Raw genomic sequence first — 55,562 nt, forward strand, 5'->3', positions numbered from 1 at the left:
AAAGGCTCCCGCGGCGGCCGACCACCCGCTTTCAGTCCTGACACCTACCGCCAGCGCCACGCCGTGGAGTGCGGCATCAACCAACTCAAGCAACAGCGCGCCATGGCCACCCGCTACGACAAACTCGCCGTGCGCTACGAAGCCACCCTCACCATCGCCGCCATCAACCAGTACCTCTGGGCCTTACGAAACACGGGCTAGCAAGGGCGTCGGGGGTGACGATGCCCGGGTCGTGGTCAAGGCAGCAAGGAGGCAGCGAACGCTACGGCCATGGCCGTGAAGCCCCGTCATCGAACCGCTGGTACCCGGCGAGATTCAGCCTTGCTTGGCACCCGACCTCACCGGTCGGCAGCCTGTGTCCGGCTCCCCCCGACGGGGGTCGTCCCTTTCCCGGACCTTTGCTGCGTCGCAGGTCACAGCCTCGCCTCATCCGCTTTCCGGGCGGCATGATCGGCGGGGTGTGCGTATACGGTTCAGCGTCGTTGGCGCCTGCCCCTGGCCCCTCGCCCGCTGCACGAGGTTGACCGGCACGCCGTCGGTGGCCAGCGAGGTGGGTAGGCGTGCCGGAGATCGTGAAACCGAATCCCGCCGACAGCCTTGGCGACCACGCAGGCGACCATCTGCCGTTCGTGGTGAACTCCGCCGTCCACTCGACGCCGTACGGGTCAGGCCAGACGGCACGGTAGCGATGCGGTCCCGGCGTTGAGCACCTGGCCGAGTGATCCGGCCCGGACCGGCGAGGGTACCCAGACCTGGCGGCGAAAGTGCGACCGCCGTTGTATGCGCCTTGGCCGCGATGCTCGTAGCTCTCGGGCACATCGACGAATCCGCTCTGTCCACCGTGCGACGGCTCCAACGCCGCTACTCCGGGCTCACGTACTCCAGCCCGTTTCGAGGTGGCGAGATCCTCTTCGAGCCCGTACTTGAAGCAGACCCCGACACGGCGCAAGTTGTGTTCGAGTACGCCATCATGGATACCTTGCCGGACGGCTGCCGCAGCGGTTTCGTACTTCCTGACCTGACGGTTTGGTTCGGCCTTTTCGACGTCGACGTGCCGACGTCTCCCTCGCTCGACCACTTCCTTGAGTGGGACGCCGCTCCACGACGCCTGAGCTGGCAGTCGGGCGGACTCGACGGCCGTTCAGGGTGCGGTCAGCAGCAGATGACTGCTGGCAGGCACGCGATCACCCGCACACGGTATTCGTGGTCATCAAGGTCGGCCGGCTCCTCGCGTCAGAGCAACCCGTGGTGGCTACCGCACCACGGCCTTCGCCACGGTGGTCGTCGGCTGGAAGCAGACCAGCGCCCGCCCGTCGGCCTCGGTCACCACCCACGGATGCCCGACGTACGTGTGCTGCCGGTACCCGTGTCCGGGTTGCAGTACCGCGTACCGCTGGCGCTGGCCGTCGTAGTTCAACCAGTACACGGTCACCGGAGCGGACCGGGCGTTGACGAAGTCGATGAACGTCTCCGGTCCGCCGCCGGTGGACCGCAGCGCGGGCTCCCGCGAAGCGGGCAGGGGCGCCAGCTCGCCGGGGGGCGGGGGCGGCTTCGGTGACGCGGAGGGCGCGGACGGCGTGCTCGTCGTGCGCCCGGTGGGGGTGGCCGTCCGCGTAGGTGCCGCGGGCTTCTTCGACGCTCGGGTGGACAGCGAGACGGGGGCCGGTGAGAAGGACCGGATCGGTTCGGGCGTCAGCTCGGGAGCGATTTCCTCGGCGACCGGTGCGGCGGTGTCCGCCGAGGGCGCGGCCACCGGTGCGGACGACTGCAAGAAGGGCAGCGCCAGGACGAGGACGGCGAGCGCGATGATGGCGACGGCGGCAAGCCCCATCGCGTACGCCGGCCGGCGCCCGACGGTCGACGGACCCGGCCGCCGCGGCGGGGCTGTCGCGGCGGCGTCGTTCACGCGGTGCCTAGCCTCCGATGCGGACGGCTCCGGTCGTGGCGGGTGGATGTCGCGCGGCTGCGGCACCCAACCGCCGACGCGCAGGCCCGGAGTGTCGGCCTGGCTGTCGTCGAAGTCCGGTGAGTCGGTCATGGCCCCGATCCGACACAGGCGGTGCCGCTCGAACGACGGCACGGGGCCCTGATTATCTGCGCGGAATGGTGCCGCCGGTCAATGGTTGCGCTCGTCGAACCATTCTCCACGCGGGTTGTTCGGACCGGCCCGTCTGGCCGCGGGGGCCGTCCGGTCAGGGATCGGATCCGCGCCGCGAGTCGGCGTAACGACGAAGGCGCCGCCGTCGCTACCGACGGGTACGCGGGCAGCCGGCCATAGCAGATCATCGTCCTTTTCGGCCGTTGTCCACAGAGGGCTCCGTTGTCCACAGGCGGCTCCGCCTGGGCGGCGAGCGGCACCGACGGCGAGAAGTGTTGCGTCTCAGCAACCCGAGTCGACCGCTGGAGGCCGCGATGCCACCCCGTACCTCCGTTCCGCCGCCCCGCCGCCTGCCGCTGATCGTCACCTCGGACGGTGACCTCCTCGACGACCTGCTGCGGCTCGCCGCTGCTGGCGGCGTCACGGCCGAGGTCGCCACCGACCCGGCCGCCGCTCGGTCCCGCTGGCAGTCGGCACCGCTGGTCCTGGTCGGCAGCGACCAGGCCCGATCCTGCCTACGCGCCCGGCTGCCGCACCGGCACCGGCTGGTGCTGGTCGGTCGCTCCGGGGACCTGGACCCGGGCTGGGAGATTGCCGAGCTGGTCGGCGCCGAGCACGTCGCCGTGCTGCCCGCTGCCGAACCGTGGCTCGTCGACCGGTTCGCGGAGTGCGGGGCGGACGCCCCGGGTGCCGGTGCCCGGCTCGTCGCCGTCCTCGGCGGGCGAGGTGGAGCGGGCGCGAGCGTTCTCGCGGGTGGCCTCGCCGTCACGGCCGCCCGGGCGCGGCTGCGGACGCTCCTCGTCGACGCCGACCCGCTCGGTGGTGGCCTTGACCTGGTGCTCGGCTGGGAGCAACTGGACGGGCTGCGCTGGCCCGCGCTGACCGACGCCGAGGGACGCGTCGACGCGCCGGCCCTGGTCCGCGCGCTGCCCCGACGCGGTGATCTCGTGATGCTCTCCTGGGACCGGGGCGATCCGCTGCCACTGCCCGCCGAGGCGATGGCGGCCACCCTCGACGCGGCCCGGCGGGGGCGTGACTTCGTGGTCGTCGACCTTCCCCGTCGGCTCGACGACGCGGCGGTGACCGCGCTGCAGACCGTGGACCGGGCGCTCGTGGTCGTACCGGCCGAGCTGCGGGCGACCGCCGCGGCTGCGCGGGTGGTGGCCGCCGCCGCCCCGCACTGCGCGGACCTGTCGGTGGTCGTCCGCGGGCCGGCTCCGGGTCGACTCAAGGCCGCCGAGGTGGCCCGGGCGCTGGGCCTGCCGCTCGCCGGGACACTGCGACCCGAACCCGCGCTCTGTCGGGGACTGGAACGCGGCGAGGCGCCGGCCGCCGACGGGCGAGGGCCGCTGGCCGCGCTCTGCCAGCGGATCGTCGCGGAACTGGGCGGGGCCACCGCGGCGGGTGCTGCGTGACCGGCCCGACCGGCGGCGACTCCCTGGCCGCGCGGGTCCGCCAGCGGATCGCCGCCGCTCCCGGGCCGGTCACGCCGGCCGCGATCGTCTCCGCCGTACGCGCCGAGCCGACCGCCGCCGTCCTCGGCGACACCACCGTCCTCCGGATGGCCGACGAGGTGCACGACGAGCTCGTCGGCGCGGGCCCGCTCGCACCTCTGCTGGCCGACCCGGAGGTGACCGACGTGCTGGTCAACGGGGTCCGCGTCTGGGTCGACCGGGGGCAGGGCCTGCACCAGGTCGCGGTGCCGGTCGGCTCTGCCGAAGACGTACGCCGGCTCGCGCAACGTCTCGCCGGCGCCGCCGGCCGTCGGCTCGACGACGGCTCCCCGTACGCCGACGCCCGGCTCGCCGACGGCACCCGGCTGCACGCCGTGCTGCCCCCGGTGGCGACCGATGGGCCGTACCTGTCCCTGCGGACGTTCCGGCAGCGGCCGTACACCCTCGAGGAGCTGGTGCAGCAGGGCACCGTGCCCCGGCCCGTGGCGCCGGTGCTGAGCGCCGTGGTCGCCGCCCGGCTCGCGTACCTGGTGGTCGGCGGCACCGGCTCGGGCAAGACGACCCTGCTCAACACGCTGCTGGGCCTCGTGCCGTCGACGGAACGGATCGTGCTCGTCGAGGACGCCGCCGAACTGCAGCCGCAGCACCCGCACGTGGTGGGCCTCCAGGCGCGCACGGCCAACGTGGAGGGTTCCGGCGCGGTCGGTCTGACCGACCTGGTCCGGCAGGCGCTGCGGATGCGGCCCGACCGGCTCGTGGTCGGGGAGTGCCGGGGCGGGGAGGTGGTCGACCTCCTCGCCGCCCTGAACACCGGCCACGACGGCGGTGCGGGGACATTGCACGCCAACACGCCGTCGGACGTACCGGCCCGGCTGGAGGCGCTCGGGCTCCTCGGCGGGTTGCCCCGCGCGGCGTTGCACGCGCAGGTGGCCGCGGCGCTCCAGGTGGTGCTCCAGGTCCGGCGTGGTCCCCGAGGCCGGGTGCTGGAGTCGGTCTGCCTGCTCCTCCCGGAGGGCCCGGACCGCCTGGTCACCGTCGTTCCCGCCTGGGTACGCGGCACGGGCCCCAGCCTCGCCGCCCGCGCGCTCGGGGCCCTGCTGCGGGAGAGGGACGTACCGGCACCCCCGATCCTGTGCACACCGTGGCCCGGATCGGCGGGTCCCGCGTGATGGGCTCGGCCGCTCTTCTGCTGCTGGTGGCCGTGACTGCCCTGGTCTTCTGGCCGCTCCTGCTCCTGCTCCTGCTCCTGCTCCGGCTCCGGCTCCGGCTCCGGCTCCGGCTCCGCAGTGCCTCCCTGCCGTTGGGAGGCGTCCAGACCTCCGATGACCCGCTCGTCCAGTGGATCGCCGAGCTGCGCCGCACCCCGGCTGCCGAGCTGCGTGGGGACCCGGCCGCCGAGCTGCGCCGCACCCCGCCCGCCGAGCCGCGTCGGACCCCGGCCGCTGGGACCGCTCCGGCCCCGTCGTCGGGTGGGGCCGGCGAGGCGCCATCCCCGGACGCCGCAATCTCGCCGTCCGGGCCGGTGGACGGGCGCCGTACTGCCGGCGCCGGCGACCCGGTGTCGTCCCTGGCGCCGACTCCCCCTGCGGATGGCCCGCCCGGCTCCGACGCGCGGTGCGATTCCGTCGCCGGTCCAGTCGCTGCCACCGTCGCGGGTCGGAGCCACCGTCCCGGGCGCGACCTCGACACCGGAGTGCGCTGGCCCTGGCCGGCCGGCCGCCCCGGCCCCTGCCGGCCTCCCGGCCCGACCGGCCCGCCACGCCGGCATGACGGCCAGCGACCGCCCGGCCCGTCGGCTCCCGCCGGTCCGGCCCGTCCGCCCGAACGACGTCATGACCGGGCGGGACACGCGCCGCAGGCGTCCGCGTCGGGTGATCCGACGCGGCCCACCCCGGTTCGGGAAGCGCCCGCAGTCGCATCCGGCCGTCGGTCCCGACTGCGGTTCGGAAGCACATGGCTCACGGAGTCGCCCCGGCGGACCCTGTTGCTCGTCGCGCTGGGCGGACTGTCCGGCGGGGCGGTCCTGGGTGGTCCGGTGGCGGCGGTGGCGGTGGCCACGTACGCCGTGCTGGGTGTTCGGGCGGTTCTCCGCAGCCGGGCCGGTCAGCAGGCCGGCCGCCTTCGGCGACAGCAACTCGACCGGCTCTGTGGTGTGGCCGCCGACCTGCGGGCCGGCCTGCCGGTGCCGGCGACAAGCACGCCACCAGCCTTCGCGGAAGCCGACCGGATCGCGAGGCTGACGCGGGCCGCCGTCCAGCTCGCCGACCGTACGGGCGCGCCGCTGGCGGAGCTGGTGGAACGGATAGAGGCCGACGCGCGGTCGACGGACCGGGGGTTGGAAGCGGCGGCGGCCCAGGCGGCCGGTGCGCGGGCCACCGCGTGGCTGCTCGCTGCCCTGCCCCTCGGTGGCGTGGGCCTGGGGTACGGGATCGGGGTGGACCCCGTGGCGGTCCTCCTGCACACCCCGCTCGGCGGGGCGTCGGCGATCGTCGCGGTCGTCCTCCAGACCGCCGGGCTGTTCTGGACCGAGCGGCTGACCGGTGCGGGGCGGGGTGATCGCTGATGTCCGGGACGGTGGTCGTGTCCCTCGGCCTGGTCGGGGCGGGTCTGGTGGCGGCGGTCACCGGTCTGCGTCGACGCCCGGTCAGACGACTGCGCCGACTCACCGCCGCCCCGGGGGGCCCGGGACGGCTCCCGGCCGGCGCCCGTCCCTCATCCAGCGGGCCGTCGGAGGAGTTCGGTTCCGCCACCGACGCGCCGGCCGGTACCACGTCCGCCCGCCGTCTCGACGCCGTCCGGCTCGCCGCACTGCTCGGTGGCCTGGCCGTCGCCGTGCTCGGTGGGGGCTGGTCCGGGCCGGTTGCCGCGCTCCCGACGGCGATCATGCTCGACCGGGCCCTGCGGAGGATCGAGTCACCGGCAGCCCGCACCCGACGGCTGCGCGAGGCCGGAGACCTGCCCCTCGCCGCCGACCTGCTCGCCGCTGCGCTCCGGGCGGGTGCGCCCGTCGACCGTTCCGTGCAGGCGGTCGCCGGGGCCCTCGACGGGCCGCTCGCCGAGCGGCTGGGCCGGGTCGGCCGCCTGCTGCTGCTCGGGGCGGGCCCGGAGGAGGCATGGGCCGCGCTCGACCCCGTACCCGGCGCGGAGCGGCTCACCGCGGCCGTCCGACGATCCGCGAACAGCGGGGCGGCACTCGCCGGTGCGCTGGTGCGGGTTGCCGACGACCTGCGTGCCGACCGGTCGACCGCCGCCGAGGCGGCGGCCCGCCGCGCGGGTGTGCTCATCGTGCTGCCGCTGGGGCTCTGCTTCCTGCCGGCCTTCATTCTCGCCGGCCTGGTGCCGGTGATCGTCGCCGTCCTCGGCGACGTGCTCTGACCGATCGAGAAAGGACACGTACGTGCGCAGACTCATCGCCCGCCTGCGCGGGGACGCCGGGATGAACACGGCCGAGTACGCCGTCGGCACCCTCGCCGCCGTCGCCTTCGCCGGCATCCTGCTCAAGGTGCTGACCTCCGGCAACGTCCAGTCCGCGTTGACCGCCGTCATCGACCGGGCACTGAAGTGACCGGGCGCCGGTGGGCCGGCCGGGACCGGGGATCCTTCAGCGCCGAGTTGGCGGCCGGCCTGCCGGCGCTGCTCCTGCTCCTGTTCGTCGGCCTGACCGCCGTCAACGCGGTCGGTACGAAGGGAAGCTGCCTGCATGCGGCCCGGGAGGCGGCGCTGGCCGCCGCACGGGGCGAGGACGGAGCGACCGCTGCCGGCCACTCCTCCCCGTCCGGGGCCGAGGTGTCGGTCCGCACCGACGGGGGGCTCGTCCACGCGACGGTCCGGGCGCCGGTCAGTGCGCTCGGGACCCGCCTGCCTCGGATGACCGTCACGGCGACGGCGGTGGCAGCCCTCGAACCCGGGTCCACGGTCCCATGACCACCCCCCACCCCAACCCCCACCCGACAACCGAACCGCCCGGCGCCGTAGCGCCCTTGATCGTCTGCACCGCAGCAGTCCGACACGCCGCCGTGCGGACCGGAAAAGCGCAGACGATCAAGAAGAGAGTCGGGATGCCGCCGGCCGACCGGGGTGGGGCGACCGTCCTCGTGCTCGCATTCGGACTGGTGCTGGTCCTGTTCGGCGGGTTCGGCGGGGCCGTGGCCGCCGCCCGGCTCGCCCGGCAGCAGGCGGCGGTGGCGGCCGATCTCGGGGCGTTGGCCGGTGCCGGTCGAGCGCTCGAGGGCCCGGCGGTGGCCTGCGGTACGGCAGGTGAAGTGGTCTCGGCCAACGGTGCGCGACTCGTCTCGTGTCGACTCGACGGCCTGGACCTGGTGCTGACCGTCGACGTGACGGTGGCCCCGCTGCCCGGGCTGAGCCGGGCAGCGGAAGCCAGCGCCCGTGCCGGCCCGATCCGCGCCTGACCAGCCCACGCCGGCGGCGCGGCGCGCCACCAGAGCTGCGGCGCGCCACCAGAGCTGCGGCGCGCCACCAGAGCTGCGGCGCGCCACGAGAGCCGGCGGCGCGCCACCGGACCCAGCAACGGCACCGCAACCGGTGCCAGAGCCGGCGAGGCGCCACCGGAACTGGACGGCGCACCACCGGCAGGGGACGAGCGGAGGGCTCAGCGGCCCTGGAGCGCGTCCAGGGCGACGGCCATCGCGATGACCAGCCGGCGGTCGACCTGCGGGTTGTGGATCTGGACGACGTACCGGTCGCGCAGGCCCCACTGCTTGATGACGGAGAAGACGGGCTGGCCGCCGGCGGTGAAATCGAAGTGGTACGGCAGCCAGGACAGCGAATCCACGAACCGGCGCAGCAGCGCCACCGGCATGCTCCGCTCCTGGCCGGTGACCTGCGGCAGACCGGCCTGCTCCACGTGCCACGTCGAGCGGAGCAGGGACTGTGCGAAGTCCTTGCGGAACAGGCCGATCGGGTTGCCGGCGTGGTCGGTGACGTCGTACGTGGCACCGATGTCGAGACGCTGGCGCGCCTTGAAGCCGAGCAGGGGCTGCTGCTTCGACTCGTCGGTGTAGATCGTCACCTGCTCCTTGAAGGCGAGGCGCTTCTGCTGGGCGAAGGCCAGCATCTCGCCCTCGGATCCGTCCGGCGCGACGGCGTGGACCTGGTACTGGTTGACCATCAGCCGCAGCCGCTGGCGGATGTGGAACTGCTGCTGGGCCTGCAATTGTTCGAGCTGCATGAAATCTCCTTCTGAGGGTGGGGCGGAGTCTCGCACAGCCCGTCCCACCCCGCACCGCCGTGCACACGACGGCGACCGCTCATCGGCCGCCGTCGACGGTCGCCCGCAGGGACCACGCGTTCAGCACCTGGTGGATGCTGCGAAGCCGTTCGTTGATCTGTTCCAGCCGTTCCGCCTGGGCGAGCGCCGCCAGCGCGGCGCCGAGGGCGATCTGCTGGTCGGGCGTGAGGTTGTCCTGGTCGATCGTGTAGAGCAGATCGACGGTCTCGGCGATGGTGTCGGTCACCACTCCTCCTCGGCAGGCAGAAGTCTGTCTATGGAAGCGCTCCCATAATGCCCCGGGAGGGGGAGTTCCATGCCAGGAAACTTCAGCCGGGCAGGTTCGCCAGGACCACGTCGAGGACGCGGACCGCGTCCGCCTTGGACAGCGGGTTGTTGCCGTTGCCGCACTTGGGGGACTGCACGCACGACGGGCAGCCGGACTCGCACCCGCACTCGACTATCGCGTCCCGGGTGGCGCGCAGCCACGCCGCCGCCGTCCCGTACGCCCGCTCGGCGAAACCCGCCCCACCCGGGTGCCCGTCGTAGACGAACACCGTCGGCGCCTCCGTGTCGGGGTGCACGGCGGTGGAGAGTCCGCCGATGTCCCACCGGTCGCAGGTGGCCATCAGCGGCAGCAGCCCGATCGCGGCGTGCTCCGCGGCGTGCAGCGCCCCCGGCACGTCGGACGGGTCCACGCCGGCCGCCGTGAGCGACTCGGACGACAGGGTGAACCAGACCGCCACGGTGCGCAGTTCCCGGGCGGGCAGGTCCAGCGGGCGTGTGTCGAGCACCTCGCCGGAGGCGATCCGCCGCCGCTGGTACGACACCACCTGGCTGGTCACGTCCACCTCCCCGAGGAAGAGCCCGACCGGCCCCGCGTCGACGTACGAGCGCACCGACACCACCGACAGCGAGGTGACGTCCCGGGCGTGGGTGGACCAGTCCGGCTCCTCGGGGTGCACCAGCGCGCACCCGTCGGCCAGGTCGAGCGAGTCGACCACGTACGACACGCCCTGGTGCAGGTAGACCGCGCCGGTGTGGAGCAGGAAGTGTGACGAGCCGCCGTCGACGGTGCCGAGCAGCCGGCCGGTCGCCGTCTCGACCACGCAGACCGGCGCGCCGTCGGAGCCGCGCAGGTCCACCTCGGGGCGTTCCCGGTGCCGCCAGTACCAGCCGGTCGGGCGCTGCCGCAGCGCTCCCGCCTCCACCAGCGCGTCCACCGCCTCCTTCGCGCCGTCGCCGAACAGGGTCAGGTCGGCCGGTGTGAGCGGGGCCTCGGCGGCGGCGCAGGCGAGCTGCGGCCCGAGCACGTACGGGTTGGCCGGGTCGAGGACGGTCGCCTCGACCGGTCGCCCGAACACGGCCTCCGGGTGGTGCACCAGGTAGGTGTCGAGCGGGTCGTCGCGGGCCACCAGCACCGCGAGGGCCTCCTGCCCGGAGCGCCCGGCCCGTCCGGCCTGCTGCCACAGCGACGCCCGGGTGCCCGGGTACCCGCAGATCAGCACCGCGTCCAGGCCGATCAGGTCGACGCCCAGCTCCAGGGCGTTGGTCGAGGCCAGCCCGAGCAGGTCGCCGTGCAGCAGCGCGCGTTCCAGTTCGCGCCGCTCCTCGCGCAGGTAGCCGGCCCGGTAGGCGGCGACCCGGGCACCGAGCCCGGGCACCGCCTCGTCGAGGGCCCGCCGCGCGTTCGAGGCCACCACCTCGGCGCCGCGCCGGGAGCGGACGAAGGCGAGCGTGCGTACCCCCTCGGCGACCGTGTCGGCGAGCAGGTCGGCGGTCTCCCGCAGCGCCGACCTGCGGACCTGGACGAGGTCCGCCGCCTCGGCCGCCGAGGAGGAGTGGGGCAGCAGCGGAGGCTCCCACAGGGCGAAGGTCACCCCGCCGCGCGGCGAGGTGTCCTCGGTGACGGCGGCGACGGGCAGGCCGGTGAGCCGCCCGGCCGCCGCGGCCGGGTCGCCCGACGTCGCTGAGGCCAGCACGAACACGGGTGTGTTGCGCGAGCCCGCGAGCGCGGGGAAGGAGGGCCGGCCCGAGTGTCCGCTCAATCTACGCAGGCGGCGCAGGACGTGCGCGACGTGCGAGCCGAACACGCCCCGGTAGGTGTGGCACTCGTCGATCACCACGTACGCGAGGCGCCGCAGGAACCCGGACCACTGGGCGTGCCCGGGCAGGATGCCGTGGTGCAGCATGTCGGGGTTCGTCAGCACGAAGCGTGCGTGCCGGCGGATCCACTCCCGTTCGGCGCGCGGGGTGTCCCCGTCGTAGCAGGCGGGGCGTACGCCCTCCAGGTCCAGCGCGGCGACGGCGCGCAACTGGTCGGCGGCGAGCGCCTTGGTCGGCGCCAGGTACAGCACGGTGGCGCGGGGGTCGGCGAGCAGGGTGGAAAGCGCGGGCAGTTGGTAGGCCAGGGACTTGCCGGAGGCGGTGCCGGTGGCCACCACGACGTGCCGGCCGTCGTACGCCAGGTTCGCCGCCTCGGCCTGGTGCCGCCACGGCGCGACCACCCCGCGGCCGGCGAAGGCCGCGCGCAGCTCCTCGGGGGCCCACTCCGGCCAGGGAGCCGTCGTCCCCGCGCGGGCGGGCACGCGCTCGACGTGGGTGACCGGGTCGGCCTCGCCGCGGGCGCGCAGCCGCCACAGCAGATCCGCCGGGGTGCGCCCGGAGCCAGGACCTGCGGATACGGTGGCTGGAGACGACACGTCCTGCACTCTCGCACTGGTGTTCGGAAATGAAAAGCCGGGGGTCTGGGTAAGGGGAGCCTCGTCCGGTGACCCGGCAGGTCGTTCCGGCGGTAGTGGTTAGATGCCCAGGAGAGTTTACGGCTCTCGCGAAGGAGGATCGATGGAGCTGTCGCTGGCGACCCGCACCGTGGGTGAGCACACGGTGCTCGAGGTCGGCGGTGAGGTGGACGTGTACACGGCCCCTCGCCTGCGGGAACGGCTCCTCGAACTGATCGACGGTGGTGCCCGTCACGTCGTGGTGGACCTGGGTCGGGTGGACTTCCTGGACTCCACCGGTCTCGGCGTGCTGGTCGGCGCGCTCAAGCGGCTGCGTACCGCCGGTGGGTCGTTCGCGCTGGTCTGCGACAAGGAGCCGCTGCTCAAGATCTTCCGGATCACCGCGCTCGACCAGGTCTTCCCGCTGCACCCGACGGTCGACGCGGCGGTCGGCGCCGGTCCGGCCGGCGCCGACGCGTGATGGCCACGGTCCGCCTGTCCTTCTCGCCGGCTCCGGTGCACGTGCGCACCGCCCGCCTGGTCGGTGTGGCGGTCGCCCGGCGGGCCGGGGTCCGCGAGGACCTGCTCGACGAGGTGCGGCTGGCGATCGGTGAGGCGTGCACACGCGCGGTCGCCCTGCACCGGCAGTACGGAGTGCCCGATCCGGTGCTGGTGGAGATGTCCGACTCGGGGGCGTACGCGGTGCGGGTCGTCGACCGGGCGCCGATCGAGGCGGGTATCGGCCTGGCCGCGCTCGGGCCGGACGACTTGGCCAAGGAGTCGCTCAGCGAGGACGCGCTGACCACCGGTGTGGGCTTCGCGCTGCTCGCCGGTTTCGTGGAGGACCTCCAGGTGCGCCCGGTGGAAGAAGGCGTCGGTACCGAGGTCCGCATGGTGTGGCCGGTCGGCCGCTGATCTGATCTTCCGCACTCCAGGCCGTACCCCCGAACGGGGTGCGGCCTCGTCGTCATGGACGCCCTCCTATATCAGATTTTTCCTCATAACACAGCGACGAAGATCATCCGGACACGGTGCCCCCTCGGTGTGACCTCCAACACTGTGGAGGGCTACAGTACCCGGGTTGTCAGCAAGTGATCCGCCCTGCGGCCAGCGGGAATGGGTGTTCGTCGCTGGATCGCCGGGTCGGGTCGGTGCGTACTTGCGACTCCGCATCCAGGCGCCGGCCGGTGCGTCTCCATCGGCCTGCGCGAGGTTCGGTACAGGAGGACACAGATGTCCGACACCTTGGCCGCCGAGAGCGGCGGGATCTCCCTCACCGGGAACAATGTCACGTACGTCGTCATCGCCGCGGTGATCGCGCTGGTGGCGCTCGCCTTCGCCGCCGCACTGACGAGGACGGTGCTGGCGGCCGACAAGGGCACCGCCAACATGCAGGAGATTTCCGGGGCGGTCCAGGAGGGCGCCTCGGCCTATCTGATCCGGCAGTTCCGGACCCTGGCGATCTTCGTTCTCGTCGCCGTGGTCCTGCTCTTCCTGCTGCCGGTGCACGACACCGACGGCAGCGAGATCGCCGTGAAGATCGGCCGCTCCGCCTTCTTCGTGGTCGGCGCGCTGTTCAGCGCGTTCATCGGCGGCGCCGGCATGTGGCTCGCCACCCGCGCCAACCTGCGGGTGGCCGCCGCCGCCCGGGAGCGCCAGGGCGGCCGGGAGGCGGCCATGAAGATCGCCTTCCGCACCGGTGGCGTAGTCGGCTTCCTCACCGTCGGGCTCGGCCTCTTCGGCGCCGCGCTGGTCGTCATCCTCTTCCGGGGCGACGCGCCGACCGTGCTGGAGGGCTTCGGCTTCGGTGCCGCGCTGCTCGCCATGTTCATGCGGGTCGGCGGCGGCATCTTCACCAAGGCCGCCGACGTCGGCGCCGACCTCGTCGGCAAGGTCGAGCAGGGCATCCCGGAGGACGACCCGCGCAACGCCGCCACCATCGCGGACAACGTGGGCGACAACGTCGGTGACTGCGCCGGCATGGCCGCCGACCTCTTCGAGTCGTACGCCGTGACCCTGGTCGCCGCCCTGATCCTGGGCCGCGCCGCGTTCGGCGAGGAAGGCCTGGTCTTCCCGCTGATCGTCTCCACCATCGGCGTGCTCATCGCGATCGTCGGCGTCTTCATCACCCGGCTGCGCGCGTCCGACCGCAACGCCCTGACCGCCATCAACCGGGCCTTCTACCTCTCCGCGGTGCTGTCCGCGGTGCTGGTGGCCATCGCCGCGTTCGCCTACCTGCCGGCCAGTTTCGCCGAACTGGAGGGCGGTCTCACCGACGTCGGCGAGAACCCGCGGGTGGTCGCCATCGGCGCGGTCGTCATCGGCATCGTGCTGGCCGCCGCGATCATGGCGCTGACCGGGTACTTCACCGAGACCAACCGGCGTCCGGTGCAGGACATCGGCAAGAGCTCGCAGACCGGCGCGGCCACCGTCATCCTGGCCGGCATCAGCGTCGGTCTGGAGTCGGCGGTCTACTCGGCACTGCTCATCGGCGCCGGCGTGTTCGGCGCGTTCCTGCTCGGCGGCAGCTCCATCACCCTGTCCCTGTTCGCGGTGGCGCTGGCCGGCATCGGCCTGCTCACCACCGTCGGCGTGATCGTCGCCATGGACACCTTCGGCCCGATCTCGGACAACGCCCAGGGCATCGCCGAGATGTCCGGCGACATCGACGAGCACGGCGCCCGGACGCTGACCGAACTGGACGCGGTCGGCAACACCACCAAGGCGATCACCAAGGGCATCGCGATCGCCACCGCCGTCCTCGCCGCGACCGCCCTGTTCGGCTCGTACACCGACACGCTGCGCACCGCGTACGCGGACGCCGGGGTGGGCGACGTCGGCGGGGAGATCCTCAACTCGCTGAACGTGGCCAACCCGCGCAACCTGGTCGGCCTCATCATCGGCGCGGCGGTGGTCTTCCTCTTCTCCGGGCTGGCCATCAACGCGGTGTCCCGCTCGGCCGGCGCGGTCGTCATGGAGGTCCGCCGGCAGTTCCGCGAGCTGCCCGGCATCATGGACCGCACCCAGCGCCCCGAGTACGGCAAGGTCGTCGACATCTGCACCCGGGACGCGCAGCGCGAGCTGATCACCCCCGGTCTGCTGGCCATCCTCGCGCCGATCGCCGTCGGCTTCGGCCTCGGGCCCGGCGCCCTGGCGTCGTACCTGGCCGGTGCCATCGGGGCCGGCACGCTGATGGCGGTCTTCCTGGCCAACTCCGGTGGTGCCTGGGACAACGCCAAGAAGCTCGTCGAGGACGGCGCGTACGGCGGCAAGGGCTCCGAGTCGCACGCCGCCACCGTCATCGGCGACACCGTCGGCGACCCGTTCAAGGACACCGCCGGGCCGGCGATCAACCCGCTGCTCAAGGTGATGAACCTGGTCTCGCTGCTGATCGCGCCGGCCGTGGTGGCCTGGAGCGTGGGCGACGACCGGAACACCGGCCTGCGGATCACGGTCGCCCTGGTGGCGACGCTGATCATCGTCGCGGCCGTGGTGTTCAGCAAGCGCAAGGGCGTGGCGATGTCCGACTCCGACGCCGGCACCGGGGCGGGCAGCCCGGACCAGCGGCCGGAGGCGGTCAACGTCTGACCCGGTACGTTTCCCGGTCCCCGGTCGGCCCTCCGCCGGCCGGGGACCGGTGCGTACAACGTGGCAAACCTGAGCGGTGCCGCCGTCGTCCGCACGCCGTACGCTGCAACGCATGCGTACGTGCCGGGCGTCAGCCGCCGGAAAGCTCACGGTGGTCCTCGCCACGGTCGTCGTGGTCCTCGCCGGCTGCGGCGGGGGCCCGAGCCCCCGGGCGTGGGCGGCGTCGGTCTGCTCGGCGCTCACCCCCTGGCGTGCCGAGATCAGCCGGCTGACCAGCAGCACCGACCAGCAGATGACGGCACGGACCACCCCCGCGCAGGCGAAGGAGAACCTGGTGCGGCTCTTCGACGGCGCGGAGCAGGCCAGTGAGACCGCGCGGCGCAAGGTCGAGCAGGCCGGCGTTCCCGAGGCCGAGCACGGCGCGGAGGTGTCCGAGGGCTTCCGCACGTCGCTGGCGAAGATGCGCGACGCGTACGGCCGGGCCCGGGACACCATCGACGACCTCGGCACCGGCCAGCCCACCGCCTTCTACGACGGTGTGCGGGCCGCGGTGGAGACCCTCAACAAGGAGTACGACGCCAGCGCGCTGGACACCACCCGGCTGAACTCCGAGGAGCTGAAGCGGGCCTTCGCCGAGGTGCCCGAGTGTCGCTGAGCGGTCCGGGTGGGCAGCCGGACGCCGACGCGCTCCCGGCGCTGTTCCCCGCACCCGAGGAGGCGGTTCCGTCAGCCCGTACCGCCGGCCGGAAGCGCCGGTCCCGTCCGCCCGCCGGCGACGACCGCCCGCCCGACGGGCCCGTCGTCGACCCGCCCGCCGGAGCCGGTGGGCACCGGGACGGGCCGGACCGCCCGGCAGACGACGACGCCGCCCGGCAGCTCGCCTTCTTCGGCGCGGAAGCCGCGGACCCCTCCCTCGCCGACCTCGCCGGCCTGCTCGCCGGGCCCGCCGAGGTGTCGGTCATGGGCGGCACGGCCCGGCTGTCGGTCCTGCTGGACGCCGCGTGGCGGGTGCACGTGATCGTCGCCGAGCTGGCGCAACGGGGCCTCCCGGCGAGCTGGGAGGCGACCGGCGACGCGCGGCACACGGTGCGCACGTCGTACACCCGGCTGTTGAAACCGCTCGCGGCGGCGTGGCTGCACGGCCCGGCGTTGCGGCCCCCCGCCGGTTTCCACCTCAACGGCCGGCGACTGCGCCTCTGGCTGGCGGCGGCCGGCACGTCCGAGCCGCCGGACGTCCTGCTCCGCCTCGGCCCCACCGGCGAGCAGTGCTGGGGTCCGGTCGGCGCGGCCCTCGCCGCCGTCGGCCTGCCCGGCGCCACCTTCGAGCACGGCCCGGGTGGCCCGGCCTACCGGGTCAGCGGGCGCCGTCAGCTCGCCCGGCTCGCCGAACTCGTGGGCGACCGCCCGAGGGCCGCCCCCGCCCTCGCCTGGCCCACCCGCTCCTGACCCCGCCTCCCCCGCGACGACGACGATGCCATGATCGATGGGCGGGTCCGGCTGTCCGGTAGAGGACAGTGAGGGTGGCGAACGGGTGGATACGCCTCGGCCGAGGGGCCCGCCATCGTCACAGTGTTCCGCGTCCGGCCACAGCTGCGGTGTACGGTGGCGCCGTCCGGCCGGTCCGGTCCGCCGTGCGGTCGGAGGGGACGGACAATCGTCCCGCCGGGGCGGTTTGTCGCCCGCGAAACCGGAAACGTGGACGGCGCGTTACGTTGGACGTCCGGACCGCCGGTGCGCAATCGGGCCACCGCGCGACAGCGGCCACCAGCCGGACCCTGGAAGGCCACGAGCAGGAGTGAGGTCGGAGAGAGACGTGCCGAGCAACGCTGGAACCACCCGTCTGGTCATCGTCGAGTCACCGGCGAAGGCCAAGACGATCTCGGGCTACCTCGGCCCGGGGTACGTCGTGGAGGCCAGCTTCGGCCACGTCCGGGACCTCCCGCGCAACGCCGCCGACGTACCGGCCAAGTACAAGGGCGAGTCCTGGGCCCGCCTCGGGGTGGACGTCGACAACGGCTTCCACGCCCTCTACGTGGTCTCCGCCGACCGCAAACAGCAGATCAGCAAGCTGATGAAGCTGGCCAAGGAGGTCGACGAGATCTTCCTGGCGACGGACGAGGACCGCGAGGGCGAGGCCATCGCCTGGCACCTGGTGGAGACCCTCAAGCCCAAGGTGCCGGTCAAGCGGATGGTCTTCCACGAGATCACCAAGCCGGCGATCCAGGCGGCGGTGGCCAACCCGCGCGAGATCGACCGCGATCTGGTCGACGCCCAGGAGGCCCGCCGCATCCTCGACCGCCTCTACGGCTACGAGGTCTCCCCGGTGCTGTGGAAGAAGGTCATGCCGAAGCTGTCGGCGGGCCGCGTGCAGTCCGTGGCGACCCGGATCGTGGTCGAGCGGGAGCGGCAGCGGATGGCCTTCCGCACCGCCGAGTACTGGGACATCCTCGCCACCCTCGCGGTGGCGAACGCGGGCGAGGGCCCGCGCACCTTCAACGCCACCCTGGTCGCGTTGAACGGCGACCGGATCGCCACCGGCAAGGACTTCGAGCCGACCACGGGTCGCGTGAAGCCCGGCGCCGGGGTCGTCCACCTCGACTCCAGTGGCGCCCGAGGGCTCGCCGCCCGGCTTGAGGGACGGCCGTTCACCGTCACCCGGGTCGAGGAGAAGCCCTACCGCCGCCGCCCGTACGCGCCGTTCATCACGTCCACGCTCCAGCAGGAGGCGGCCCGCAAGCTGCGCCTGTCGTCGCAGCAGACGATGCGTACCGCCCAGCGGCTGTACGAGAACGGCTACATCACCTACATGCGTACCGACTCGGTGAACCTGTCGGAGACCGCCATCGCGGCGGCCCGCCGGCAGATCGTCGAGCTGTACGGCGAGCGCAGCGTGCCGCCGGAGCCGCGCCGCTACACCGGCAAGGTGAAGAACGCCCAGGAGGCGCACGAGGCGATCCGCCCGGCGGGGGACAACTTCCGCACCCCGGGCGAGGTGGCCAAGGAACTCTCCGCCGAGGAGTTCAAGCTCTACGAGCTGATCTGGCGGCGCACCATCGCCTCGCAGATGACCGACGCCGTCGGCTCCAGCGTCTCGGTGCGCATCCGCGCGGTCTCCGCCGCGCAGGAGGAGGCCGACTTCGGCGCCACCGGTAAGACGATCACCGACCCCGGCTTCCTGCGGGCGTACGTCGAGTCCAGCGACGACGAGAACGCCGAGGCCGAGGACGCCGAGCGCCGGCTGCCGAACCTGGTCAAGGACCAGCCGCTCACCGCCGACGAACTCGCGGCCCAGGGCCACCACACCCAGCCGCCGTCGCGCTACACGGAGGCGTCGCTGGTCAAGGCCCTGGAGGAGCTGGGCATCGGCCGGCCCTCGACGTACGCGTCGATCATGCAGACGATCCAGGACCGCGGGTACGTCACCAAGCGCGGCCAGGCGATGATCCCCACGTTCCTGGCGTTCGCGGTGATCGGGCTGATGGAGCGGCACTACCCGCGCCTCATCGACTACGACTTCACCGCCAGCATGGAGAACGAGCTGGACGAGATCGCCGGCGGTGACCACGCCGCCGTCGACTTCCTCACCGCGTTCTACTTCGGCAGCACCAACGGCACCGGCGACCAGGCGATCGCCCACGCCGGCGGGCTCAAGAAGCTGGTGACGGAGAACCTCAGCGAGATCGACGCCCGCAGCGTGAACTCGATCCCGCTCTTCACCGACGACGAGGGTCGAGAGGTCGTCGTCCGGGTCGGCCGCTACGGGCCGTACCTCCAGCGTGAGCTGCCCGACGGCGCGCCGGCCGCACCCCCGGCCGAGGGTGAGGAGGGCGGCGGTCAGGGCGACCGGGCACCCATCCCCGAAGGGCTCGCGCCCGACGAGCTGACGCCGGAGAAGGTGCACGAGCTGTACCTCGGCGGCGGCGGCGAGCGCAAGCTCGGTGACGACCCGGCGACCGGGGAGCCGATCGTGCTCAAGTCCGGCCGCTTCGGCCCGTACGTGTCCAGCGGCGAGCGCAAGTCCTCGCTGCTGCGGTCGCAGTCGCCGGACTCGCTCACCTTCGACGAGGCGTTGAAGCTGCTCAGCCTGCCCCGGCTGATCGGTGTCGCGCCCGACGGTGTCGAGGTGTTCGCCAACAACGGCCGCTACGGCCCGTACGTCAAGCGAGGCGAGGAGTTCCGGTCGCTGGACTCCGAGGACAAGATGTTCACCGTCACCCTCGACGAGGCGCTGGCCCTGCTCGCCGCCCCGAAGGCCCGCCAGCGTCGCGCCGCCGCGCCGCCGCTGCGGGAGATGGGGGCCGACCCGCTCACCGAGAAGCCGCTGGTGATCAAGGACGGCCGGTTCGGCCCGTACGTCACCGACGGCGAGTTCAACGCCTCGCTACGGCGCGGCCAGACTCCGGAGGCGCTGACCCTGGAGGAGGCCTCGGAGATGCTCGCCGAGAAGCGGGCGAAGGGTCCGGCGCCGAAGAAGAAGGCGGCGGCGAAGAAGGCCGCGCCGGCCAAGAAGGCGACGGCCGCGAAGAAGACGGCGGCGGCGAAGTCCACGGCTGCCAAGAAGACCACGACGGCCAAGACCACCGCCAAGAAGGCCCCGGCAAAAAAGGCCGCCCCCCGCAAGGCAACCACGTCGCCGGAATGACCGACGTCTGAGATCTTGGTACGAAGGTGCCCCTCCAGGGGCGCTTCCGTACCAAGATCTCGGCGAGTGCGGGCTCAGCCGGGCCAGTTGGCGGCGCGGAGGGCTGCGCGGAGTTGGCAGATGACCTTCTCGGGCTGGTTGCGGACTGCCCAGGCCGGGAAGCGGAGAACGCGGTCGCCCTCGATCCACAGGTCGTTCTGACGCCCCATGTCGGCCCAGGCGGCGGCCGGGTCCATGTGGTGCCCACCGTCGATCTCCACATGGACGTGCCACTCCTCGAACAACACATCCACATACCGGCGTCGACCGGCGGCGTCCCGCCGCACCACCTGCCGCGAGGGCTCGGGCAGGCCGGCACGCCGTACGAGGCCCAGGAAGTCGAGTTCGGCGAGTGAGTGGGCACCGCCCGCCGCATCGGCCGCCGTCTGGGCGATGAGCCTGCGCCGCCGTGCCCGGGGAAGCCGTTCGAGCACGCGGTCCACATCGTCGCCGCCGATCAGGCGCTGTTGGAAGCCTGCGGCGATGACCGCGCGTGCTTCCTCGTCCGTGACGGCCCACTGGGCGGCGTCGACCAGGGACCTTGCCGGCATGGTCCGGCGGGGCTGCCCGACCGGGAGGACATCTTCCTCGGGAAGTGTGGTCGTCCGGTGCACGACCACACCGGACGGAACCGAGCGGCTCTGGTGGGCGGCGGGTATCAGGAGGTGGACCAGTCGGCTTCCGTACCGGCGTAGTCCCCACGCCTCGGCGGCGGTCAGTCCGCCCAGCACCGCCGCGGGTCCGGCAGCGAGGACCGCGATCCAGCGAAGCTGTTCGGCACCGACCGGGCCGTTGTGCGTGACGAAGACGGCCCGGTGGACCTGGCGCCAGCGCCCCGTGTCGACGCGGTGCCGGATGGCCTTCGGTGAGAGGTGCCCTCGGGCCTGCTCAAGGCTGATCACGTCCTCCTGGTGGAACAGCAACCAGGTGAGTCCGTCTGCGTCGTCTCCCGGCAGTGCCTTCCGCCACTCCGCCCACGACCGCCCGCCCCGGTGCCGGTCACCGGCCCCCGTCCTCCGACCCCGCTCCGCCAGCTCGCCCATAAGACCCAACCCTGCCGACCAGACAGCGCTGCCGTCTGCCCCTGTGGACAGCCAGGAGATCTTGGTACGAAAGTGCCCCTGGAGGGGCCGTTTCGTACCAAGATCGCGGTGGTCAGCCGAGGATCCGGGTCAGGTGGGGGGTTTTGAAGAGGCGGTTCGGGTCCAGGTGGTCGCGTACGCGCTGGAAGTCCTGCCAGTGGGGGTACGCGGGAGCCAGCGACTCCGCGTCGCGCCAGTGCAGCTTGCCCCAGTGCGGGCGGCCGCCCAGCTCCGTGGCCACCTTCTCGAAGGCCCGGAAGTACGGCTCGTACGGCGTGCCGACGTACTGGTGGACGGCGATGTACGCGGACTCCCGCCCCTGTCCGTGGGACAGCCAGATGTCGTCGGCGGCGGTGAAGCGGACCTCGACCGGGAAGAGGACCTTGAACGGGAGCCGGTCGACGATCCGCCGGAGCGCGTCCAGCGCCTCGGGCAGGGCGTCGCGCGGCAACCCGTACTCCATCTCCATGAAGCGGACCCGGCGCGGGGTGCAGAAGACCGCGTCGGACCGGCCTGTGTAGACACGTTCGGTGAGCGCCCGGGCGGAGACCGCGCTGATCGTGGGTGCGAGCGCCGGGACGGCACGGCCGAGCCGGCAGGCACCGGCGAAGACGGTGTTGGCCAGCAGGTCGTCGTCGAGCCACCCGCGCCAACGGGGCAGCGGCCGGTCGTCGGAGGGCACCCGGTCGTTGGTCTTGACCTGGACGCGGTCGGTGTACGGGAACCAGTAGAACTCGACGTGGTCGTGACGGGGCACCAGGTCGGGCAGTTCGGCGAGCACGTCGGTCAGTGGCGCCGGCCGTTCGTGGGCGCGGAGCACGAAGGCGTCCACGCAGCGCAGGGTCACCTCGGTCAGCACTCCGAGGGCGCCGAGGGAGACGCGGGCGGCGGCGAGGACGTCCGGGTTCTCGTCGGCGGAGCAGTGCAGCACCTCGCCGGTGCCGGTGACCAGCGTGAGCGCCTCGACGAACGTGGACAGGCAGCCGTAGGCGGCCCCGGTGCCGTGGGTGCCGGTGGAGATGGCACCGGCGACGGTCTGCGCGTCGATGTCGCCGAGGTTGGGCAGAGCGAGGCCGTGCGCGGCGAGCAGGTCGTTGAGCGTGTGCAGCGTCATCCCGGCCGGTACGGTGACGAGTCGGCGACCGGCGTCGACGCGTACGCCGGTGTCCAGTCTGGTCAGTTCCATCCGCCGGTCGTCGGTGACCGCCACGGCCGTGAACGAGTGGCCGCTGCCGACCGCCCGGATCGTCCCGCCGACGGCGGCGGTGGCCCGGACGGCCTCCACGACCTCGTCGAGGGTGGTGGGGTGAAGGACGGTGGTGGCGGTGGCACGCTGGTTGCCGGCCCAGTTGGACCAGCCGGTGGTGGAGAGAGCGGTACCGGCCATGGAAACTCCTCGACATGAATATGAACTGACTTCATATCAGGAACGTTGTACCTGGTAAATACCGCAATCGAGGCCCGCTCGTTATACCGGTAGTCACGAACTCGTGACGTGCAGATATGTTCATCCGTCGAAGGGGGGTGGCGCCGAGTGTCCACACCAGCCGCCACGACCGGGCCGCTGCGCCGCGTTCCGGTGCAGGGTCGAAGTGTCGCGCGGGTCCAGCGGATGCTGGATGCCTGTGCTGAGCTCGTCGACGAGGTGGGGTACGAGGGGCTGACCACGACCCTGCTCGCCGAGCGCGCCGAGGTGGCGATCGGGTCGGTCTATCAGTTCTTTCCGGACAAGCGGGCGATCGTGCAGGCGCTGACCCTACGCACCATGGAGTCCTACCTCCAGCGGCTCGACGAGCGGTTCGCCTCCGACGACCTGACCCACTGGTGGGACGGGGTCGACGCGGGGATCGACGAGTACATCACGATGCACCGCACCGTTCCCGGATTTCGTACCCTGCACTTCGGCGACGTGGTCGACCTGCACCTGCTCGATGAGCAGCGGGACAACAACGGGGTGATCGCGGACCAGTTGGCCCGCGTCCTCACCGAGCGCTTCGGGCTGACCGACGTCCCCGAGCTGCGCTTCTACCTGGAGATCGCCGTCGAGGCGGCCGACGCGCTGATCAAGCTGGCGTTCCGTCGCCAGCAGGACGGCGACGACCGGGTGCTGACCGAGGCGAAGGCACTGATCCGGGAGTACCTGCACCGGCAGGTCGACGCGCGGCACATCGTGGACCGGCCGGCCGAGCGGGCCGAAGTGGTGCAGCCCGCCTGACGAGGCGACCAGCCGGCGCCCGGACCGCCCGCAATCGGCCCGGACCCGGCGGCCTCCCGCCCCCGGAACGCATCGGGAGCGGGAGGCCGCCCACACGTCAGAGGAACGCCTGTCCCTCGCCCCGGTAGGTCGGCACGGTGGCCATCACGGCGTCGGAGTCCACCAGGTGCAGCTCGTTGACATGCTCGGCGAGCTCTCCGGCCTTGGCGTGCCGGAACCACACCCGGTCACCGACCCGCAGCGTCCCGGCCGCCGCGCCGGCCAGCGGCGTCTGCACCTCGCCGGCTCCTTCGGTGCCGATCAGCTTCAGCCCGGCCGGAAACCACGGTCGGGGGAGCCGGCTGGCCTCGGCCGGGCCGGAGGCGATCCAGCCGCCGCCGAGCACCGTCGCCAGGCCGGGCGCCGGACGGCGGACCACCGCGCAGGCGAAGAACGCCGCCGGGGTCGGGCGCCAGGCACGGTACGCGTCGAACAGCATCGGCCCGTACAAGCCCGAACCCGCGGTGACCTCGGTGACCGCGGGATCGGCGCTGGTCGCGGCCACGCTGCCGGTGCCGCCGCCGTTGACGAACTCCAGCTCGGCGTGCTCGCGGACGGCGGCCACCGCCGCGCCCCGGCGCGCCAGCAGCTCGCGGTACGACCCGCGCTGGGCCAGCCGGATCGCGGAGCCGAGCACCGCCCGCCCCGGCGGTGCGTCGCCCAGGCCGGCGATCTGCGCCTCGTACGACATGAGGCCGACCAGCCGGAAGCCGGGGCGGCCGGCGACGGCGGCGGCGAGGGCCCCGGCGGCCCGGGCGCTGTGCACCGGTGAGCGGCGGACCCCGACGTGTACCCGCCCGCGCAGTGGCCGCCACGAGGCGTCCAGGTCGAGGCAGATCCGCAGCTCCGCCCGTCGCCCCGGTGGCACCGTGGCGTCGACGAGGTCGAGCTGGTCGGTGCCGTCCACCATCAGGGTCACGGCCGCGGCGAGGGCCGGGTCGGCGGCCAGTTCGGCGATGGCCGACCGGTCGGCGGTGGGGTACGCCACCAGGGCGTCGTCGGTCACGCCGCCCCGGACCAGCCAGATCGCCTCGGGGAGGGTGAACGCCATCACGCCGTGCCAGCCGGGCCGGCCCAACGCGCGGCGGATCAGGTCCCGGCTGCGGACCGACTTGCTCGCGATCCGCAGCGGCTTGCCGGCGGCGCGGTCGACCAGCGCCGTCGCGTTGGCGTCGAACGCCCCGAGGTCGACCACCGCGTACGGCGGGTCGAGGTGTGCGGTCGCCCGGTCGAGTCGATCGCGAACTATGTCACTTTCGGTGGCCACGGTCTGCACGCTAACTGTCCGGCGGTCAATGCGAAATACCCTCGCTTCTGTCCGGGCTGCGGGCGGTGGTCGCGGCGGCCTAGGCTCGGCGAGCAGGAGAATGTCGCGGCGGAGAAGCGTCCCGCCGGGTCTAGAGTGTTGCACCGGGAATGCCCAGCGATGGGCCGCCACGTGGAGGTACGGCCATCGAAAGCCAGCAGAACGGCGAGTCGCCCGGCGTGTCGCCGTCCCGAAACCAGCCCGGCGGGCCCACGTCCGGCGACCAGCCTGCCGCGTCCACGTCCGGCGTCTCCGGGGGCGGCAACGGCAACCAGCCCGGCGGGCAGCCCGACCACTCCGGTTACGCGGCGATCCGCTCGGTTCTGCGGATCCGACCGTTCCGCCGGCTCTGGATCGTCCTCGGCGCCGCCTCCTTCGGCGACTGGTTCGGCCTCCTCGCCACCTCCGTCTTCGCCGCCTCCCAGGTCGAGGGCAGCACGGCCAAGGGCGCGGCCTTCGGTGCCACCATCTCGATCCGGCTGCTGCCCGCCCTGGTGCTGGGGCCGATCGCGGGCGTGCTCGCCGACCGGTTCGACCGGCGCTGGACCATGGTCATCTGCGACGTCCTACGGTTCGTGCTGTTCGCCTCGATCCCGCTGGTCGCCCTGCTCGGCGCGAGCGGCGGCGCGGTCGTCGGCTGGGCGCTGGTCGCGACGTTCCTGATCGAGTCGCTCACCCTGCTGTGGATTCCGGCCAAGGAGGCCGCGGTCCCCAACCTCATCCCGCGCGCCCGGCTGGAGGCGGCCAACCAGCTCACGCTGATCACCACGTACGGCCTCACCCCCGTCCTCGCCGCGCTGGTCCTCGCCGCCCTGGACGGCGTCGTCCGGGGCGCGCTGAGCGGGGGACCGCCCGACTGGGCGGAACCGGCCCAGTTGGCGCTCTGGGTCAACGCGTTCTCCCGGCTGGCCACCGCCCTGGTGGTGGCGCTCGGCATCAGGGAGATCAGCCAGGGCCAGGCCGCCGAGCGGGACCACGCCGAGCAGAGCATGCTGCGCCAGTTCACCGAGGGCTGGCGGTTCATCGGCAAGACCCCGCTGGTCCGGGGCCTGGTGCTGGGCATCTTCGGCGCGTTCGCCGGCGGCGGCATCGTGATCGGCACCGCCCGGTTCTTCGCCAACTCGCTGGGCGCCGGTGACGCCGCCTTCTACCTGCTCTTCGGCGCGATCTTCATCGGCCTGGCGGTCGGCATCGGGCTCGGCCCGATGATCGTCAAGGACATGTCGCGGCGGCGCTGGTTCGGCATGAGCATCGTGCTCGCCAGCGCCTCGGTGATGACGCTGGCCTTCGCGATCCACCTGTCCATGGCGATGGTCGGCGCGATCCTGGTGGGCGCCGGGGCCGGCATGGCCTTCCTCTCCGGCACGACCCTGCTCGGCGGCGAGATCGCCGACGAGGTCCGCGGCCGGGTCTTCGCGGTGGTGCAGATCGGCACCCGGCTCGTGCTGATCCTGGCGATCGGCCTGGGCAGCCTCCTCGCCGGTGTCGGCGGCTCCCGCACGCTGGAGATCGCCGACCTGGGCGTCTCGATCTCGTCCACCCGCCTGCTCCTGCTGGCCGCCGGCGCCGCCGGCATCTTCGCCGGGATCAGCGCGTTCGGCCAGATGGACGACAAGAAGGGCGTCCCCGTCCTGGCCGACCTGTGGGGCTCGATCCGGGGCCGTCCGCTGATGCCGGCCGAGCCGTTCGTCTCCGCCGGACTCTTCGTGGTCTTCGAGGGCGGTGAGGGCGCCGGCAAGTCCACCCAGCTCGCGGCGCTGGCCGACCGGCTGCGCGACGCCGGCCGGGACGTGGTGGTCACCCGCGAACCGGGCGCCACCACCGTCGGTGACCGGATCCGGTCGCTGCTGCTCGGGCAGCCCGGCTCCGACGCGCCCTCGCCCCGCGCCGAGGCGCTGCTGTACGCCGCCGACCGCGCGCACCACGTGGCCACCGTCGTCCGGCCCGCCCTCGTCCGGGGTTCGGTGGTGATCAGCGACCGGTACGTCGACTCGTCCCTGGCGTACCAGGGCGCCGGGCGGACGCTCCCGGTCGACGAGGTCTCGTGGCTGTCCTCCTGGGCCACCGGCGGGCTCAAGCCCGACCTGGTCGTGCTCCTCGACGTCGACCCGCGGACCGGGCTGTCCCGGGTGGCGGCGCGCAGCGAGGGCCCGGACCGGCTGGAGGCCGAGTCGGTCACGTTCCACGAGCGCGTCCGGTACGCCTTCCTCGACCTCGCCGCGAACGACCCGAAGCGGTACCTGGTGCTCGACGCCTCCCGCCCGGTGGAGGAGCTCGCCGAGGCGGTCGCCACGCGGGTCGAGGGGATGCTCGGCAACCCCGCCGGCATCGTTCACCCGCGTCCCGCACACGGCCCGGACACCTCGGTGCAGCCGGAGTTATCCGACTCGGAGCTGGTGACGATGGAGCATCGGACCTGATGCCGGACGCCTTCGCCGACCTGGTCGGGCAGGACGAGGCGGTCGACACGCTGCGCCGGGCCGCCGTCGCGGCGAACGCCGTGCTGCGCGGCCCCGCCCCGTCACCGGAGGGCGCCGCCCCGGGCGATCCGGGTGCCGGGATGACCCATGCGTGGATCTTCACCGGACCCCCCGGCTCGGGCCGGTCGGTCGCCGCGCGAGCCTTCGCGGCGGCTCTCCAGTGCGTGCACGGCACCGGCTGCGGCACCTGTCCCGGCTGCCACACCACGATGGCCGGCACCCACGCCGACGTCCGGCTGGTCGTCCCGGAGGGGCTGTCCATCGGTGTCGGCGAGATGCGGGCGCTGGTGCTGCGGGCCGCGAGCACCCCGTCCGGCGGGCGCTGGCAGGTCGTCGTGATCGAGGACGCGGACCGGCTCACCGAGGCCGCCGGCAACGCGCTGCTCAAGGCCGTCGAGGAGCCACCGCCGCGTACGGTCTTCCTGCTCTGCGCCCCGTCCACCCACCCGGACGACATCTCGGTGACCCTCCGGTCGCGCTGCCGGGTCGTACCGCTGCGGCAGCCGCCGCCCGACGCGGTGGCCGAGGTGCTGGCCCGGCGGGACGGCGTCGCGCCGGACGTGGCGCGCTGGGCGGCGGCGGCCGCGCAGGGGCACGTCGGTCGGGCCCGGCGGCTGGCCCGTGACCCCGAGGCGCGCAAGCGCCGGGACGCGGTCCTGGCGGTGCCGCGCCGGCTGACCGGTGTGGGTGCCGCCTTCGACGCGGCGTCGGCACTGATCGAGGCCGCCGAGGCGGAGGCCGAGGCGTCGGTCGCGGAGAGCGACGCCGCCGAGCGTGCCGCGCTGGAGACGGCACTCGGCGCGGGCGGCACCGGCCGGGGCGCCGCCGGTGCGATGCGGGGCGCCGCCGGGCAGCTGAAGGACCTGGAACGGCGGCAGAAGTCGCGGGCGACCCGGGCGCAGCGCGACGCGTTGGACCGGGCGCTGGTCGACCTGGCCGGTTTCTACCGGGACGCGCTCACCATTGCGCTGCGCGCCCCCGTCGCGCCGGTGCACACCGACACCGCCGCGATCGCCGAGGCCGGCGCGCAGAGGTGGCACGCCGAGGGGGCGCTCCGCCGCCTGGAGGCGGTGCTGGAGTGCCGGGCGGCGATCGAGGCGAACGTCAAGCCGCGGATCGCCGTGGAGGCGATGATGCTCGCCCTGTGGAAGGGCTGACACCCCGGCCGTCCCGTTGTCCACAGGCATCGACACGTGCGATTGCTGTGCGGTACGGTCCGGTGTGCCGTGGTGACGGTGGCGGCACGCTGAGTGAGGTTCGCCGGGGAGGAGTCCGCCGATGCCGCGGGGCGAGATCGACGAGGCCTGGATCGAGGAGGCCGTGCGGCGCTACCGCCGCATCGAGTCCCTCCAGGCCGAGTTCGACCAGGCGGTCGCCACGGTCGAGGTCACCGTGCGCTCGCCCGACGGGCTGGTGGAGGTGGTGGTGACGGCGGGGGGCTCCATCACCGACGTGCGCTTCCTCGGCGCGCTGCACAACCGTCACCCCCGGGACGTCGCCGCGTCCGTGCAGGCCGCCGTGACCGCCGCGGCCGACGCCGCCCAGTGGGCCCGGGAGAAGCTGCACAACGAGACGTTCACCGCCTACCGTCCGCTCGCGGGAGCCTGAGATGGAGGACCTGCGAGCCCTCGCCGCGCGGCTGGACTCGGCCGGCGAGACCGTGGCCGGGGTGGCCCGCACGGTCACCGCGGCCGACCCCGCCCAGGCCGCGTTCGGCGCCGACGCCGCCGGCCGGCCGGGGGAGATCGGGCGCGCCCTGCACCGGCAGTGGACGGCCGCCACCGGTGACCGCGCCCGCGAGGCCCACGCCGCCGCGCACCGGCTCGCCGCCGCCGCGTCCGCCGTCCGGGACGCCGCCGACCGCTACGCCGACGTCGACCTGGCCGCCCGGCGGCGCCTGGCCGGGGAGGTGTGATGGACGCGCTGGACCGGCTCGCCGAGCCGGGTCTGGACCTGCTGCGCCGCGTCGACACGCTGCTCGCCGCCGGCGCGCCCGACGGTCACCGGGTCTGGCCCCTGCTGCGCCGGATGCAGGTGCTCCCCGGCGAGGCCGTGCGCAACTTCGTCGACCTGCACCCGGCGCCGTTGGCCGGCGCCGGCCACGGGGTGCGCCGGCTCGTCCGGGGGTACGACGAGGTGTCCGCCACGCTGACCGACCCGGTCCTCTGGTCCGGGCCGGCCGCGTCCGCGTACGGGCAGGCGCGCACCGCCCTGCTGCACCATCTCGACGAGGGGCCGGACAGCCTGGTGGGGCGGCTGGAGTCGACCGCCGGCTACGCCGACGCGCTCGCCGCCTGGGTGGAGGGCAGTCGGCTGGCACTGGCTCGGGCCCTGGCCGACGTGATCCGCTCGGCCGAGGCGGTGGCGGTCGTCGCCGCCACGTCGGTGTCGGTCGGCACGACGGGTCGGAGCACGTCGGGGACGCCGGGGGGAGTCGAGGCGGCCGAGATCGCCGCGCGGGTGCTGGCGGTGCTCTGCGTCGCGTACGACGGGGCGGAGACGATCCTGCGGGAGTGGGCCCCCAGCCTGGCCGAGTCCCGGTGGCGGGCACCGGCGGCCGAGCGCACCCGCTACGACAGCCCCACGCGCGTCGGCTGGTGACGCCACGGGCGGTAGCCGTACCGCGACGCCGGCGGGCCGGTGCCGGACGGCGGACGTAGGGTGAGTGGATGGGCATGCTCTGCGCGGTCAGCTTCCAGCGGTACGGGCGCCTCTACTACCTGGACCCGGGTGACCTGCGCCCTCAGGTGGGCGACAAGGTGCTGGTGCCGACCGACGACGGGCCGGAGGTGGCCGAGTGCGTCTGGGCCGCCCAGTGGGTCTCCGAGGAGACCGAGGGGTTCCCCCGGCTGGCGGGGCTCGCCCAGGAGGAGGACCTCCGCCGCGACGAGGCGCTGCGCCGGCGTAAGGCCGAGGCGAAGGTCGCCGCGAAGCGGCTCATCCGGGAGCACGGCCTGCCGATGAAGGTGGTCGCCGTCGACCACGTGCTCGGCGGGGCCGAGAGCGGCAGCGAGCGCAGCACGATCTACTTCACCGCGCCGCACCGGGTGGATTTCCGGTCGCTGGTCCGTGACCTCGGGGCGACCCTGCACTGCCGGGTGGAGCTGCGCCAGCTCTCCGCCCGGGACTCGGCCCGCGTCCAGGGTGGAATCGGCTCCTGCGGTCGGGACCTGTGCTGCGCCACGTTCCTCACCGACTTCGAGCCGGTGACCATCCGGATGGCGAAGGACCAGGACCTGCCGCTCAACCCGCTGCGCATCTCCGGTGCGTGCGGCCGGCTGATGTGCTGCCTGAAGTACGAACATCCCCTCTACCAACGCTTCCAGGAGTCGGCACCGGCCGTCGGCACCCGCGTGACCACACCCGAGGGCGACGGCCGGGTGGTCGGCCACAGCGTCCCGAGAGACGCGGTCACCGTCCGCCTGGACGCCGACGGCTCCCGCTGCTCCTGCTCCCGCGCCTCCGTCTGCGCCCCCCGCCAGTCCCACGACCAGCACTACAACCCCTAACCCCGATCTCCCACCCCCCACCCCCACCCCCACCCGTCCTCCGCGTTGATCAAGAGGTTTGCGTCAGGATCCGTGGCCCCGCTGGCGAAAACCCCTTGATCAACCCTGTGGCGGGGTTGGTCCGGAGATGCGGACGGGGGGTTCGGCCAGGCGGGGGTGTAGGGGTGTCTTCGGGGTCAGCCAGCTGGAGGTGGGGGACTGGTCGGGGTTCACCTGCCAGTCGCGGGACACGCGGTCGACCGCGATCGGGTAGAGCGTGAGGGTGCCGTCCGGGTCGATGCGCATCCGCAGGAACGCCTTGGCGTCCTCGATGCCCTGACCGGCGAAGAGTTCGTTGACGTTCACCCCGAAGGCGCCGGCGACCAGCAGGTACGCGGCCACCACCTGGCTGGCCACCAGTCCGATCACGGGGCCGTAGAGCACCGCCGCGGCCGCCACCGGCAGCGGCCACGGCCAGTCGTAGAACGGCAGCGACAGCCAGGCCCACGTGCCCAGGGCGGCGAGCCCTAGGTGGGCCGTGCCGTGGGCGACCCCGAGGATCCAGTGCCGGACGTGCCGCTTGCCGCCGGCGCTCGGCGGCTTCGCGAAGACGGCCGCGCCGAGCAGCGTCACCAGCAGCATCGCCACCAGCGGCACGCTGAACAGTCGCTGGTCGGTCCCCTCGCGATGCGTCGCGACGCCGGCCATCGCCAGCATCAGCAGCGTGTGCACGGTGCCGAGGAGCGTCGTGAAGCCCGGGTTGCGCAGCGGCAGCCGGCCGAAGATCCCCCACCCGTACCGCCGGGACCGCTTCGCGTCCGGGTAGCGGCCCGCCAGGTCGTACGGGTGGGAGACGCTGGCGCGCCGGGCCAGGGTGTCGCGCGGCGGCACCTCGATCCGCTCCGGGAGCTTGTGCGTCGGGTAGAGGTACGCGCCGCCACCCCCGCAGGTGACCAGTTGCCGGTCCGGACCGGCGTACCGGGCGTAGTGGTGCAGGTCGCCGGAGACGAGCAGCCGTACCTGCGCCCCGGTCGGCGCGACGATCGTGCGGATGAAGTAGTCGATCGAGTCGTACGCCGTGGGATGGTCGACGGCCTTGACCCAGGTCGGTGCCGGCACGGCCAGGATCACCCTGCTCTGCGGCCCCAGGCGCTCGGCGACCGTGTCGAAGTAGGTGAGCTGCGGATCGTCGAGGTACGACCCGGACTGGTCGTCGAGGCCGAGCAGCCACCAGCCGGCCGGCAGTTCCACCGCGAAGTACGAGCGGGACTGGCCGGTGCCCCAGCCGCCGAAGTGCCGGTCCCGGGACCGGACGAACAGCCGGAGGAACGCGGTCAGGCCGTCGTACCAGTCGTGGTTGCCGGGCACGGCGAACAACGTGGGCCGCGCTGAGGGGGTGACCGGGAGCGCCGCCTGGTAGGGACCCTTGCAGCGATCCTCGTACGCCTCGTACGCCGCCGACGGATAGACCTGGTCGCCGCCCATCACCAGGGTCTGTGCGCGGGGCAGCCGATGCCCGTCGACCTCCAGCTCCGGCTGCGCCAGCAGGTACGCGACGGAGTAGGTGGCGTTGAAGCCGTCGCCCAGGTCGGCCACGTAATCCAGCCAGAGCCCGCCGTCCGGGCCGATCTGCTTACCGATCTTCGCGTCGAGGGCGTTCTGCAGCTCCCGTTTGTCCAGGTACGCACCGAAAAGCATCGCGAGGAGCGTACGGATGCCGGTGCTGATCAGCAGGAACGGCGCGAGCCACGGGACCGGCCCGCGCGGTGTGAAGCCCAGTTCCTGCGGGTCGGTGCTGCGCGGACGGCGGGCCTGCCGTCCGCCGGCGGCCTCGCTGGCGTGCGGACCGGATGGGGTGGCCTCGCCGGGCGGCTCGGGATCGTCCGTCATCCGCCGGAGCGTAGTACCGACGCGCCGGGGTCGCTGTCCGGTGGACGTCCGATCGCGCCGTCCGTCCGGTTACCGCGGGTGGGAGGGATCCCGTTCGGCCGGAGCTAGGGGCGTGCACTACACTTGACGATCGTTGCCGCCTTAGCTCAGTCGGCTAGAGCGACGCACTCGTAATGCGTAGGTCGACGGTTCGATTCCGTCAGGCGGCTCGGCACAGAAGCCCAGGTCAGAGACCTGGGCTTCTGCCGTTTCCCGAGGTTGATCACACCCCCCCGGTCCCCAAGTGGTGATCGCGCTCCGCTAGCTGATCCCCAGGACGGGCAGGCACTCCTCGACGCCGGTCAGCTCGATGTCGCCTCGGCGGACCCGTTCCCACGCATCCCGAGTGAGCCGCCACCGCTGGATCCGCGCGGGTTCGCCGCGGCGGGTGTCCCAGTCCGTGCCGTTCGGTTCGTAGGCCAGGGCACGGGAGATGCGGTTGGACGCTTCGTTGTCGACGAAGGCGTCGCTGCCGGCTTCGCGTGCGCCCAGCCCTGCGAAGGCCAGTTGCAGGATCGCCGCGCGCATCTCCTTGCCGAGCCCCTGTCCGCGGCTGCCGGGGGCCAGCCACGAGAAGCTGGACACCGTGCCGAACCGCGTGAAGTTCGTTCCGGTGAGGTCCTGCATGCCGACCGGTTCGCCGTCGACGAGCACGGCGAAGTACAGCCGCCACGAATCCGCGCTCACGCGGCCGCGGCCGGCCCAGATACCGCGTAGCCACTGCCATTCGCGTTCGGGGCTGTCGGCGTAGAACGAGATCGGGTCGTCGAACGGCCACGGCTCGGCGTCGGCGACCCCGGCCCGCACGAGCGGCACGAGACGTTCCAGCAGTTCGTCGGACGCGCCGGCCAGCGTAAGGCGCGGCGTGCGGACCTCGACGTTCAGCGGGGGATAGGTGTGGGCCACGCCCGCACGGTAGTTAGCCCGCCCCGCCGCCGCATCCGGTTTCCCTGGGCGCTGTCCGCGCCCCTTCCGATTCCGCCGCTTCTCCCCATGCGCCGATTCCCGTGCTCTTCGTAGGCGCGGTCGAGCAGGCAGGCGGGTCTGGACGAGTCTCCCCGCTACGGCCATGATCCTGTGATGGACGAGGAAAGACCAGCGCGGCAGCGGGAACGGTCCAACTTCGTCCCGGCAGGACGGGCGCTACTGTGCGTCCTCCTCATCTCCACCACGTTGGTCGTGCTGGCTCTGCAGACCGCCAGCGGCGTCACTCACCTGGAGGGCAGCTCCTACAACACCGAATTCGCGGAACCCACATGGTGGCTGGCGGGGTTCCTTCTCTTCGTGCCGGTGTACCTGGCATCCCGCCGCTACCCGAAGCTGGCGGTTGTTGCCGTCATCGCAGCTGTCGGGCCTCAGTTCGCCCTGCCTGCAGTCGTGGTCGATCGCTATGTCGAGGGCGGCTGGGGCGACGGGCTCGAAGGTTTCGGCTATGTGTTGCCCATCCTCATGACGCCCGTATTCGCCGTTGCGGCGGCCGCCGGTGCGGCAATCGGATGGCGTAAGCAGCGCGCCCATGACGCCTAGCTAATCCGATCAGGAGACCGCGGCCTTGACCAACTCGGCGACCCTCTTCTCCACCGCGGGGCTCCACCGCTGGAGCGCGTACGACGCCGGCCACATGTCCCCTTCGTCGAGGTTGGCCGTGTCCTGGAAGCCCAGGGTCGAGTACCGGTAGTTGAACTTGCCGGAGTCCTGGAAGAAGACGACGATCTTGCCGTCCGCGTTGGCGTAGGCGGGCATCCCGTACCAGGTCTTCGGCGACAGGTCCGGGGCGTTGGCGGTCACCGTCACGTGCACGCGCTCGGCGAGCTCACGATCCTCCGGCGCCATCTGCGCGATCCGGTCGAGGACCGCCTGTAGTCCGTCGGCCTTCTTGGCGCCCTTCTTGCCCTCGGCGCGCAGCTCGGCGGCGCGCTCCTTCATCGCGGCACGCTCTTCGGCGGTGAAGCCGTCAGACTGCTTCGTGGTCATCTCGGACCTGCCTCTCGACGCTCAAGGCTCGGCGTGCTGCCGGCCAACTGAAGAGAAGGCTAGGACTGACGGAACCCGGGAGGCTTCTCGATTCCTGATCGGATCGGGACCGGCCACCTCGGCCCTTTCGGCATTCGCCCCACCCGAGGCCGCACCGGCAAGCAGTATGTCCGCTATGAAGGCAAAAGCCGGTATAGCGCTCTTCGCGGTTCTGGCGCTCGCCGCCTGCGATGCGCCAGAGGCCAGTCAGCCGCCGGGGCCGATCACGCCCGGAGCGACCGCGACGGCGACCGCGACCGCCGCGCCCGCACCCAGGACGGAGCTGACCGTCGTGGCCGCGGGTGACCTGCTGGTCCACCCGGCGCTCACCGAGCAGGCCGCGGCCGACGCGCGGCGCAGCGGACGGGAGGGCCACGACTTCACGCAGGTGCTCGCGGCGGTCCGGAACCGGGTCAGTGCCGCCGATCTCGCCATCTGTCACATGGAGACCCCGCTGGCGGAGCCCGCCGGCCCGTTCACCGGATGGCCGGCCTTCAGCGTGCCGCCGCAACTCGCCGACGCCGCAGCCTGGGCCGGTTTCGACACCTGCTCCACCGCCTCCAACCACTCACTGGACACCGGGGTGGCGGGCATCGCCCGTACGCTGGACAACCTGGACCGGGTCGGACTCCGCCACACCGGCACGGCCCGGAGCGCCGCGGAGGCCGCCCGACCGAACATCCTCGACGTGGCGGGGGTGAAGGTCGGCCAGTTGTCGTACACCCTCAGTTTCAACGACATCGAGTTGCCCGCCGGCCGGCCATGGGCCGCCAACCGGATCGACCGGGACGCCATCCTCGCCGAGGCCCGGCGGGCCCGCGCGGCCGGAGCGGAGATCGTCATCCTCTCCATGCACTGGGGAACCGAGTACCGGAACGAGCCGAACGGCGACCAGCACGACCTCGCCCAGCAACTGCTGGCCGCACCCGAGATCGACCTCATCGTCGGCCACCATGCCCACGTGGTGCAGCCCTTCGAGAAGATCGGCGCGAAGTGGGTCGCCTACGGGATGGGCAACCTGACGACCCGGTTCGGCGACGACTCGCCGGAGAACACGCAGGACGCGGTGGTCCCGGAGTTCACGTTCCGCCGTACCGCGGCGGGGAGGTGGGAGGTGGCCGAGGTGACCGTCCTGCCGACGTGGATGGAGTACCGGCCTGCGGCCCGGGTGATCGATCTCGGCACCGCCTCCGCGGATCCCCGGTTGCCCGCCTGGCGGCGGGCCGACTACGCCCGGATCCACAAGCGGATCATGGATTACGTGGACATGCGCGGGGCACTCGCTGCGGGCCTGCGGGCGCCGTACTGACGCTCCCGCGCCTCGACGGACGAGGACGCCTCACCCCCATCGGACGAAATCCTCGCTGAGCGGTGACTTCCGGGGCTCTGGCCGGTCGAATCTGGTGATCCGTCATTCAGCCACCACCGGAGGTAGCCCCGTGGAGTACGCGCCCGTCGTCGTCGCCCTGCCCATCGCCGATCGCTCCACCTCGTACCGCTTCTACCAGGCCGCCCTCGGCCTCGTCGCGATCGGCGAGCCGGCGGAGGACGGCGTTCCGGAGCCGTTGCAGTTCCAGGTCAATCCCGGCCTGCGCCTCATGCTGATCCCGGCCGAGGGCTTCGGGTGGGTGATCGGTGACCGCGAGATCGCAGGCCCCGACCGGAGCGAGTGCCTGCTCGCCCTGACCGTGGGCACCCAGGGCGACGCCGACGAGCTGGTCGGCCAGGCGCGTGCCGCGGGGGCGCGCGCGGTCACCGAGCCGGGGCACAAACCCTGGGGGTACGAGGGCAGCTTCGTCGACCCGGACGGGCACCTGTGGACGGTGCGGGCGGACGCGGCCTGACGGCGGTGTCGGAGGTGCCGGGCAGGATGGCCGGATGAGTGTCGAACGGGAGGCCGTCGTCCACCGCAAGCTCGTCCGGGACCGCATACCGGAGATCGTCGAGGCCGCCGGCCGCGTCCCGGCGACCCGGGTGCTGACCGTCGCCGAGCTGGTGCCCGCGCTGCTCGCCAAGCTGCACGAGGAAGCCACCGAGCTGGGGCTCGCCGAGCCGGAGGAGCGGCTGGAGGAGTTGGCCGACGTGCACGAGGTGCTGTCCGCGCTGACCACCGCGTACGGCTTCACGGAGGAGGACGTGACGCGGGCGGCGCGGGAGAAGAAGGCCGCGCGCGGCGGCTTCTCCGAGCGGGTGTGGTTGGAGGAGGTCCGCTGACGGCGGACGCGCGAGGGCCCGGCGGGCCCGCCACGTCGACGAAGGACGCGCGGGGCCGGCCGGGCCCTGGACAGGGGACGCGCAGCGGCCTGTCAGAGGCCGCGCCGCGGGTCGGGGGCGCCGGTGTAGCCGACGCCGCTCTCCGGGACGTCGGTGACGACGTACTCCGTCTCGGTCGTGGTGGTGGTCGGCTCGTCGTCCTCGTCGCTGCCGGAGCGGTGCTTCACGGCCGCTGCGGCACCAGCCGCCGCCGCTCCGGCCACCGCGGCACCGGCGGCCACGGCCTTACCGGACACGCCGGCCTTGCCGCTGTCACCCCGGGTGGCCGCGGCGTCCTCGACGCCCGGCGTGCCGACGCCGACACCGCTGTCGATGGTGCCGCGCCAGGATCCGGTCTCGGCACCCCGGTTCTCGATGAACGACTTGAACTTCCTCAGGTCGGACTCGGCCTGCTTCTCGACGACGTTCAGCTTGTCGCCGGCCTTCTCGACCAGGCCCTCCGGCTCGTACTCCAGGTGGAGCCGCACCATGGTGCGGTCCACGCCGACCGGGGAGAAGTAGACGGCACCGGCGTTGGTCGCGCCCTCGGTGGCCGCCCAGGCGACCTTCGTGTCGGGCACCTGCTCCAGGACGGTCGCGTCCCACTCGCGCTGCACGCCCGCGATCTCGGCAACCCAGTGCATCCGCTTGTCGTCGAGCTGCCGGACCTCCCGGACGCCCCCCATGAAGCGGGGGAACTCCTCGAACTGCGTCCACTGGTTGTACGCGGTGCTGACCGGGACCTGGACCTCGATGGACTTCTCGACCTTGGTGGTCATGGGCAAATCCTCTCGTCAGGTCGAACCTCTGTCACCAGAACTCCTACCCTGGGCGAGGGCACCCAACCAGGAACCTCACGACCGTCCAGTGCGGACCGGGAACAGGCCCGGACCAGCGGGTGCTGGTCCGGGCCTGTCCGGCGTACGAGATGGGGTCAGCCGTCCTCGCGGTCGGGGCTCTCCAGGCGGAAGAAGTTGCTCTGCTTACCGTCGGAGCGCTCCTCCTGATAGATGAAGTTCAGCCGACGCCGGTCGAAGGCGTCGAACCAGTCCTCCCAGCTGATCTCGCGCAGCCGGTCCTCCCGGCCGCCGGCCGGGAAGTCGAAGCGCAGCACACCCGCGTGACCGTCGTGCTCGGTCCCGTCCACGGTGCAGGGCACCCCCTTGCGGGCCTCGGCCCACTGCCGGATGACGTCGTGGTCGGTGGTGACGAGGCTGCGGCCCGGCCGCTCCGCCTCGTCGTCGACGGAGGTGATCTCCTGCGAGTACCTGACCGAGCTGGACGTGTGGGAGCCGGTCCGGACACCGCCGCCGGAGGAGCCGGACGCGCCGGAGCCGCCCGTGGCGCGCGAGCTGCCCTTCATGGCCTTGATCAGGGCCTTGACCAGGTCGTCCTTCTTCATGTCGGCCGTGTCCGTGACGCCCCGGGAGCGGAGCCGGGCACGCAGCTCGTCGACCTTGAGCCGGTCGATCTCGCTCTCGCTGATGTCCGGGGTGTTCGGCGTCTGGTTGCCGGGCGGGTTGTCCGACGCGCGGCCGTCAGAGCCGCCGGCCTTCGCGCCGCCGCCGGTCGACTTCGCGCCGCCGGAGGAGCTGCTGGCGCCGCTCTTCATGGCCTTGATCAGGGCCTTGACCAGGTCGTCCTTCTTCATGTCGGCGGTGTCGATGACCCCGCGGCGACGGAGCCGGCTGCGCAGGTCGTCGACCGTGAGCCGGGCGATCTCACTCTCGTTGATGTCGGGCGTGTTGGGGGTCTGGTTGCCCGGCGGGTTCTTGGTCGCGGTCGATCCCGAGCTGTTTCGCGTGGGCATGGGAGGCACGTCCTTCCTTCGACCCGTGTCCAGGGGATGGCGCCGCGAGGCGCGGCGGGCCGTCGGAAGAAATCAGTACCCCGAGGCGGGGACTCAAACGTGGCGCTGGTCAGACGTAGATCTTCTTGACGTACTCCGGACCGTAGTGCCGTTCCAGGTCCTCCAGGCTCTCGGCCGGCGCCTCGACCTCCTTGACGAGACGCGCCCGGGTGGGCAGGGCGTCCGGGGCCCAGGTCTCCGGCCGCCACAGCTCCGAACGGAGAAACGCCTTCGCGCAGTGGTAGAAGACCTGCTCGATCTCCACGACCACCGCGAGGACCGGCCGGTGGCCCTTCACCACCATGTCGTCGAAGAACGGCGCGTCCCGGACCAGGCGGGCGCGGCCGTTGATCCGCAGGGTGTCGGTGCGGCCGGGAATCAGGAAGAGCAGCCCGACGTGCGGGTTGTCCAGGATGTTGCGGTAGCCGTCCGCCCGCTTGTTGCCCGGTCGTTCGGGAATGGCGACGGTCGTGTCGTCCAGCACCAGGGTGAACCCGGGCGGGTCGCCCTTGGGGGAGACGTCGCAGGTGCCGTCCGTACCGGCGGTCGCGACCAGGCAGAACGGCGATGCGGCCAGCCACTGCCGGTCCCGTTCGTGCAGCCGGGTGCGTTCCTTCGCGGCGGCGCGCGGCCCCGGCGTACCGAGCAGCTCGCGCAGTTCCTCGTGTGTCGTGATCTCCACCGTCACGTGTTCCTCCCCCGACCGTTGACCCCGGTGGCGGAGAGCCACCGTTCGCCAGCCTAGGCGGGCGCCACCAGCGCGAGGTTTGTCCCCGGGTGCCGGGGGTACCGCCTCACGCGACCCGCCGGCGGAACACGAGCAGTGGAGGCCCGGTCATGGAGAGCCGACTCAAGGTGCTGGGCCACCCGGTCCACCCGATGCTGGTGATGTTCCCGGTCGGCCTGCTCGTCACCGCGGTGCTCTTCGACGTCGTCGACACCGTGGGCGGGCCGGACTTCCTCGGCGAGGTCGCGTACTGGAACATCACCGTCGGTCTCGCCGTCGGCCTGCTGGCCGCGGTGGCCGGGACGTTCGACCTGCTGGCGATCCCGACCGGCACCCGCGCGAAGCGGGTGGCGCTCACCCACGCGGCGGCCAACGTCGCGGTGATCCTGCTCTTCGCCGCGGTCTGGGTGGTCCGGCTCAACGCCGACTCGCGGGCGGCCGGCGGCGCGCTGATCGCCATCGAGGTGGTCGCGCTGGCCATCCTCGGCGTCAGTGCCTGGCTCGGCGGTGAACTGGTCGACCGCCTCGGTGTCGGCGTGGACCGGGAGGCCGGCCTGGACGCCCCCAGTTCCCTGCGGCCGCCGGCGACCACCCATCGGATCGGAGAGGTGCAGCGATGAGCGAGCAAAGCAGTGGTTTCGGTCGGGGCTGGCGTGGCCGGCAACAGGGCTGGGACCCGATGGGCGAGTTGCAGTCCCTGCGGTCCGAGTTGAGCCGGCTGGTGGGCGGGCGGTCCGGCCACCAGCCGGACGTGGAGCTCAGCGAGACCGGCGACGGCTGGCAGGTCGTCGTCCGGCTGCCCGGCGTGGCGCCGGAGGAGGTGGCGGTCGAGCTGGACGACCGGGAACTGTGCGTCCGTGCCCGCTCCGAGGCGGAGGTCAACGCCGACCACGGCATCCCGGGCGGCTTCGAGACCCGGGGCTTCGAGTACCGCGTCGACCTGCCGTCCCGCGTCGACCCCGACGCCATCGACGCGGTGATGGACCACGGTCTGCTGCGCGTCCACCTGCCCCGGGCGTCCCGGCCCGCGCCGCGCACCATCACCGTCGGCCGTGCCGGACCGCGCGACACGGGCACCTCCGGGGGTACGCCGCATGTGATCGACCCCGCCGCGGACCGGGAACTGCACCACCCGGACACCTCGATCGAGACCGACCGGCCGTAACGGACACGTGGTCACCCCGAACCTGCTCGGCCCGACCGCCGAGCGTGTGCCCGGCGTGGAACGGATCGCGGTGCTGCGCGCGAACGCGCTCGGTGACTTCATCTTCGTGTTGCCCACGCTGGACGCGCTGCGGGCCGCGTACCCGGAGGCGGAGATCGTCCTGATCGGCGCGCCCTGGCACGCGAAGCTCTGGCGCGAACGGCCCGGCCCGGTGGACCGTGTCCTGGTCGTACCGCCGGCGCCCGGGATCCGGGCGCCGGATCCGGGCGAGCCGGAGTCGACGCTGGAGGACTTCCTGGCGGCGGCCCGCAAGGAACGCTTCGACCTGGCGTTGCAGGTGCACGGCGGCGGGGCGAACTCCAACCCCGTCGTCAGCGGGCTCGGCGCGCGGATCACCGCCGGTCTCCGCGCCGAGGACGCGCCGCCGCTGGACCGCTGGATCCGGTACGTCTACTACCAGCACGAGGTGATCCGCTATCTGGAGGTGGCGGCGCTGGTCGGTGCCCCGGCCACGACGATCGTGCCGACGCTCGCGGTGACCGATGCCGACCTGGCCGAGGCGGACGAGGTGCTGGGCCCGGCGGAGCGACCCCGGGTGGCGCTGCATCCCGGCGCCACCGACACCCGGCGCCGGTGGCCGGCGGAGCGCTTCGGCGAGGTGGCCCGCGAGCTGCACGGCGACGGGTACGAGGTGCTGGTCACCGGCACGCCCGCCGAGCGGGAGGTGGTGGACCGGGTGGTGGAGGAGGCCGGGGTGCCGGTCCGTCCCCAGGTCGGCACGCTCAGTCTCGGTGGGCTGGCCGGCTGCTACGCCGGATGTGAGTTGGTGGTCTCGAACGACACCGGCCCGCTGCACCTGGCCGCCGCGGTCGGTACGGCGACCGTCGGCATCTTCTGGGTCGGCAACCTCATCAACACCGCGACCCCGCTGCGCGCCCGGCATCGCCCGATCAGTTCCTGGACCGTCCACTGTCCGGTGTGCGGTATGGACTGCACCCCGGGCATCTACCCGCACCGGGCGGGGGACGGCGAGTGCCCGCACCGGGACTCGTTCGTGACCGACGTGCCGCTGGTCGAGGTGCTGGAAGCGGCCCGCGAACTGCTGTAAGGAAGGGCCCCTTCTTAACGCCTGCGGTAGAGGAAGGGCCCCTTCTTAACACCCGCCGGCAAGAACGCCGGCACGGAACGCCCGCCGGCAGGGACGGCGTCAGGCCGGCTGAGGAGCGTCCTCGTCGGCGAGCACGACCTCCCAGGCCTCCACGTCGCGCTCGGTGACCGTGGTCGGCGACTCCAGGTGGTACGCGCCGCTGGGCAGGACACCGGCGCCGCCGTGGCGCGCCAACACGGCGAGCTGGGCGGCGACATCCTCGCCCTGGTGGTTGTCCGGCACCTGCCGCCAGAACTCGAACCCGCCCGAGTCGACCAGCTTCGCCCGGTCGTACAGCACGCACCCGCCGATCCAGGAGACCTTGTACGCGCGCCACGCGCCCGGCGCCAGGCGGAGCTTCTGCGTCACGTGCAGCAGGTTCGCCGCCGGGTGGATCGACGCCCGCTCCCACTCCGGCGTACCGGGCCGGATCCGCTCCGGCGTCGGCGGCCCGTCCCACTCCTCGTAGTGCCGGTGCGTCTCCGGCCGCACGTCGTCGGCGTACGACAGGCCGTGCACCGCGTTGCCGACGAAGCCGCAGCCCAGCTCCTCGATCGCGGTGACCAACCGGCGCAGGGTGCCCGGTTCCAGCCAGACGTCGTCGTCGAGGCAGAGGACGTACCGGGCGGCGGAGGCGGCCAGCAGCGCGGCCCGGTGCTCGGCCAGTCCGCGCCGGGGCAGCCGGCGGGTCAGCAGCACCGGGTGTCCCCGGTGGCGCAGCGCCCGGACCATGGTCGCCGCCGCCGGATGCCGGTACGCGGCCTCGCCGTCGGACTGGTCGCTGACCACCACCCCGAAGTCCCCGACGCCCTCCTGCGCGGCCAGCCCGGAGAGGGTGACCGCCAGTTCGGCGGGCCGGTTGCGGGTCGGGATCAGCACGTCCAGGTGGCGCGCGGCGCGGAAGTCCTCGGGCGGGCCGAGGTCGAGCGGCCGGTTCACGCCTGACCCGCCACCGGGGAGGAGACGTCCTGCCCGTGCGCCCGGATCCGGTCGATGATCGCCGACGTGGACCGGTCCGGCACGTACCCCAGGGTGCGTACCTGCCCACCCAGCCGGCGTACCAGCGGGGCCTCGGGGACCATTTCGGGCGGGTAGTCGCCGCCCTTGACGTACACGTCGGGGCGGACCACCTCGATGAGGCGGGCCGGCGAGTCCTCCTCGAAGACCACCACGTGGTCGACGCAGGCCAGGGCGGCCAGCAGGGCGACCCGGTCCTCGACCGGGTTCACCGGCCGGTCCGCGCCCTTGAGCCGGCGTACGCTCCCGTCGGAGTTGACGGCCACCACCAGCAGGTCACCGAGCGCCCGCGCCTGCTCCAGGTAGCGGACGTGACCGCGGTGCAGCACGTCGAAGCAGCCGTTGGTGAACACCACCGACCGGCCGGCGCTCCGGTGCTCCTCGACGAGGGTCTCCAGCTCGGCGGCACCGACCAGCGCGGGCCGGCCGGCGGTGTCGAGCGGGGCGTCCAGCGCGGCGAGCAGGTCCTCGCGGCGGCACACGCAGGTGCCGGTGTCCGAGACGGTGATCGTGGCGGCGAGTTGGGCGAGCTGCGCGGCTGTCGGCAGCGGCGCGTCGGCGGCCAGCGCCAGCGTCATCGCCGCCAGGTACGCGTCCCCGGCACCCACCGCGTGGCTCGCCGGGACCGGGGTGCTGTGGCTGCGGCGGCGTTCGCCGTCGGGCCCGCCGACCACCGCCCCGTCGGTGTCCAGGGTCACCGCGACCACCTCGGCCCCGGTGTGCGCCCGCAGCTCCGCCAGGCGGGACTCGGCGAGCACCGCCCGGTCGACCCCCTCACCCGCGTCCGTGTTCACGGTCACGCCGGTACCGGTGACGCTGAGGCCGTCCCCGGTCATGGCGACCCGGTCCTCGCCGGGTGTCGGCTCACCGGTGGGCCCCAACCGGGTCGGGCCGCCGGGCCGCGTGATCCCGCCGGCCGGGCCGCCGCCGGAGGCCACGCCGACCGTCCCCTCGCCGGGGGCGACGCCGACGGTCAGCTCGGACGGGCCGTCGGACGGGTCGCCGTCGGGGTGGTCCAGGTGCAGGTCGGCGCCGGCCGGCCGGGCCGGGGAGTCGGCGGCGGCGCGGGCCAGCAGACGTGTCGCCTCGGCGAAGCTCGGGGTGACCACGGTGGGCGCGAGTCCCCGCCAGTCGGCCAGGTCGTGGGCGTCGAGCGCGACCGTCGCGTACCGCTCCCGGTTGTCCACCAGCCAGGTGCGGACCGGTGCGGGCAGCCCGCCCAGCCCGTAGTCGCAGACGACCAGGGTCGGTGCCTCCCCGCTGGCGGCGCGCAGTTCCTCGGTGGCGCAGTCCAGCGCGGCGAGCAGTTGTTCGACACCCTCGTGGTCGAGCGCGTCGTCCGGGTCGCCGGAGTCCTCCCGCAGCAGGATCTGGTTTCCGGCGAGCATCCGGCGCTTCACCGCGGTGGGCCGGCCGTGCAGGCCGACCGTGCGGTCCCAGACGCCGGCCCGGTCCAGGCAGTCGTGCAGCTCGTCCCCGGCGGCGTCCGCGCCGACCGGGGCCACCAGCGCGGCCCGGCCGCCCAGCGCGGCCACGTTCACCGCGGTGTTCGCGGCGCCCCCGGCGGCGGAGATCCGCCGCCGCAGGGTGAGGACGGGTGCGGGTGCCTCCCGGCAGAGCCGGTCGGATTCGGCGAACCGCCACTCGTCGAGCATGGCGTCACCGAGGATCAGGACGGGCCGCCCCAGCCAGCTCTCCACGACGCTGGCGAGCCGGCGCTGTTCCGCTGCTGCTCCTGCCATGCCCTTCGGGGTCCCCCGGGTCCGGCGGGTCAAACCTGGGCTGCCTCGACCCAGGCCCTGTCCTTGGCTTCCTTGCGGGCCCGGCCCTGACGGCCGTCGTAGCGGAGGAACGCGGGTAGGGCCGCCGCCAGGGCGACGGTGCCGACGACGCAGAGGACGCCGCCGGAGACGATCGAGCCCTGCACGCCCAGCGGCGTGCGGGCCACCAGTCCGGAGCGGAGCTGGCCGAGCAGCGGACCGGTCGAGTAGGAGAGCAGCTCGATGCCGGCGAGCCGTCCGCGCAGGTGGTCGGGGATGGTCTGGTTCCAGATGATCATCCGGAAGAGCCCGGAGACCATGTCCGCCGCGCCGGCCAGGACGAGGAAGAACAGCGCCGCCCAGAGCGAGCCGACGAGGCCGAAGCCGACGATCGCCAGACCCCACGCGCCGGCGGCGAGAACCACCATCAGGCCGTGCCGGTGCACCCGCGCCGTCCAGCCGGAGCCGAGCGTGGCCAGCAGGGAACCGACCGCCGGGGCGGCGTAGAGCAGGCCGAGCACGGCCGGCCCGCCCAGCTTCTCCGCCATGAACGGGTAGAGCGCCTGGGGCATGCCGAAGAACATCGCGTTGATGTCCACCAGGTAGGTGCCGAGCAGTTCGGGGCGGCTGCGCGCGTACCGGATGCCGGTCACCACCGACCGCAGCGACGGCCGGTCGGCGGCCGGCGGCGGTGGCACCGCGCGGACCAGCGCGAGGCAGACCAGCGAGAACGCGAAGGTGGCCAGGTCGATCGCGTACACCCAGACGAGGTCGACGCTGGCGATCAGCACACCGGCGACGGCCGGTCCGCCGAGCTGCGCGATCTGCATGCGCAGCGAGTTCAGGGCGCTCGCCGCGGGAATCTCGTCGGGGGTCACGACGCGCGGCGTCAGACCCTCCAGCGCCGGCCGTTGCAGGCCGTCGAGGGCCGCGGTCAGGCCCGCCACCAGGTAGAGCAACCACAGCTGCGGCTCCGAACCCAGGGCGTTCAGCAGGAGTACGCCGCAGAGCAGCGTGAAGCCGACCTCCGCGCCGAGCACCAGCAGCCGCCGGTCCAGGAAGTCGGCGAGCGCGCCGCCGACGAAGGCCATCACCAGCAGGGGTACGAGTTCGCAGACCCCGAGCAGCCCCACCAGCAGGGGGTCACCGGTGAGCTGGTACACCTGGTACGGCACGGTGACGTACGTGATGAAGGACCCGAAGCCGGACACTCCCGCGGCGGCGAAGACGAGGCGGAAGTCCCGCGAGGTGCGCAGCGGGGTGACATCCAGCGCCATCCGGCGGAGCATCTCCACGGACGGCATGCTGGCCGACACCCGATGGCCTGTCGACGGGTTTTTCCTGGTGTGCGCGCATGTTCGCGACCGGCAGGGAAAGAAGGCGGGATGACCACGGAAGCCCCGGTGCTGCACCGGCGTCAGATCCGGCTGCTGATGTTCGGCCTGATGACCGGCATGCTGCTCGCCGCGCTCGACCAGACCATCGTGGGCACCGCCCTGCCGACGATCGTCGGTGAGCTGGGCGGCATCAACCACTACTCGTGGGTGGTGACCGCGTACCTGCTCGCCTCCACCGCCTCGACCCCGCTGTACGGGAAGATGGCCGACCTGTACGGGCGGCGGCCGGTGTTCCTCTTCTCGATCGGCACGTTCCTGCTGGGCTCGCTGCTGGCCGGCCTGTCGCAGGACATGACCCAGCTGATCGTCACGCGGGGGATCCAGGGGCTCGGCGCGGGTGGCCTGCTGACCCTGGCGTTCACCATCATCTCGGACGTGGTGTCACCCCGCGAGCGCGGCCGTTACCAGGGCCTCTTCGGCGCCGTGTTCGGGATCGCGTCGGTGGCCGGCCCGCTGGTCGGCGGGTACTTCGCGGAGACCGACTGGCGCTGGATCTTCTACATCAACGTGCCGCTGGGGATCCTCGCGCTCGCGGTCTGTTCCCGGGTGCTGCGGCTGATCCCGTTCACCCGCCGGGACCACGCGATCGACTGGCTCGGCGCCGGGCTGCTGGTGGCCGGGGTGAGCTGCCTGCTGCTCGCCCTGAGCTGGGGCGGCAACGAGTACGCCTGGGGCTCGGGCGTGATCGTCGGGCTCTTCGTCGCCGGCGCGGTGCTCGGGGTGCTCTTCGTGGTCCAGGAGGCGCGGGTCGCCGAGCCGATCCTGCCGTTGCGGCTGTTCCGCAGCGCGACCTTCGCGCTGGCCAACGCGGCCGGCTTCGTGCTCGGTCTGGTGATGTTCGGGTCGATCATCTTCATCCCGCTCTACCTGCAGATCGTCAAGGGCGCCTCGCCGACCCGCAGTGGTCTGCTCATGCTGCCGATGATGGCCGGCATCATCGTCACCTCGGTGCTCACCGGCCGGGCGATGAGCCGCATCGGCCGGTACAAGTGGTTCCCGGTGGTCGGCGCGGCGGTGCTGACGGTCGGGATGCTGCTGTTCACCCGGCTGGAGGTGGACACCTCGCTCTGGGTGGCCTTCGGCTTCATGGTGGTCATCGGCGTCGGCCTGGGCCTGTGCATGCAGTCGCTGATCCTCGCCGTGCAGAACGCGGTGTCCATGCGTGACCTCGGTGCCGGCACCTCGTCGGCCACGTTCTTCCGGTCGCTGGGCGGGTCGTTCGGGGTGGCGATCCTCGGTGCCCTGCTCTCCTCGCGGCTCACCGCCGAACTGGCCGACCGGCTGCCGGGTGCCGTCGCGCAGCTTCCGCCGGACCAGCGGGCGGCGGTCGCGGCCGGCGGCGGCGCGGACGTCTCGATCAACGACCCGGCGACCATCCTGGCGCTTCCCGCCCCGGTGCGTGCCGCGGTCCAGGTCGCCTTCGTCGAGTCGCTGCACCTGGTCTTCCTGACCACCGGGCTGATCGCGATCGTGGCGGTCCTGGTCACTCTGGCCCTGCCGAACGAGAAGCTGCGTGGCGCGGGCCCGGGGGGCGCCACCGGCGGCACCGACGGCCTCGGCGGCGAGGCTCCCGCGGCGGGTGGGAAGCCGCTGGCCAAGGAGTCGAAGGAGGAGGCCGCCGCCGACATGGAGGCGAAGAGCCAGACGCTGCTCTGATTGAGGTATCCCGATGCGGGCGACTGTCGATCATGTAACGCAATCGCGGGTGTGGACGTCCTATGGGGAGGAGCCGTCGCCGACGGCTCCTCGGACGGCCGTCCCGGATCGGTGCGGGACCGCTGGCCGGCGTCGTCGCCGGCTGTTGGCGTGGCGGCGACGGTTTCTGCAACCGGGGGATTCCATTGCCTCACCCTGCTCGACGCCGCGCGTTCCGTTCCGGCGTCGCCCTGCTCACCCTCTCCACGGCCGCCCTCGTCGGCCTGCCGGCCGGTCCGGCCGCCGCCGGGCCCGCGCCGCGGCCCGACCTGAAGGTCGCCCTCGTTCCCGTCACCACCGCCGTCAAGACCCAGAACAATGAGGCCGTGACGGCTCTCCGTGCCGAGGTCACCAACGTCGGCACGGCCACGGTCGAGGACGTCACGGTTGCCTTCAAGCTTCCCGCCGGGAGCGCCATCTACGGCGACCCGTCCTGGCAGTGCGACTACGCGACCTTCGTCTGCACGAACATCCACGGCCCGGTGCCGGCCGGCGGCGCGGCCGAGCCGCTGCGCATCTACTTCTCCCTGCCCCTGGCCCCCGCCGGCACGGTCGCGACCATCGGGGCCGCGGTCTCCACCTCCGTCCGGGAGTCGGCGACCAACAACAACACCGCCCAGCTGAAGACGACGTACGCGGACATCGCGGATCTCCAGCTGAGCGCGGGCGACGCCGCCGGCGCCGGGTCGGAGACCGACGTGTCGATCGAGGGTGGTCCACTGCTCCCGACGTTCACCGCCAAGAACGTCGGAACGGGCACCGCGCAGGACCTGAAGCTGGTCGTCGACCTGCCGGCGGGTGTGACGGTCGACGGCGACCCCGCCAGCGACCCCGGTGCCTGGGACTGTGCGACCGGAACGGACCAGGTGATCTGCACGGCGGGGCCGCTCGCACCGGAAGAGGTCTCCTCCGTCACGCTCGCCCTGCGGGCCGGCCCCGGTGCGGCCGACGAGCGCTTCGCCGTTCCCGGCACCCTGACCAGCTCGAGCCCGGTCTGGCGGGTCGAGCCCGCCCGGTCCGATGCGAATTATCACTACGTCGGCCCGGTGCCGGCTGACATCGCCGTCACCAACGTCGTCCTCCTCGACCAGGAGGTCGGTCCGGGCGAGATCGTGGAGATCGGCGTGGTGGTGGAGAACCTCGCGGACGGGCCGGCCCAGGACGTCCGGGTGCGGCTCGCCCTCGCGCCCACGATCCGCCCGATCGAGGGCGGTGCGGGCAACACGGCTTGGGACTGTGCGCCCGGGCAGGACGCGGAGACCGGTGCCTGGTACTGGGAGTGCACCTACGCGTCGGTGGAGCGGTACCAGTACCACTACCTCCCGCTGTCGGTCACCTTCGACGCGGGCACCCCGGAGGGACAGGTCGCCGTCACCGCCACGGTCCAGTCGGCCAGCGAGGACCTGGACCCGGCGAACAACTCCCGCCAGGCGTTCACCACCTACCGCCCGTAGGAACCCCCACGACGGGCCCCGGACGTCCCCGGACGGCCGGGGCCCGCGTCACTTGAGGATCAGCCGGTTGGTCTGTTCGAAGACGTCCAGGTCGGCGAGCGTCTCCGGGACGCTCGCCGACAGCGGGGTCGGAAGCCGTTCGCGGGGGAAGAAGCCGGCGTCGGTCGTCTCGTCGGTGACCCGGGTCAGATCACCGTCCCACTCCTCGACCCGGAACGCCGCCGTGAAGATCTGGTAGGTGTGGCCGTACAAGTTGGTGTGGGTGCGGTCCGGCCCGGTGTAGAGGGCGAAGGCGCACACCCGCAGGGCGCGCAGCCCGGTCTCCTCGCGGACCTCGCGGACGGCGCAGTCGGCGATCGACTCGCCCAGCTCCATCGCCCCCGCGGGCATCGCCCACTGACCGTTGTCCGAGCGTCGGATCAGCAGGACCCGCCCCGCGTTGTCGCGGACCACGGCGCGGGCGCCGACGAACATCAGCGTCCGGTCACCGGCCAGGGCGCGCAACTGCCCGACGTACGAGTCCGCCCAGGAGATGCTCACCCGGACAATTTACGAGGCTCGCGCCGGGAGGACCGGCTTTCCGGGGTTCCCAACCTGTGACCGCCGACACTAGCTTGTTACCCATGCGTAGCACGATGATGGACGCCCCTCTGCAGGTCTCCCGCATCCTCACCCACGGTGCCACCGTCCACGGCGCGGCCGAGGTCGTCACCTGGACCGGCGCCGAGCCGCGCCGGATGACGTACGCGGAGGTCGGCCGCGCTGCGGCCCGGCTGGCCCACGCGCTGCGGGACGAGTGCGGCGTCACCGGCGACGAGCGGGTGGCGACGTTCATGTGGAACAACAACGAGCACCTGGTGGCGTACTTCGCCGTCCCCAGCATGGGAGCGGTGCTGCACACCCTCAACATCCGGCTCTTCCCGGACCAGGTCGCCTACATCGCCAACCACGCCGAGGACCGGGTGGTGCTGGTCGACTCGACGCTCATCCCGCTGCTGGCCCGGGTGATCGGCGAGATGACCACGGTGCGGCACGTGGTGGTGACCGGCGGCGGCGACCCGTCCCCGCTGGTCGCGGCGGCCGGCGACCGGATCGCCGTACACCACTGGGACGCCCTGCTGGCCGACCGGCCGGAGACGTACGACTGGCCGGAGCTGGACGAGCGCGACGCCGCCGCCCTCTGCTACACCTCCGGGACCACCGGCAACCCGAAGGGCGTGGCCTACTCGCACCGGTCGATCTATCTGCACTCGCTCCAGATCTGCATGCCGGAGGGGTTCGGCCTCGCGCCGACCGACCGGGAGCTGGCGATCGTGCCGATGTTCCACGCCATGTCGTGGGGGCTGCCGTACGCGGCGTTCCTCTCCGGCGCGTCGCTGATCATGCCGGACCGCTTCCTCCAGGCCGCCCCGATCGCCGACATGATCGTCGCCGAGCGGCCCACCCTGGCCGGCGCGGTGCCCACCATCTGGAACGACCTGCTGTCCCACCTGGACAGCCACGACGTGGACACCTCCTCGCTCCGGGAGGTCATCGTCGGTGGCTCCGCCTGCCCGCCGGCGCTCATGCACGCCTTCGCGGAGCGGCACGGCATCGAGGTGATCCACGCCTGGGGGATGACCGAGACGTCGCCGCTGGGCTCGGTGGCCCGGCCGCCGGCCGGGGCGACCGGCGAGGAGGCCTGGCGCTACCGCTACACGCAGGGGCGGGTGCCGGCCGGCGTCGAGGCGCGGATCGTCGGCCCGCTGGGTGAGCCGCTGCCCGCCGACGGGACGTCCGTCGGCGAGCTGGAGGTACGGGGACCGTGGGTGACCGCGCGGTACGTCGGTGACGACGTCCCGGACGAGGAGAAGTTCCGCGACGGCTGGCTGCGTACGGGTGACGTCGGCATCCTCTCGCCGGACGGCTACATCACCCTCACCGACCGCGCGAAGGACGTCATCAAGTCCGGTGGTGAGTGGATCTCCTCGGTGGAGCTGGAGAACGCCCTCATGGCCCACCCGGACGTGGTGGAGGCGTGTGTGGTGGGCGTGCCGGACCAGAAGTGGGGCGAGCGTCCACTGGCCACGGTGGTGCTCCGCGAGGGTGCCTCGGTCGGCGCCGAGGAGCTGCGCGAGTTCCTGGCCGGGTCGGTGGCGCGGTGGCAGTTGCCGGAGCGCTGGGCCGTCATCGACGCGGTCCCGAAGACCAGCGTCGGCAAGTTCGACAAGAAGGTGGTCCGCTCCCGGTACGCCGACGGCGGGCTCAGCGTGCGGGAGCTGACGGCGCCGTAACGTTTTCCGGCACCCCGTCGCCGTTGGGGGTAGGGGCACTCTTCAAAGCATCCCTCCCCAGAGGGCGGCCCCGGCGTTCGCACCGCGCCGGGGCCGCCCGTTTTTTGCGGGGCGACCCGCACCGTCATTCTTGCGAAAGTTGTTCGCCTCTGTCCCGGCGACGGGGAAATCCGCCCTGCTCACGACAGTTCTGTCGGAAGTGCCGAATACGATCGGCCGCATGGCCACCCTCAAGACCGCCCCGACCGACGCCAGCGTCGACGACTTCCTGGCCGACGTGCCGGACGAGGCCCGCCGCGCCGACGCGTACGCCGTCCGTGACGTCCTGACAGAGGTCACCGGCGAGCCGGCGACCATGTGGGGCGACGCGATCGTCGGCTTCGGGCGGCGACACCTGCGCTACGCCAGCGGGCGCGAGCTGGACTGGTTTCTGGTGGGCTTCTCGCCCCGGAAGACGGCCACCACCCTCTACCTGGCCGAGGAGTTCCCCGACAAGGAGGCGCTGCTCGCCCGGCTCGGCCGACACTCCGTCGGCAAGGGCTGCCTGTACGTCAAGCGCCTCGCCGACGTCGACGTCGCGGTGCTGACCGAGCTGGTGCGGGCCTCGGTGGCGCAGGCCCGCACCGATCAGGCCGGCTGACCCGGGGGCACCGTCACCGCTCGTCGGTGGTGCTGATCAGCACCTTGCCGACCACGCCGTTCTCCACCGCCACGTGCGCCGCCGCCGTCGCCTCCAGGGAGTAGTGGTGCAGCGGCAGCCCCGCCTCCTGACCGACCCGGATGCCTGCCTGCGCGGCCGCCGCCGCCACGTCGTTGACCGCGTGGGCCTTCGCCGCCTTGGGCTCGGTGTAGACGAGGACGAACTGCCAGCGGGCGTTGTGCACCATCAGCGGCCGGATCGGCAGCGTCACCTCCGCCCCGCCGTCGTCGGCGTAGACGCACACCGCCCCGCCGTGCCGGACGAGCTGCGCGTCCACGGCGGCGTTGTGGGCGGCGGCCACCTCGACGATGGTGTGGACCCCGTCGGGGGCGATCTTGCGGACCTCCTCGACCACGTCCTGTTCCCGGTAGTTGATGACGAAGGAGGCCCCGGCCGCCGCGGCGAGCTGCGCCTTCTCCGCGCTGCTCACCGTGGTGACGACGCAGGCGTCCGCCCAACGGGCGAGCTGGATCGCCGCGTTGCCGACGGCACCCGCGCCGCCCTGCACCAGCACGACGTGGTCGCTGAGCGCGCCGGCGTGCAACTTGTCGGGCATGTACTCCCCGGCCGTCAGGCACCGGTGCGCGGTCAGGAACGGGATGCCCAGGGCGGCGCCCAGGTCGAAGGAGGCGTCGCCGAGGCGTACCGCCTGGCGGACCGGGACCACCGTGTACTCGGCGGCGGTGCCCCACGGCCGTTGCCACGCGGCCTCCCACAGCCAGACGCGCTCACCGATCAGGGCCCGGTCGACGCCCTCGCCGACCGCCTCGACCACCCCGGCGCCGTCCTGCCCGGGGGTCTGCCAGCCGGCCGGCAGCGGCCACTGTCGCCGCGCCTTCCAGTCCGTCGGGTTCACCCCCGAGACGGCCACCCGCACCAGCACCTCGCCGGGCCCCGGCTCGGGCACCGGCCGATCCACCAGTTGCAGCACCGAGGCGTCGCCGGTGCGCTCGTACACGATCGCCTTCAACCCCGTCTCCTCACCTGCGACGCGACGCGCGGCTCGGCGCGCCGTCGGCTGGGTACCCGGCCGATCCCCGCTCATCCCGGAAGCCCCGGAAACCGTACAACGGGGTAGTCGGCGGGAGGGATGGGTCATGCGACACAGGGTGCTGGAGAGCGACGTCGAGCCCCCGAGTACCGAGCGGCCGTCCGGGGAGCCCGACGTTCCACCCGGGGACGCGCCGGGGCCGGACGGCCGCCAGCGGCCGTACCTGCCCCGATCGAGCCGGAGCCGGTCGATCTGACCGGCGTCAGCCGAGCTGCTCCACCGTCTCCGGAGTCAGGTCGCCGATCGAGTCGAGCACCGCCGCAGCCGCCTTCACGGCGTCCGGGTCCAGCGGGTACGACCCGTGCGGCACCGCCACCACCGTCATGCCGGCGGCGGCGGCCGACCGTACGCCGTTGGAGGAGTCCTCCACCGCCACGCAGCGCGCCGGGTCGACGCCGAGCCGTTCCGCGACGGCGAGGTAGACGTCCGGCGCCGGCTTGCCGTGCGCGGTCTCCTCCGTCGACAGGGTCGCGCCGAACGCGTCGGTCAGGCCCGTCGCGTGCAGCGCCGCCGCGATCAGCCGGGTCGGCGACGAGCTGGCCAACCCCAGCGGCCACCGTCCGGCCACGCGGCGCACGACGTCGTCCGCGCCGTCGATGAGCGGTACGCGCGCCGCGTACCGCCGGGTCATCTCCTCCACCACCTCGGCGGCGACCTGCTCGGCGGTCCGGTCGACGCCCAGCTCCCCGCTGAGGTAGGCGGCCCACTCGCCGGTGCTCATGCCCATCAGCCGGCGCTGGGTGTCCGGCTGCCAGGCGCCGCCGTGCGCCGCCACGTACGCGCGCCGGACCTCCTCCCAGACCGGCTCCGAGTCCACGATCACGCCGTCCAGGTCGAAGATCACCGCATCCGCCACGTGCCCATCCTGCCCGACGGGGGGCGCGACGGTCAGCTCTGCGGCGCGGGCAGGCCGATCGGACTGTCCGCCGGGATGACCGTGTGCGCGGCCCGGGCTACCGGGTCCAGCAGCTCACGCAGGCGGTCGGTGCGGTCCGGGCCGAGGACCAGCCAGGGCCGCGCGGCGGCGGCGTCGGTGGCGTCCTCGACGGCCTGGTGCGCGGCCCTGCCGTGCTCGGTCGGCTCGCCGTCGCCGGTGAGCCAGCCGCGGTCGGCCAGCCGGCCGCGCGCCGCGGCCCACTGGTCCTCGGTCCAGCCCCGGCCGAGCAGGTTCAGCGGGGACGTCCCCAGCGCCACCTTCCAGGCGAGGATCTCCACGGGGTCGAGGTCGGCGGCGACCAGCGCCCCGACGTGCCCGTCGCCGCGGTGCTCCCGCAGGGTTGTCGCGGCCTGCCAGAGCCGGGCCAGCGGGTACTCGCCCCGCGGCAGTGCGGCGTTGGCCGCGCCGAGCACCCGCCCGGCCGGCTCCAGCTCACCGGCCGCGGTCTCCAGCAGGTCGGCGGCCTCGACCAGGTGCGTCTCGGGTAGCTCGTACGTCAGTTCCGCGAGCGCCTGCACGGCACCGGTGAGCCGGGCCCGCAGCGCCTCCTCCGGCGTGGCGAGTCTCCACACCGCCGGCAGCGCCCGGGCGACCATGTGCGGGGCGAAACTGAAGAACGCCGCGACCACCGGTGCGGCCCCGGTCGGGCCGAGCGGAGCGGCCCGGCCGGCGAAGTAGCCCCGCCAGTAGCCGCGCAACCCGACCGCCTCGTACGCGGCCCGGGCACGGGGATGGAAGTAGGTGACCGCGTGCACCGGCTCGAAATGCGTCCACATCAGCCGGGCGGTCCGCCCCGGGTCGTCCAGCGCCGTCACGTGCACCTCCGCGTCCGGTCGGATCGTCACCCCGGGCGGTCGAACCGACCGGGGTGACGCCGAACCTACTGCCGTGGGGTGACGGGACGAAAGCCCTCTGTGGGCAACTGCATCGTCACAGGGCGACGATCGAGATTCCGCGCCGATTACTGCGCGCCGAGGACGTCCACGACGAAGCGCAGCGGACCGGTCGGGCGACCGCTGGAGGCGTCGTTGCCGTACGCCAGCTCGGCCGGGATGTCGAGCTGCACGCGGCTGCCGACGGTGACCCCGACGAGGCCCTGGTCCCAGCCGGGGATGACCTGACCGACGCCGATCGGGAAACTGGCCGGCTCGCCCCGGCTCCACGAGGAGTCGAACTCCTTGCCGTCGGCGTAGAACACGCCCACGTAGTTCGTGGTGATCGTCTGGCCCTTCTTGACCGCCGGGCCGGTGCCCTTGATCAGCGGGGTGACGACGAGCTTGGTCAGCTCACCCTTGCCCGCCTCCACCTTCGGCTGGGTGTTCAGCGCCGGGTCGGCGCCCGCCGGCAGCGGCGCGCCCGCGCCCGCCGGGGCGGCCGAGGCCGACTCGCCGGCCGGCGCGCTCGCCGACGCGCCGGCCGACGGGGTGGACGCGGCCTGGTCGGTGGAGTCGTCCTTGCCCTGACCGACGATCACGAAGACGGTGATCAGCACGGCCACCACGGCGACACCGGCGAGCCCGCCGGCCCACGCCTGGCGGCGGCGCTTCGCCTCGGCCGCCTTCTGCGCGGCGAGCTGGGCGGCCAGGCGCCGCTCCGACTTCTGGGACCGGTTCTGCGTACGCTCGCTCACGGCGTCGACTCCCTGTTCGAAAGGTGGTGGCCGGCATCCGTGTGCCGGGGGGAAAGCCGACGCACACGGTACCCGCCCGACCGCTTCCCGTGCATGTAAGGAAGGGCCCCCCGTTAACGCCTGCGGTAGAGGAAGGGCCCCTTCTTAACGCGGGTCGGGCACCACCATGAAGTCGGTCACGAACGAG

The 55,562-nt window shown here is 73.0% G+C and carries 51 protein-coding genes, 1 tRNA gene and 3 pseudogenes (1 of these 55 running past the window's edge); 33 read left to right on the forward strand and 22 right to left on the reverse strand.

The annotated features are described in order from the left end of the window. Positions 1 to 201, forward strand: a pseudogene (locus ACIBR0_RS21670) (IS5/IS1182 family transposase); the annotation flags it as partial. A gap of 1,051 nt (positions 202 to 1,252) precedes the next feature. On the opposite strand, the gene ACIBR0_RS21675 reads toward ACIBR0_RS21670, so the two are convergent. Then, positions 1,253 to 2,038 (reverse strand): hypothetical protein, encoded by a 786-nt coding sequence (locus tag ACIBR0_RS21675; RefSeq protein ID WP_396718342.1) that lies wholly within the window; start codon positions 2,036 to 2,038, stop codon positions 1,253 to 1,255. Between the two features lie 374 nt (positions 2,039 to 2,412). Here ACIBR0_RS21675 and ssd point away from each other — a divergent pair, with 374 nt between their 5' ends. The 7 genes from ssd (at position 2,413) to ACIBR0_RS21710 (ending at position 7,961) form a co-directional block, all read left to right on the forward strand. Then, on the forward strand, positions 2,413 to 3,513 hold the full coding sequence (ssd, locus tag ACIBR0_RS21680; RefSeq protein ID WP_396718345.1) for a septum site-determining protein Ssd: 1,101 nt from the start codon (positions 2,413 to 2,415) through the stop codon (positions 3,511 to 3,513). Then, positions 3,510 to 4,721 carry a TadA family conjugal transfer-associated ATPase gene (locus ACIBR0_RS21685; RefSeq protein WP_396718347.1) on the forward strand — a complete coding sequence of 404 codons (1,212 nt, stop codon included), beginning with the start codon at positions 3,510 to 3,512 and terminating at the stop codon, positions 4,719 to 4,721. Before ssd ends, ACIBR0_RS21685 begins: the two co-directional genes overlap by 4 nt. A gap of 815 nt (positions 4,722 to 5,536) precedes the next feature. After that, positions 5,537 to 6,115 carry a type II secretion system F family protein gene (locus ACIBR0_RS21690; RefSeq protein WP_396718350.1) on the forward strand — a complete coding sequence of 193 codons (579 nt, stop codon included), beginning with the start codon at positions 5,537 to 5,539 and terminating at the stop codon, positions 6,113 to 6,115. Beyond that, positions 6,115 to 6,927: a type II secretion system F family protein gene (locus ACIBR0_RS21695; RefSeq protein WP_396718352.1), complete on the forward strand. Its 813-nt coding sequence runs from the start codon at positions 6,115 to 6,117 to the stop codon at positions 6,925 to 6,927. Before ACIBR0_RS21690 ends, ACIBR0_RS21695 begins: the two co-directional genes overlap by 1 nt. A gap of 61 nt (positions 6,928 to 6,988) precedes the next feature. Beyond that, positions 6,989 to 7,117 (forward strand): DUF4244 domain-containing protein, encoded by a 129-nt coding sequence (locus ACIBR0_RS21700; RefSeq protein WP_208418639.1) that lies wholly within the window; start codon positions 6,989 to 6,991, stop codon positions 7,115 to 7,117. Next, positions 7,114 to 7,476 carry a TadE family type IV pilus minor pilin gene (locus tag ACIBR0_RS21705; protein ID WP_396718355.1) on the forward strand — a complete coding sequence of 121 codons (363 nt, stop codon included), beginning with the start codon at positions 7,114 to 7,116 and terminating at the stop codon, positions 7,474 to 7,476. The genes ACIBR0_RS21700 and ACIBR0_RS21705 overlap by 4 nt, the downstream gene beginning before the upstream one ends. Positions 7,477 to 7,610: 134 nt before the next feature. After that, a complete protein-coding gene (locus ACIBR0_RS21710) occupies positions 7,611 to 7,961 on the forward strand; it encodes an Rv3654c family TadE-like protein (RefSeq protein ID WP_396718358.1) in 351 nt (116 codons plus the stop codon). 200 nt (positions 7,962 to 8,161) lie between these two features. Here ACIBR0_RS21710 and ACIBR0_RS21715 read toward each other — a convergent pair whose 3' ends face one another. The 3 genes from ACIBR0_RS21715 to ACIBR0_RS21725 all read right to left on the reverse strand — a co-directional run bounded on the left by ACIBR0_RS21715 (position 8,162) and on the right by ACIBR0_RS21725 (position 11,481). After that, positions 8,162 to 8,740, reverse strand: coding sequence for a hypothetical protein (locus ACIBR0_RS21715; protein WP_357033622.1), 579 nt, complete (start codon positions 8,738 to 8,740; stop codon positions 8,162 to 8,164). A 79-nt stretch (positions 8,741 to 8,819) separates the two neighbouring features. Beyond that, on the reverse strand, positions 8,820 to 9,026 hold the full coding sequence (locus ACIBR0_RS21720; RefSeq protein WP_396718361.1) for a hypothetical protein: 207 nt from the start codon (positions 9,024 to 9,026) through the stop codon (positions 8,820 to 8,822). Positions 9,027 to 9,108: 82 nt separating this feature from the next. Continuing rightward, positions 9,109 to 11,481 (reverse strand): DEAD/DEAH box helicase, encoded by a 2,373-nt coding sequence (locus tag ACIBR0_RS21725; RefSeq protein WP_396718363.1) that lies wholly within the window; start codon positions 11,479 to 11,481, stop codon positions 9,109 to 9,111. Between the two features lie 142 nt (positions 11,482 to 11,623). Here ACIBR0_RS21725 and ACIBR0_RS21730 point away from each other — a divergent pair, with 142 nt between their 5' ends. From ACIBR0_RS21730 to topA, 6 genes are all read left to right on the forward strand, one after another. Next, the gene (locus tag ACIBR0_RS21730) at positions 11,624 to 11,980 is read left to right on the forward strand and encodes an STAS domain-containing protein (protein ID WP_357033616.1); all 357 of its coding nucleotides are present in this window, start codon (positions 11,624 to 11,626) and stop codon (positions 11,978 to 11,980) included. Then, a complete protein-coding gene (locus tag ACIBR0_RS21735; RefSeq protein ID WP_396718366.1) occupies positions 11,980 to 12,414 on the forward strand; it encodes an ATP-binding protein in 435 nt (144 codons plus the stop codon). Before ACIBR0_RS21730 ends, ACIBR0_RS21735 begins: the two co-directional genes overlap by 1 nt. Before the next feature lie 318 nt (positions 12,415 to 12,732). Continuing rightward, positions 12,733 to 15,087, forward strand: a complete 2,355-nt coding sequence (locus tag ACIBR0_RS21740) for a sodium-translocating pyrophosphatase (protein ID WP_396718369.1) — start codon at positions 12,733 to 12,735, stop codon at positions 15,085 to 15,087. A 112-nt stretch (positions 15,088 to 15,199) separates the two neighbouring features. Then, positions 15,200 to 15,742, forward strand: a complete 543-nt coding sequence (locus tag ACIBR0_RS21745; RefSeq protein ID WP_357033609.1) for a hypothetical protein — start codon at positions 15,200 to 15,202, stop codon at positions 15,740 to 15,742. Next, positions 15,733 to 16,533 carry a hypothetical protein gene (locus tag ACIBR0_RS21750; protein WP_396718372.1) on the forward strand — a complete coding sequence of 267 codons (801 nt, stop codon included), beginning with the start codon at positions 15,733 to 15,735 and terminating at the stop codon, positions 16,531 to 16,533. The genes ACIBR0_RS21745 and ACIBR0_RS21750 overlap by 10 nt, the downstream gene beginning before the upstream one ends. 367 nt (positions 16,534 to 16,900) lie before the next feature. Further along, a complete protein-coding gene (gene topA, locus ACIBR0_RS21755; protein ID WP_396718374.1) occupies positions 16,901 to 19,729 on the forward strand; it encodes a type I DNA topoisomerase in 2,829 nt (942 codons plus the stop codon). A 74-nt stretch (positions 19,730 to 19,803) separates the two neighbouring features. On the opposite strand, the gene ACIBR0_RS21760 is transcribed toward topA, so the two are convergent. Both ACIBR0_RS21760 and ACIBR0_RS21765 read right to left on the reverse strand, forming a co-directional pair. Beyond that, positions 19,804 to 20,811 (reverse strand): DUF559 domain-containing protein, encoded by a 1,008-nt coding sequence (locus ACIBR0_RS21760; protein WP_396718377.1) that lies wholly within the window; start codon positions 20,809 to 20,811, stop codon positions 19,804 to 19,806. Between the two features lie 112 nt (positions 20,812 to 20,923). Continuing rightward, positions 20,924 to 22,237, reverse strand: a complete 1,314-nt coding sequence (locus ACIBR0_RS21765; protein WP_396718380.1) for a D-arabinono-1,4-lactone oxidase — start codon at positions 22,235 to 22,237, stop codon at positions 20,924 to 20,926. Positions 22,238 to 22,462: 225 nt separating this feature from the next. On the opposite strand from ACIBR0_RS21765, the gene ACIBR0_RS21770 reads away from it, so the two are divergent. Further along, the gene (locus ACIBR0_RS21770; RefSeq protein ID WP_396718587.1) at positions 22,463 to 23,065 is read left to right on the forward strand and encodes a TetR family transcriptional regulator; all 603 of its coding nucleotides are present in this window, start codon (positions 22,463 to 22,465) and stop codon (positions 23,063 to 23,065) included. Positions 23,066 to 23,162: 97 nt separating this feature from the next. Here the strand turns inward: ACIBR0_RS21770 and ACIBR0_RS21775 are convergent, their stop codons facing one another. Beyond that, positions 23,163 to 24,380, reverse strand: a complete 1,218-nt coding sequence (locus tag ACIBR0_RS21775) for an amino acid deaminase/aldolase (protein WP_396718383.1) — start codon at positions 24,378 to 24,380, stop codon at positions 23,163 to 23,165. Positions 24,381 to 24,520: 140 nt separating this feature from the next. Between ACIBR0_RS21775 and tmk the strand changes: the two genes are divergently transcribed. From tmk to ACIBR0_RS21805, 6 genes are all read left to right on the forward strand, one after another. After that, on the forward strand, positions 24,521 to 26,830 hold the full coding sequence (gene tmk / locus ACIBR0_RS21780; protein ID WP_396718386.1) for a dTMP kinase: 2,310 nt from the start codon (positions 24,521 to 24,523) through the stop codon (positions 26,828 to 26,830). After that, a complete protein-coding gene (locus ACIBR0_RS21785) occupies positions 26,830 to 28,047 on the forward strand; it encodes a DNA polymerase III subunit delta' (protein ID WP_396718389.1) in 1,218 nt (405 codons plus the stop codon). The genes tmk and ACIBR0_RS21785 overlap by 1 nt, the downstream gene beginning before the upstream one ends. A 121-nt stretch (positions 28,048 to 28,168) precedes the next feature. Next, entirely contained in the window at positions 28,169 to 28,498 is a 330-nt protein-coding gene (locus ACIBR0_RS21790; protein WP_396718392.1) for a YbaB/EbfC family nucleoid-associated protein, read from the forward strand. A 1-nt stretch (position 28,499) separates the two neighbouring features. Continuing rightward, positions 28,500 to 28,805, forward strand: coding sequence for a hypothetical protein (locus ACIBR0_RS21795; protein WP_396718395.1), 306 nt, complete (start codon positions 28,500 to 28,502; stop codon positions 28,803 to 28,805). Beyond that, positions 28,805 to 29,491 (forward strand): hypothetical protein, encoded by a 687-nt coding sequence (locus ACIBR0_RS21800; protein ID WP_396718397.1) that lies wholly within the window; start codon positions 28,805 to 28,807, stop codon positions 29,489 to 29,491. Before ACIBR0_RS21795 ends, ACIBR0_RS21800 begins: the two co-directional genes overlap by 1 nt. A gap of 68 nt (positions 29,492 to 29,559) precedes the next feature. Continuing rightward, the gene (locus tag ACIBR0_RS21805) at positions 29,560 to 30,399 is read left to right on the forward strand and encodes a stage 0 sporulation family protein (RefSeq protein ID WP_396718399.1); all 840 of its coding nucleotides are present in this window, start codon (positions 29,560 to 29,562) and stop codon (positions 30,397 to 30,399) included. A gap of 99 nt (positions 30,400 to 30,498) precedes the next feature. Here ACIBR0_RS21805 and ACIBR0_RS21810 read toward each other — a convergent pair whose 3' ends face one another. Continuing rightward, positions 30,499 to 32,268, reverse strand: coding sequence for a metallophosphoesterase family protein (locus ACIBR0_RS21810; RefSeq protein ID WP_396718401.1), 1,770 nt, complete (start codon positions 32,266 to 32,268; stop codon positions 30,499 to 30,501). A gap of 135 nt (positions 32,269 to 32,403) precedes the next feature. Here ACIBR0_RS21810 and ACIBR0_RS21815 point away from each other — a divergent pair. Beyond that, positions 32,404 to 32,477 (forward strand) — tRNA-Thr (locus tag ACIBR0_RS21815). Positions 32,478 to 32,568: 91 nt separating this feature from the next. Here ACIBR0_RS21815 and ACIBR0_RS21820 read toward each other — a convergent pair. Next, positions 32,569 to 33,213, reverse strand: a complete 645-nt coding sequence (locus ACIBR0_RS21820; protein WP_396718404.1) for a GNAT family N-acetyltransferase — start codon at positions 33,211 to 33,213, stop codon at positions 32,569 to 32,571. 174 nt (positions 33,214 to 33,387) lie between these two features. On the opposite strand from ACIBR0_RS21820, the gene ACIBR0_RS21825 reads away from it, so the two are divergent. Beyond that, positions 33,388 to 33,834, forward strand: a complete 447-nt coding sequence (locus ACIBR0_RS21825) for a hypothetical protein (RefSeq protein WP_396718407.1) — start codon at positions 33,388 to 33,390, stop codon at positions 33,832 to 33,834. A 9-nt stretch (positions 33,835 to 33,843) separates the two neighbouring features. Here ACIBR0_RS21825 and ACIBR0_RS21830 read toward each other — a convergent pair whose 3' ends face one another. Beyond that, positions 33,844 to 34,281: an iron chaperone gene (locus ACIBR0_RS21830; protein WP_396718410.1), complete on the reverse strand. Its 438-nt coding sequence runs from the start codon at positions 34,279 to 34,281 to the stop codon at positions 33,844 to 33,846. 175 nt (positions 34,282 to 34,456) lie between these two features. Between ACIBR0_RS21830 and ACIBR0_RS21835 the strand changes: the two genes are divergently transcribed. The 3 genes from ACIBR0_RS21835 to ACIBR0_RS21845 all read left to right on the forward strand — a co-directional run bounded on the left by ACIBR0_RS21835 (position 34,457) and on the right by ACIBR0_RS21845 (position 36,534). Then, positions 34,457 to 35,629 (forward strand): CapA family protein, encoded by a 1,173-nt coding sequence (locus tag ACIBR0_RS21835; protein ID WP_396718413.1) that lies wholly within the window; start codon positions 34,457 to 34,459, stop codon positions 35,627 to 35,629. Positions 35,630 to 35,759: 130 nt separating this feature from the next. Beyond that, positions 35,760 to 36,164: a VOC family protein gene (locus ACIBR0_RS21840; RefSeq protein WP_357028565.1), complete on the forward strand. Its 405-nt coding sequence runs from the start codon at positions 35,760 to 35,762 to the stop codon at positions 36,162 to 36,164. 34 nt (positions 36,165 to 36,198) lie between these two features. Further along, positions 36,199 to 36,534: a phosphoribosyl-ATP pyrophosphohydrolase gene (locus tag ACIBR0_RS21845; protein ID WP_396718416.1), complete on the forward strand. Its 336-nt coding sequence runs from the start codon at positions 36,199 to 36,201 to the stop codon at positions 36,532 to 36,534. 368 nt (positions 36,535 to 36,902) lie between these two features. Here ACIBR0_RS21845 and ACIBR0_RS21850 read toward each other — a convergent pair. From ACIBR0_RS21850 to ACIBR0_RS21860, 3 genes and pseudogenes are all read right to left on the reverse strand, one after another. Beyond that, positions 36,903 to 37,352: pseudogene (locus ACIBR0_RS21850) on the reverse strand (SRPBCC family protein); the annotation flags it as partial. 155 nt (positions 37,353 to 37,507) lie between these two features. After that, positions 37,508 to 38,383, reverse strand: a complete 876-nt coding sequence (locus ACIBR0_RS21855) for an SAP domain-containing protein (RefSeq protein WP_396718418.1) — start codon at positions 38,381 to 38,383, stop codon at positions 37,508 to 37,510. A 109-nt stretch (positions 38,384 to 38,492) separates the two neighbouring features. Further along, positions 38,493 to 39,110 (reverse strand): pyridoxamine 5'-phosphate oxidase family protein, encoded by a 618-nt coding sequence (locus tag ACIBR0_RS21860; protein ID WP_396718420.1) that lies wholly within the window; start codon positions 39,108 to 39,110, stop codon positions 38,493 to 38,495. Positions 39,111 to 39,259: 149 nt separating this feature from the next. On the opposite strand from ACIBR0_RS21860, the gene ACIBR0_RS21865 reads away from it, so the two are divergent. Genes ACIBR0_RS21865 through ACIBR0_RS21875 form a run of 3 tightly spaced genes read left to right on the forward strand, consistent with a single transcriptional unit; the run spans position 39,260 to position 41,422 of the window. Next, positions 39,260 to 39,769: a DUF2231 domain-containing protein gene (locus ACIBR0_RS21865; RefSeq protein ID WP_396718422.1), complete on the forward strand. Its 510-nt coding sequence runs from the start codon at positions 39,260 to 39,262 to the stop codon at positions 39,767 to 39,769. After that, a complete protein-coding gene (locus ACIBR0_RS21870) occupies positions 39,766 to 40,314 on the forward strand; it encodes an Hsp20/alpha crystallin family protein (protein WP_396718424.1) in 549 nt (182 codons plus the stop codon). The genes ACIBR0_RS21865 and ACIBR0_RS21870 overlap by 4 nt, the downstream gene beginning before the upstream one ends. A gap of 7 nt (positions 40,315 to 40,321) precedes the next feature. Continuing rightward, positions 40,322 to 41,422, forward strand: a complete 1,101-nt coding sequence (locus tag ACIBR0_RS21875; RefSeq protein ID WP_396718427.1) for a glycosyltransferase family 9 protein — start codon at positions 40,322 to 40,324, stop codon at positions 41,420 to 41,422. A 99-nt stretch (positions 41,423 to 41,521) separates the two neighbouring features. Here the strand turns inward: ACIBR0_RS21875 and ACIBR0_RS21880 are convergent, their stop codons facing one another. The 3 genes from ACIBR0_RS21880 to ACIBR0_RS21890 are packed head-to-tail and all read right to left on the reverse strand — an operon-like array spanning position 41,522 to position 45,527. Continuing rightward, positions 41,522 to 42,400 carry a glycosyltransferase family A protein gene (locus ACIBR0_RS21880; RefSeq protein ID WP_396718430.1) on the reverse strand — a complete coding sequence of 293 codons (879 nt, stop codon included), beginning with the start codon at positions 42,398 to 42,400 and terminating at the stop codon, positions 41,522 to 41,524. Further along, positions 42,397 to 44,220 carry a D-glycero-beta-D-manno-heptose 1-phosphate adenylyltransferase gene (gene rfaE2 / locus ACIBR0_RS21885; RefSeq protein ID WP_396718432.1) on the reverse strand — a complete coding sequence of 608 codons (1,824 nt, stop codon included), beginning with the start codon at positions 44,218 to 44,220 and terminating at the stop codon, positions 42,397 to 42,399. The genes ACIBR0_RS21880 and rfaE2 overlap by 4 nt, the downstream gene beginning before the upstream one ends. Positions 44,221 to 44,249: 29 nt before the next feature. After that, positions 44,250 to 45,527, reverse strand: a complete 1,278-nt coding sequence (locus ACIBR0_RS21890; RefSeq protein WP_396718589.1) for an MFS transporter — start codon at positions 45,525 to 45,527, stop codon at positions 44,250 to 44,252. A gap of 96 nt (positions 45,528 to 45,623) precedes the next feature. On the opposite strand from ACIBR0_RS21890, the gene ACIBR0_RS21895 reads away from it, so the two are divergent. Both ACIBR0_RS21895 and ACIBR0_RS21900 read left to right on the forward strand, forming a co-directional pair. Then, positions 45,624 to 47,291: an MDR family MFS transporter gene (locus tag ACIBR0_RS21895; protein ID WP_396718435.1), complete on the forward strand. Its 1,668-nt coding sequence runs from the start codon at positions 45,624 to 45,626 to the stop codon at positions 47,289 to 47,291. A gap of 185 nt (positions 47,292 to 47,476) precedes the next feature. Then, a complete protein-coding gene (locus tag ACIBR0_RS21900) occupies positions 47,477 to 48,784 on the forward strand; it encodes a hypothetical protein (protein ID WP_396718438.1) in 1,308 nt (435 codons plus the stop codon). A 48-nt stretch (positions 48,785 to 48,832) separates the two neighbouring features. Here the strand turns inward: ACIBR0_RS21900 and ACIBR0_RS21905 are convergent, their stop codons facing one another. Beyond that, entirely contained in the window at positions 48,833 to 49,324 is a 492-nt protein-coding gene (locus tag ACIBR0_RS21905) for an NUDIX domain-containing protein (protein WP_396718440.1), read from the reverse strand. Positions 49,325 to 49,422: 98 nt separating this feature from the next. Between ACIBR0_RS21905 and ACIBR0_RS21910 the strand changes: the two genes are divergently transcribed. Both ACIBR0_RS21910 and ACIBR0_RS21915 read left to right on the forward strand, forming a co-directional pair. Continuing rightward, a complete protein-coding gene (locus ACIBR0_RS21910) occupies positions 49,423 to 51,057 on the forward strand; it encodes a fatty acid--CoA ligase (RefSeq protein WP_396718591.1) in 1,635 nt (544 codons plus the stop codon). A gap of 220 nt (positions 51,058 to 51,277) precedes the next feature. Beyond that, positions 51,278 to 51,697: a DUF1801 domain-containing protein gene (locus ACIBR0_RS21915; protein WP_396718443.1), complete on the forward strand. Its 420-nt coding sequence runs from the start codon at positions 51,278 to 51,280 to the stop codon at positions 51,695 to 51,697. A gap of 13 nt (positions 51,698 to 51,710) precedes the next feature. Here ACIBR0_RS21915 and ACIBR0_RS21920 read toward each other — a convergent pair whose 3' ends face one another. The 5 genes and pseudogenes from ACIBR0_RS21920 to ACIBR0_RS21940 all read right to left on the reverse strand — a co-directional run. After that, positions 51,711 to 52,727 (reverse strand): NADPH:quinone reductase, encoded by a 1,017-nt coding sequence (locus ACIBR0_RS21920; protein WP_396718445.1) that lies wholly within the window; start codon positions 52,725 to 52,727, stop codon positions 51,711 to 51,713. A 283-nt stretch (positions 52,728 to 53,010) separates the two neighbouring features. Then, a complete protein-coding gene (locus ACIBR0_RS21925) occupies positions 53,011 to 53,664 on the reverse strand; it encodes an HAD family hydrolase (RefSeq protein ID WP_396718447.1) in 654 nt (217 codons plus the stop codon). A 32-nt stretch (positions 53,665 to 53,696) separates the two neighbouring features. Further along, complete coding sequence (locus tag ACIBR0_RS21930) at positions 53,697 to 54,521, reverse strand: hypothetical protein (protein WP_396718593.1); 825 nt, start codon at positions 54,519 to 54,521, stop codon at positions 53,697 to 53,699. Between the two features lie 185 nt (positions 54,522 to 54,706). Then, positions 54,707 to 55,412: pseudogene (locus tag ACIBR0_RS21935) on the reverse strand (FKBP-type peptidyl-prolyl cis-trans isomerase). Positions 55,413 to 55,519: 107 nt separating this feature from the next. Then, positions 55,520 to 55,562, reverse strand: partial view of a DUF4241 domain-containing protein gene (locus ACIBR0_RS21940; RefSeq protein ID WP_396718449.1) — the 3' portion only. Its footprint extends 605 nt past the window's final position; the window shows 43 of its 648 coding nt (coding positions 606-648); its start codon lies off the right edge, out of view; the stop codon is at positions 55,520 to 55,522.

This window comes from Micromonospora sp. NPDC049497 (assembly GCF_044465805.1).
Classification (GTDB): domain Bacteria; phylum Actinomycetota; class Actinomycetes; order Mycobacteriales; family Micromonosporaceae; genus Micromonospora.

Excerpts from the sequence above, each read along its gene's own strand:
- ACIBR0_RS21770 (WP_396718587.1), top strand. The coding sequence starts at position 22,463 with ATGCTGGATGCCTGTGCTGAGCTCGTCGACGAGGTGGGGTACGAGGGG.
- ACIBR0_RS21785 (WP_396718389.1), top strand. The coding sequence starts at position 26,830 with ATGCCGGACGCCTTCGCCGACCTGGTCGGGCAGGACGAGGCGGTCGAC.
- ACIBR0_RS21910 (WP_396718591.1), top strand. The coding sequence starts at position 49,423 with ATGGACGCCCCTCTGCAGGTCTCCCGCATCCTCACCCACGGTGCCACC.
- ACIBR0_RS21825 (WP_396718407.1), top strand. The coding sequence starts at position 33,388 with ATGGACGAGGAAAGACCAGCGCGGCAGCGGGAACGGTCCAACTTCGTC.
- ACIBR0_RS21765 (WP_396718380.1), bottom strand. The coding sequence starts at position 22,237 with ATGGCCGGTACCGCTCTCTCCACCACCGGCTGGTCCAACTGGGCCGGC.
- ACIBR0_RS21870 (WP_396718424.1), top strand. The coding sequence starts at position 39,766 with ATGAGCGAGCAAAGCAGTGGTTTCGGTCGGGGCTGGCGTGGCCGGCAA.
- ACIBR0_RS21930 (WP_396718593.1), bottom strand. The coding sequence starts at position 54,521 with ATGTGGACGCATTTCGAGCCGGTGCACGCGGTCACCTACTTCCATCCC.
- ACIBR0_RS21810 (WP_396718401.1), bottom strand. The coding sequence starts at position 32,268 with ATGACGGACGATCCCGAGCCGCCCGGCGAGGCCACCCCATCCGGTCCG.
- ACIBR0_RS21730 (WP_357033616.1), top strand. The coding sequence starts at position 11,624 with ATGGAGCTGTCGCTGGCGACCCGCACCGTGGGTGAGCACACGGTGCTC.
- ACIBR0_RS21735 (WP_396718366.1), top strand. The coding sequence starts at position 11,980 with ATGGCCACGGTCCGCCTGTCCTTCTCGCCGGCTCCGGTGCACGTGCGC.
- ACIBR0_RS21830 (WP_396718410.1), bottom strand. The coding sequence starts at position 34,281 with ATGACCACGAAGCAGTCTGACGGCTTCACCGCCGAAGAGCGTGCCGCG.
- ACIBR0_RS21915 (WP_396718443.1), top strand. The coding sequence starts at position 51,278 with ATGGCCACCCTCAAGACCGCCCCGACCGACGCCAGCGTCGACGACTTC.
- ACIBR0_RS21700 (WP_208418639.1), top strand. The coding sequence starts at position 6,989 with ATGAACACGGCCGAGTACGCCGTCGGCACCCTCGCCGCCGTCGCCTTC.
- ACIBR0_RS21890 (WP_396718589.1), bottom strand. The coding sequence starts at position 45,527 with ATGCTCCGCCGGATGGCGCTGGATGTCACCCCGCTGCGCACCTCGCGG.
- ACIBR0_RS21740 (WP_396718369.1), top strand. The coding sequence starts at position 12,733 with ATGTCCGACACCTTGGCCGCCGAGAGCGGCGGGATCTCCCTCACCGGG.
- ACIBR0_RS21745 (WP_357033609.1), top strand. The coding sequence starts at position 15,200 with ATGCGTACGTGCCGGGCGTCAGCCGCCGGAAAGCTCACGGTGGTCCTC.
- ssd (WP_396718345.1), top strand. The coding sequence starts at position 2,413 with ATGCCACCCCGTACCTCCGTTCCGCCGCCCCGCCGCCTGCCGCTGATC.
- rfaE2 (WP_396718432.1), bottom strand. The coding sequence starts at position 44,220 with ATGGCAGGAGCAGCAGCGGAACAGCGCCGGCTCGCCAGCGTCGTGGAG.
- tmk (WP_396718386.1), top strand. The coding sequence starts at position 24,521 with ATGCCCAGCGATGGGCCGCCACGTGGAGGTACGGCCATCGAAAGCCAG.
- ACIBR0_RS21795 (WP_396718395.1), top strand. The coding sequence starts at position 28,500 with ATGGAGGACCTGCGAGCCCTCGCCGCGCGGCTGGACTCGGCCGGCGAG.
- ACIBR0_RS21845 (WP_396718416.1), top strand. The coding sequence starts at position 36,199 with ATGAGTGTCGAACGGGAGGCCGTCGTCCACCGCAAGCTCGTCCGGGAC.
- ACIBR0_RS21800 (WP_396718397.1), top strand. The coding sequence starts at position 28,805 with ATGGACGCGCTGGACCGGCTCGCCGAGCCGGGTCTGGACCTGCTGCGC.
- ACIBR0_RS21805 (WP_396718399.1), top strand. The coding sequence starts at position 29,560 with ATGGGCATGCTCTGCGCGGTCAGCTTCCAGCGGTACGGGCGCCTCTAC.
- ACIBR0_RS21760 (WP_396718377.1), bottom strand. The coding sequence starts at position 20,811 with ATGGGCGAGCTGGCGGAGCGGGGTCGGAGGACGGGGGCCGGTGACCGG.
- ACIBR0_RS21675 (WP_396718342.1), bottom strand. The coding sequence starts at position 2,038 with ATGACCGACTCACCGGACTTCGACGACAGCCAGGCCGACACTCCGGGC.
- ACIBR0_RS21855 (WP_396718418.1), bottom strand. The coding sequence starts at position 38,383 with ATGCCCACGCGAAACAGCTCGGGATCGACCGCGACCAAGAACCCGCCG.
- ACIBR0_RS21835 (WP_396718413.1), top strand. The coding sequence starts at position 34,457 with ATGAAGGCAAAAGCCGGTATAGCGCTCTTCGCGGTTCTGGCGCTCGCC.
- ACIBR0_RS21715 (WP_357033622.1), bottom strand. The coding sequence starts at position 8,740 with ATGCAGCTCGAACAATTGCAGGCCCAGCAGCAGTTCCACATCCGCCAG.
- ACIBR0_RS21895 (WP_396718435.1), top strand. The coding sequence starts at position 45,624 with ATGACCACGGAAGCCCCGGTGCTGCACCGGCGTCAGATCCGGCTGCTG.
- ACIBR0_RS21865 (WP_396718422.1), top strand. The coding sequence starts at position 39,260 with ATGGAGAGCCGACTCAAGGTGCTGGGCCACCCGGTCCACCCGATGCTG.
- ACIBR0_RS21790 (WP_396718392.1), top strand. The coding sequence starts at position 28,169 with ATGCCGCGGGGCGAGATCGACGAGGCCTGGATCGAGGAGGCCGTGCGG.
- ACIBR0_RS21710 (WP_396718358.1), top strand. The coding sequence starts at position 7,611 with ATGCCGCCGGCCGACCGGGGTGGGGCGACCGTCCTCGTGCTCGCATTC.
- ACIBR0_RS21695 (WP_396718352.1), top strand. The coding sequence starts at position 6,115 with ATGTCCGGGACGGTGGTCGTGTCCCTCGGCCTGGTCGGGGCGGGTCTG.